The organism is Streptomyces sp. NPDC087440 (genome assembly GCF_044744005.1).
Lineage (GTDB): Bacteria > Actinomycetota > Actinomycetes > Streptomycetales > Streptomycetaceae > Streptomyces.
Genome location: NZ_JBIUXN010000027.1, coordinates 1 through 51,901 on the forward strand (window position 1 = coordinate 1; position 51,901 = coordinate 51,901).

Consider the following 51,901-nt stretch of genomic DNA (forward strand, 5'->3'; position numbering starts at 1 on the left):
GTCCTGGGGGGCAGGGACGTAGTCCTCGGGCCACAGCGACAGGGAGGGCGGGAGTGCCGGGGTGGGTTCGGTGTTCATGCAGGTTCTCCGGAGGCTGGGCGGGGGGCGACGTGGGTGAGCGCGATCGCGCCCGCGCGGCCGTCGACCAGGACGACGGCACGACCGTGCGGGAGCGTCCAGGCTGCGGAGCGGGTCCGGGTGTCCAGCCGGGGGCCGCTGGGCACCTGCTCGGGGCGGGCGCCGGGGTAGGCGGTCACGGGGGTACCCGGCGGATGGACGGTGTTCCACTGTGCAGCGGTTACGGGATTCACGGGACGTTCTTTCATCGCGTGGCGCGGCGTCGGGGCCGGGTCGGTGTCAGCGGTAGGTGCGGTCTGCGACGTACTGCGGCCACGCCTCGTCGAGGGCATCGAGCAGGGGTTCCTCCGCACCGACCTCTTCCAGGTGGGCCTGGAAGAGGTGGTCGGATTCCGGCTCGTCCCACGGCCAGCCGGGGTGCTCGGCGGCGTGCCGCGCCAGGTCGCCGACGGGGCTCTGCTCGTCGGCGGCGTACGCGGCGAGCCAGCCGCCGAAGCTGCTCCAGGTCCGGTTCACGGCATCCAGTCCTTGGGGGTGTAGTCGGGCGGGGCCGATGTTCATGGCATCCGTTCTCTACGGGAGCACGGGAGATCAGGCTTCTTCGAGGAACCGGACGATGCATTGCCCGCAAATCTGTCCGAAGTGCTCTGCCACTGAGTCGTCCATCGCCGGGTAGCGGGTGCCGCACTTCTCGCAGGTCTCGCGGAGGTCCGGGGAGGCGGCACAGGCGAAGCATCGCGCGTGAACGTGCTTGGGGCGCGCTGCCACGGTGGCGTTCGGTATCACAGCGTATTCGGCACAGTCCGGGCAAGTCTCCACGCCCGCCTCGTAGTCGCCGGTCGCGCTGACGTGGGAATACGCCAGGTCCATGGCGTCGGGCCAAGTGGCGTGGCAGAACAGGCAGGCCGGGAGAGGGGTGCCGATCACCACGGCGGGTTGGGAGCACTGGGGGCACTGGACCGTTGTGCTCTGATGAGGGGCGAGATCGGTACGGATCTGCTGGTGGCGCTTCTTTACGAAGGACCGGATGGTGCCCAGCCGTTGGCGGATGTGCCATAGGTCGCGCCGGGCCTGGGCCACTTCGGTGGCGGACAGGGCGGGCAGCAGCTCGGAGTGCACGAAGCTCATGAGGAAGTCCAGGACCTCGGCGGCGTTCGCCTCCACCTGATGGGCATTCAGGCGTAGCCCGTAGTGCTGCAGCGCGTTCCGCGAGAGGGTCAGGCTCCGGAGAGCTTTCGCCTGATCGTCCGTGGCGTGGGTGCCGGCGGCCTTCGTCAGCCGTGCGAGGGCCTGCTCGATGGTGCAGCTCACGAAGTTGCCGCTGTCGAAGGCGGTGCGGGTGGTGTTCATCTGGTCGACGTTCTCCGCGACCACCAAGGTCCAGTGCTCCTGTTGCAGCCGGGCCTTGAGCAGGACCTCGACTGCGGCCTGGAGGTGAACAACCGCGTATTTGAGGTGGCGGGGAGTGGGTGGGTCGGCGGCGGTGAGGTGCTCGGTGACGCTCAGCAGGTAGTCGAGCCCGTTGGCCACCGGCGGGAAGTCGACCTTCGGCGCCTCGCTCCGCTTCTTCCCCTGCTCCGGCTCGGGCGCCGGGCCGTCGCCCGCGGTACCACCAGGATCGCCACTCACTGTTTCCCCCTCAAATCTTGCAGACGCGCGGTGTTCTGACGGCCGGTCGCCGCCGGAGGCCCGGAAGAAGGTTACCGCCAACAATTAGATTTGTTGGCGGCTACCAGCTAGTAACACGCGGGAAGGGCCCCGGTGGGGGCGAAAACGGCTGTGCGGCCCCCTGACGGCCTCCCGTGCCCGCTCGGGGGCGATCACCCACGGGGGAGTGCGAACGGCCGCGCACGGGGCCGTTCTGGCGGCCGGTTTTTGCCCGGTCTGCGAAAAATGCCAGCCGTACCTCTGTCGGAGGGTGGCGGGCCCGGCCAGTCGGGGGAGAGAGGCCGGAGTGCGGGCACGCGAAAAGGGCCGCACAGCGGCGGCATGCAAATTCCTCGCGAATTACTCCATTACATTTCCCGGCGACCGGGGAATCAATGCGGCGTTGCCCCAAAACAAGTTCATGAATTCCACGAACTTGATGAACCGAATTCCTCCTTTACTGGATTACAGCAACTGGCCGGTGGCGCGGAAAAAGGGGACTCAGGTTCTCCTATGATCTATGGCATCCCTTAGCTGGTCGCGCAAGGTTGATTCCCAGAAGCGCCGTAATCCCTCGGGCCCGAACGCCGTGGCCTCCCTCGGCACACTCAGCAGCCACGCCTCCACGACTGGTGCTTCATGCGGCGAGGACGTCACCTGAGACTGCTGCACCAGCAGCGCCACCAGACCCGGCACCCACCGTGCACCGCGGACGGCTTCCCCGCGCCGGGACTGCTCGTAGCTCTCCAAGAGCTCCTGCACGAACGCTTCCCGCTCCCGACGTTCCTGGTCGGCCTTCTCGCTCAGCCACTTCTCGTGCTCCGTCGGCCCGCTGAAGATGTGCCGGCGGAGGTCCGACAGCTCCCACAGCACCAGAAGGCGACCGGGCTGGGCCATGCTGCCCGCCGGCTCCCGCTCACGGAGCGACGGCAGAGGCTCGTGCGGCTCGGCCGCTTCCCAGTGCGCCCGCCGTACCGTCCAGGCCTGCGCCATGCGCCGGGCCACCCGGTCCGCGCATTCCGAGTCCGTCGCCGAACGGTGCTGCTTGGCCTGCACGACGTGATGTCGGGTGCCGCCTTCCACCGCCGCGACGTCTACCCCCCGATCCTCCTGCCGCCTGGCCGAAGGGGTACCCCGCTGCTCGTCGAACAGCCGCAGGGAGTGGACCCGGAAGGCGTTCAGCACATGCCCCCCCATGCCGTTCCCCACCGCACCGCCGTTCAGGGACTTAAATTCAAGGTGAATTCTCTCCGTAGGCCACGAAGTTTCACTCGCCGAGCTCGGAAAGTCCGGCACGGTTTCCTCCCCGGGAATGGAAACAGGAGGGCCGGAGTATTCCTCGGACAGCTCAGACATAATCCGCTCGTACCGTGCACGCAATTCTTCGCGACTGCGCTGCGGTGCAGGGTCACGGGCTTCCAGCATGTTCCGCCAGCGGGCAACCATGTCTTCGACAGGCGTAAGATCGTCTGCCGACGTCTCGTCCATGTGCGCAGGATCTTCCACTTCGGCGGGGCAGTGGAGAGACTTCCACTCCGCGTATTCCTGCTCATAGAAGGCGTCGAAATCCGGTGGCGCGCTGCCGTACTCCTCGGGGTTCTCCCTACGCATGCCCCGCTCCTTCCTGTTCCATCAATTCCCGCAACCGCAGTTTGGCCCGGTGATAGGCGACCCGTTCCGTCCCGGGTAATACTCCCAGCAGCGCAGCCCGCTCCTCCGAGGTGCGGCCCTGCAGGTCGAGTTCGAGCAGCCTCCGGTCCCGGGGCGACAACCGGGCGAGACAGCAGTGGAGTTGGCGGATCAAGTCATTCCGCTCAGCCACGTCCTCGAAGCTGGGGCGCTCGGCCTCCCACCCTTCCAAGAGGCGGGCGTAGCCCTCGAAGGCCAGCCTGCCGCGTTTCTCGGTTCTTGCGTGATCCATGGCCCGCTTTTCGGCCCGCCACCACCAGAAGCGGCCCGGGGAATCACGCTCGGTCCATTTATCGTGCTTCTTTTGCAGTTCCTGGAATGCCTTATCCGTGATGACCTCGGCCACATCGAGCGGGAATCCGAACCGGTAGTGGATATCCTTGGCAATGGGGGTGAAGAATTCTTCATATACGAGCCACCCCCTTTCCCCTCCGCCGGGCTCCACACGCCCCTCCGCTGGATGCTCACTCACTACCGTCGACTCCCGTCGTCGTTCCCCGGCCCGAGGCCCTCATGTCGGCACGCCGCCCCCCGGCCCGCCCCCTTCACCCCCCAGACGACCGCACCCCCCGCCCTGTTACACCCCAGGCCCAACTTCTTCTTCGCCCTCCGATTTCGCAGCCGCTGGGCTCCGCCGTGCGGCAGACTGCCCGCATGACGAGCCGCACAACGATGGCCGACCACCTGCGGGTGGTCGAGGCCCGGGACGCCTTGGACGAGGCGATCGAAGACATCCGGCGAACCTTCGGCCACATCCCTCCCGCCTTGTGGCCCGACCTGGGTACCCCGGACCTCGTGACAGCGGTGGACGCCCTGTTCAACCCGCGGGGCGGGACCCCGCGTCAACAGGAGGAATGGGCACGGCAGTTGTCGGCGTCCTTCACGATCAACCCCGCGTACCTCTACGGCCAGGGGATCGACGCGCTGGCCTTCGGGACCGCGGTGCTGTGGCTGCGGTTGGTCCTGCGCGAGCTGGACGACCGACGGAACCTGGTAGTCGACCTGCTGGAGAGTGAAGAGCGCTGACCAGCACGAACGCGCGGACCGTAACAGGAATGGACACTTCTGCGTAAGAGGGGTTGAGGGCGTCACGCTCTCCCACCCCCTTACGCACAGGAGATGCCCCTCCGTGAGCACTACCGCCACTCCACCCACACCCACCGGCCAAGTCCTGGCCGCGTTCGCACGCAGCGGCTACCACCTCGACGCCGAGGTCCTGGACGAGCACCTCGCCGAGATCGCCGAGAAGGCCGCCGGCTCCCTGGTCCGGGATCAGTGGAAGCCAGACTTCCCGGCCGCCGCATACTGCGATCTCCTCACCGCTGTTGCTGCTCTGCGCGACGTACTCGGGTTCGATCCGTCGTGTACCGCGGTCGAGCTCTTCGCCAAGGCCCGCAAGCAGCACGAGGCCGCTCCCACGGACGGAACGGCCTGATGAGCATCCTGGCCGCGGAAGCGCCTGTCACACCGCTGTGGGCGGGTCGACTCGTAGTCCGGGCGGCCGGGCGGCCCCTCCTCCTGCACATCGGTGCCGCTGGTGCCGCGGCGCCCGTCGCGGCGATGTTCACCGTGCCGCTGGAGTGCTGCTCCGATCAGGAGCAGGCGCCCGGCGTACGGCCTTGGAACGGGCCAGTTGACGAAGCGCGGGTGTGCCCGTCATGCCTGCGGTCGCTGCGCGGGGAGCCAGAGCCCGCCCCGCCACGACTCGTTGCTGCCGCGGCGAGCGCGGCGCCGGTACTGCCCGACCCCGAGCCGGACCGTGGCAGCCGGCGGCTGTGGGTGGTTCCGGCACTGCAGACATACGCCGAGGCGCCGCTGCCCCGCGAGCACGGCGGCCGTCCGATCGCCTGGTCTGTGTGGACGAAGGCGCCACAGCTCCACTGCATCTCGAACGCCTGCGAATGGTGCGGGGATTCGACTTCTGGGGAGATGGCCGGGGGCCGCCAGGGCAACCCGCTCTCCCGCACGAACCCGCTGCGCCGATACGTCGCCTACCGGTGCAGCGCCTGCCAGGACATGACCGCCTACGAGCAGGTCGGCCACGACCTGAAGACCATCAGCCGCCACACCTCCCGCGCACCGAAGGACTTCCGCCGATGAGCACTGCCCTGGTTCTGGCCCCGAAGGACACCACCGCCCTGGAAGCCGTTGTCGCGTTGATCGCGTGCGGCGCCCGCGAAGGCAAGACCGCCGCGTGCAGGGCCCACGCCGCCAAGGGGCACGGGCTGCTGCGCATCGCCCGTACGGGGGCGCTGGACGCCCTCGCGGCGGCCATATGCGGTGCCGTGCGCGGCGGGTCCTGCGCGGACTGTGTGGCCAAGGCCGAGCAGATCCACCTCGCTGTAGAGGAGGAAGTCCGATGAGCCCGGCTGGGGAGTTCCGCGGTCTGCACCCGCTGTTCTCGTACCTGGGAGAGCTGCCGCTGGAGGGGTGGATCTCGCTGTCGGTGGACGCGCAGCTCGACGGGATCGGCCCGTCCGAGCAGCACCCCGACCTGTCTCGGATCTCACTGTCGGTGCCCCCGCCGGAGCCCCACCGGGGGATGGGGGACCCGCGAGAGGAGGTTCTCGCGGACTTCATCAGCCGGCACGCCGAACTCGGCGCGGGCATAACGGAGCTCGACCGGGACGCGCCCGTGCAGGCGGTGGCCTACCGGGAACTCGCCCGGGTCCTGGTGCCGTGGCTCGCGGGCGCCTCGCCGCGGGACATCGAGGCCGCGTTCAAGCGTGGGTACGACGCCGCCATGCGCCACGAAGGGCGTGCCGCTTCCCGTCCGGGCCCGATGTAGAACGCTCCGGACCAGCAGGTGGCATGATCGTCCGTCATGGGGAGACATCAGTGGGGACAGGGACTCGCCGGCGCGCTGCTGGCGGCCGCGGCCATCGTGACGGTGAGCGGGTGCGGCGGGACACCGGCCGAGGCAGAGCCGAAACCGACGACGAAGCCGAAGAGCGCCGACTTGGCTGCGGCAACGACCGCATTTCAGGATGCGGTGACGAAGTTCGATTTGACGGACGGGTGCCCCAGGACCGTGGGGGAGTGCTGGGACGAGATGACCGCGGTCATGGAGCCCGCGCGCAAGCTCCGTACGGCGATGAACGGCCACAAGGGGACCGGGCCCGCGTTCTGGTCGGAGGCGTACGTGCTGATCGACACCATGGAGCGGGGTATGAAGGTCGGGTCGGACAAGTACACCAATCGGCCGGACGTCCTCGGGTCCGCGCACAACCTGTCCCGGTGGCTCGACCAGCACCCCGTGAAATAACTCCGGCTCGTCGCCCTGGCTGGATACCCGAGACCGCGCGGTGAAACTTGCAAGGTTAACCGCGAAACGAGGTAGGTAGACCGGTTTCCGGCAGCTCTCCTGTCGTCACGAGGTGGACGGCTTCGCGGACCAGATCCCCGAGTGTAAGGACACGGGCTCGCAGCGCGTCACGCTCCGCCAGTGCGTCACCGTCGGCGGAGTGCAAGTACAGGAAGTCCGCGTCGATGTGTTCGTCCGATCCTTCGCGCATCACCCGGACCAGGGCCCGGGAGACTGCGCGGGGGCCATCACCCCACTGGGCCGCCCATGCCCGCAGCCCCTCTACGGCCTCTTTCGAGGTCCAGTAGCAGGCGGCGCGCGCCTGTGCCACGAGATCGTCCGGCAGGCGGACGGCCAGCCGTTCGGGCACCTCGCCGATCTCCGCCACTCGCCCGTTACCGGTGCCGACCGGCCGGCCGGGGACACCGACCTGATCCGGCGGGGGGGCGGGCCACTGCTTGTCCAGGCCCCGTGCTCGCAGAACCTCCCGCAGGCCGTGCGCGATCAGGAGGTCCTTCGTGCCTCGCAGTTCACCCTCGGCGCGCAGCCGCGCCCGGTCGCGGCGGATCTGGTCCTGGCGGGCGCGGACTTCTTCCATGTGGGCCAGGCGGGATGCCTGCCGGGCGTCGTTGGTGTTCCCGGCCGGGCTGGGAAGTTCGCGCCGGAATTCCTTGAGCGCGTCGCGGCGTTCGCGCAGCCACTGCGCTTCCCGCTCCGCCTCCACCTCGGCGATTCGGGTCAGCAGCTCCCAGGTTCCCGGCGGGACGTCGGTCGTCACTTGCGTAGGCATGGCGGTAAAACTAGCAAGGTTGACCGCACCCCGGCAGGGCGGCGCGAATTCCGGGCGTTGGCGCCTCTGTTCAGCATGTCTCTTCTGGTATCCGCGAGCGCGTTTCGCTACTGTGGACGCGCGCACTTCAGTGGGCGTGGGCCCGGCTCAAGGCCCGGACGTCGTGTGGCTGCGACCACAACGGCATGTGTCCCCAGGTGCTACGCGCCGAGCCGCCCCCCCCCATTCTGATGCCGTGCCACATGTTGCTGGCCGCTTCTCTGGTGAGTCGCAGATCACCCCTTGAGGAGCAGCCCCATGCCCATCCAGCACGCCCGCAAGGCCGCCCGCCGCGACGACCTCGCTTGCCTGAAGCGGCCCCCGTACGGGCTCAAGCACCGCGAAGCCCTGAAGTTTCTCACCCACCCTGACGACGAGGAACGCCGGTACCTGCTGCACTTCCTTGCCGAGTACGTGGACGTCCGGACGTACGCGGACGCCGTCGCTCTCCTCACCGAGCTGCAAAACGCCCCCGTGCCGATCCACGTGAGCGGGTGCCCGAGCGGGTGCCCGGAGTGCGGGGCCGACGAGGAGTACGAGAACTGCTCGTGCGACGACCCGGACCGGAACGCCGACTGCTACGAGTGCGGCGCCGGGGGCTCGGGCGACCCGTACGGCGAGTGCACCTGCTACTACGAGGACGACCAGGAGTCGGCGGCGGGGGCGGCCGACGACGAGGACTACGACAAGTTCCCGCCGCGCAACGACCCCGAACCCCCCGACGACTACTACGACGACCAGGAGCAGGACGCCGTACCGGCCGGCGGCTGGGGGTCCCAGTGACGATGCCCCAGCCCGCAGAGGGGCAGGTCACGCTCACCGCGATTGCCCGCATGGCTGGAGTGGGCCGTGCTGCCGTCGTCCACTGGCGGCGTCGCCACGGCGGGCTCAACGCGACCGGCGGCACCGACCAATTCCCCCTGTTCCCCCGGGAGGCCGCCGAGCAGTGGCTGCGCGGCATCGACAAGCTCCCCCCGCTCCCGGCCACCGTGACGTTCTCGACCGGCTACACCCTGACCGTGTACGGGCCGCAACTCTTCAGTCCGGCCTTGCCCATGAGCGGCGGCGCCCGGTACGAGGAGTTCCAGGGCTACATCGAGTACGCCGAGTACGAGGGACCGTGGCCCACCGCGAAGTCCGTACGGATCGAGCGGCCCGGTAAGACCCCGTACGAGGTGAGGAACGCCGACGTCGATGTCAGCTATGCCGGGGGCCCGATGCGGTTCCTGCGGCTCATCTGGCCCGTGGAGGAGAACTGATGGAAGCTCAGACGCTGGATATGCTCGCCAGCCTCGGCTGGGCGGTGTTCCCGCTGCCGCCCGGCGGGCGCGTTCCCGAGCGAGGGTGGCAGCGGGCCGTAACCCTCGCCCCCGACCCCGCGCAGTTCCCCGCGGGCTCCAACCTGGGCATCGGGTGCAGGGCTTCGCGGGTCGTCGTCCTCGACCTGGACATGCCCGACGGCGTCGCCTCGCTGGAGCTGCTGTGCACGCAGTACCGGCAGGAGCTCCCGCCCACGTTCACCGTGAGCACGCCGTCGGGAGGCGAGCACCGCTACTTCCGGGTGGGGGAGGAGTGCACGATCGGGTCCGGGTCGAGCGTCCTGCGGCCCGGTATCGACGTACGCGGGCCAGGGCTGACGCAGGGCGGGTACGTGGTGGGCCCGGGATCGGTCGTGGACGGGAAGCCGTACACCGCGGCGGCCGCCCCGGTCGCGCCGCTCCCACGGTGGCTGGATTTCCTGCTCGTCAGCACTATGCGGACGCTGATCGTGTCGGGGCCGGACGCGATGTACGGCGACTAGTCCTCGTCGTCGAGGAGCCGTCCGTCCTCGGCGACCCGCTCGCCGGTGCCCATGTTGATCACGGGGCCGCGCTCGCTCATCCTGCGCAGCGCGTCCTTCAGCCCCTCCGGCATGTCCTCGCCATCGTCCTCGGGTACCGGGGGGCGCACGCGGGCGGGCGCCTCCTTTGGGACGTCGACCGGGTCTTCGACGTAGGCGAGCGGGGACAGGGCGCTGTGCGCCTCGGAGAGCTGGCCCTCCAGCGTCCTCGCGGAGTCCTCCGCGGCGAGGAGCATCGCGTGCATGTTCCCGACAAGCGCGGCGAGCACATCCGGGTCGTCGCTGTGCACGTTCCGCAGGCGGTCGGCGGTCTCCAGCTCGTTCATGCGGGCCCGGATCTGCCGGAAGGCCTGCGGGAGCGCGGACACGGCGGCGTGGAGGCCGCCGACGGTCTCGTACGCGTCGGCGGGGTACTTGAGGGCGTCGCCCATCGTGAGGTGGTTGATCGCGCGGATCGCCTCGTAGGCGTCGCCGGCGTGCTGGGCGGGGGTGCGGTCACGGTCCATGCCGGGAGCCTACGGGGGCCCGGCGCACGTCCGGGCGACAGTCTCTGGAACCGGCCCAACTGTCCTTCCGCGTACGGCAGACTGCGCACATGGACGATCAGGAGACGTGCGACTGCCCGTGCGCGTTGAACCACGGCGGCGTCGGGGCGTGCCTGGGGCGTCCTGCCGTACCCGGCCTCACCCTGAAGGCGGGGAAGCCGGGGGAGACTCTGGTGCGGGTGTGCGCGGAGTGCCACCGCGAGATCATCCAGGCGCAGACGAAGCGGGCCGCTGCCCAGTTCGCCGCGCTGCCGCCGCAGGAACAACGCGTCGCGGCGCTGCGGCTGAAGGCGTCCCTGCTGCGAGCCCAGGCACACGCCTGCGACATGGAGGCCTCCATGCTGACGACGGCGGGCAAGATGCGCGGATTCCTGGACATGCTCGACGGGGCAGTGGCGCGGGACGTGGCGACGCACCCGGACCTCGCCGAGCTGAATGTCCTGCTGAACAGCATGTACGACGATGGAGAGAGCAAATGACCGAACCTGAATCAGGGCGCTTCGTGCTGACCTTGGGGGCCCGGGAGGACGGCGGGGACGCGCCGGTGCGCACCTACGAGCACCGGGTCGACCCGATGACCGTGGGGGAGCTGCGGCACGCCCTGGAGGGCCTGGCCGACGACACGGTGCTGCGGGTGTCGGTGCCGGACGAGCCGTCGTCCTTCGACGCGGTCAGCTACGAGAACACCTTCGTGCTGACCGGGGCCCGGTTCCTGGAGTGGACCCTGCCCACCGGGGAGCAGCACCGGGAGGAGCACCTGACGCTGGCGGTCGACTATCCGTCCGGCGTGTACGAGGACCGTCTGAACGGGGCCCAGGTCAGTGAGTGAGGCCGAAGTGCTGCCGTCCCCGGAGCAGGTGCAGGGCGGTTTGGTGCGGTTGCTGCGAAAGCTCGCCGACCAGGTGGAGGGACTGCCCGTGGAGCGGTTCGACATGGCTGCGCCGGCGCCCTCGGACCTGCTGGAGGAGCGGCACAGGCAGCGCCGCCTCGCTGTGCAGGTCCTGGCAAAGGTGGGCGTACCTCTGTCCCGGATCGGCGAGGGCCTGGCGCTGGACGCGTGCGCGCCGCGCGGCAGGCGCTCGTCCGGGCTGGAGATGACGCACCAGGCCGCGATGGAGCTCGCCCACGACCCGCTGCTCCGTCGCCTTGCGGACGACTGCCCGCCCCCGGGGAAGGACACCACCGCGTGAAGCTGGAAGACCTGGGCCCGGAGTACGTACGGATCGCCGAGGCCCGCAAGAACCTGGAGGCGGTCGGCGGGCAGGTCGTGGAGATGGCGGCCGGGGTGGATCTGGGGCCGCTGGGCACCGAGGATCTGCCGTACGCGGTCCGGGCGCTGGGGCGGTCGGAGTTCGTCGACGAGGAGGAGCCTGCCGCGCGCCGGGTGTCGGAGGCGTTCACCGCGACCCCGATGGACATGATCCCGCTGGGCGGGGACGCCCTCGCGCTGGGCGGTGCGGTGTTCGTGCTGCGGGCGGCGCTCCTGGAGCTGGAGGAAGCGCTGGACGCGGTGAGCCATCGGGGGTCTGAGAACCCATAAACCGGTTGGTTTCAGGGCGAGTTGAGCGTGCCGGTACGGCTACGCTGGGTGCATGTGCAAGATGTGCGACCACAATGCGCTGCTCGTGGGGCGTCTGGTGCTGGGGTACGAGGGTGATCCGGATGCCCCGCTGATGCCGACGGTGGAGAAGCTGCTCCAGGAGGCGGCCGTCGAGAATCCGGCGCTGCGGGGGTACTACACGCTGGTGGAGGCGGAGGCCGCCCTGAAGTGGGAGCGGCTACGGGCGCTCGGCATCAAGCATCCGGAGGATGGCTCCTGAGAAGCATGCGGTGAGTGCGGTGGCCCGGACGACCGCCCCTGTCGTGATCCATTTGCCCAGATGAGAACCCATGTTCGATTCTTGGTGGATGATTGCAGACCAGAGGGCCGCGGTGCGGTCGGTAGCTGCCCAGCCGCAGCCGGGGCCGCCGGTCCGCGTTCTCTTCCCGGACGGCCCGGTGGTCGGCCGCCTGGTCCGGCGCCGCCAGACCGCTGCGGGCTCCTGGATCTACGACGTGGCGATCCGGGCGTGGGCGGCGCGCGCGGCAAGTACGGGCCGGGATCTCATCGAGGAGTGGTTGGAGCTCCCGGTGCCGGCCACGCACGTGCGGCCGGTACCCGGGGCGTCGTACGAGAGCGTGGACACGCTGCGGATCGTCCGCCCGGCCGCGGAGCCTGCTGCTGAAGACCTGCCTAAGCCGGACGGGCAGCCCGTGGGGTGGCTTGCGGAACACGTCCAGCCGCGTCACCGGCCGTCCCGAGTGCCGGGGGTACGCCTCCACGAACCGGACTGTTGGGCGATCAACGGGAAGACCGGGGGGACGCTCGGAACCGAGGAGGCGCTGAAGTGGCTGAAGCTGTCGGCGGGCCAGACGGACGCACCTGAGCTCTGCGACGTGTGCAGGGCCCGTACGACGTTGGGCGCGCCCGCGGGCGAGTAGCCGTTCAGGCGGTCGACTCGTGGGCCTGGCGCTCGGCGAGGAGGGTGCGGCGCATCCTCTCCCAGCGGGTCGGGACGAGGTCGCTCTCCGGTACGCCGTCCTTGTCCTGCTGGATCTGGACGGCGTCGGCGACCTTCTTGTACCAGCGGCTGATGCCGCGGGCGTGGATCGGTACGCCTGCGTCCGGGTGGGGCGGGGTGGAGAGCCACAGGTGGGTGGGGGTGCCGCCGGTAAGGCGTTCGGTCAGGCGTGTGCGCCGTTCCAGCCAGTCGTCCAGGAGCGACACGGTGCTCTCTGCGAGCGGGACGGGCTCCGGTTCGGGCATCTTGCCGCGGAATCCGCCCTGGGGGCGCCGCACGATGGTGAGGGTGCGGGGGGCACCCGAGTCGTTGAGGTCGTGGATCCGCATCTCCTCCAGCTCGCCAAGGCGGGGCAGGACGTCCCGCATCACGGCCCACATGGCGCGGCTGCGGACGATGGTGTCGGGGCGGTCGGCCTCGGTCCACTTCTGGGCTTCGCCTTCGATCTGGTCGGTGATCAGGTCGGCGTAGCGGGGGGAGACCGTCGGACGCAGCACCCAGGGAGGCAGGTCGGGCGTTGCGAACGGGATGTGGGCCTGACGGGCGATGAACTCCAGGCAGAAGATGCGGATGCGCTCGCTGGAGTCGACGCTGGTCGGGTCGGTGGACACCATCGGCATGGTGCGCAGGAAACCGCGGCGTCCGAGCAGCAGGTAGGCGTACACGGCTTCGGGGGCGAGGAGCTCGGCGAGGGAGTCCCCCGCGGTCTCGGTGAGGCCCAGGGGCAGCGCTATGCGGAGTTCGGAGGCCACCCATTCGAGCTGCTGCAGACGTGCGTCGGAGATCATGTCCTTCGCCGACCGGTTCACCACGCGGAACACGGCGAGGACCCGCTCCAGCTCGACCATCGCGGCGGGCGGGGAGGGGACTGCGGTGAGGGTGACCGCCGGCGTCGGGCGGTGACCGGTGCTGATATCGGGGGCCGTCGAGCTCATGCCCCTGAGTTTGCCGCCTCCAGCCGGTTTTGTGCATTCCCCATGCGCTCCGTGCGGTGGCCGCTCACACGGTGAGCCCGGCCGAAGGATGCACGGCCGGGCTCCCTTCCGCATCGTGAGGGCCCGATCCGGTGGCTGCCGGGCTGGGGTCTTGCGCCAGGCAGCGCACCAACAACAATCCGATGTTGCCCTGGGCCAGCGCTAGTTCAGGAGGCCGCGGCGGCGCGGCGGGGCCAGGGGTTCGGGCTCGTACAGGGCCAGGAGGATCGCTTCGGCACGGTCGGGTGACTTCATGCCGCGCGCCCTCATGGCCTTCTTCGACTCGACCTCGGTGTAACCGTTGGTGCGGAACAGGAGCTTGGGGGTGGCGAGCTGGGCGGAGGCCTTCTTGTCGACGCGCAGGCGGAGGCGTCCGCGGCCCGTGGACGGATCGGGTTGGAGGAGGCTTCTGGTCGCCAGCCACATTTCGTCGCGTTTGCGGTAGGGGCGCATGACGGCGCCGGGGTCGTCCTGGGTGGGGGATTCCGAGACCATGACGCCGACGATCTTCGCCTGGTGGCGGCCGGTCTCCGCCCACCGCTGCAGCATGCTGACGACGCCGTGGCCGATGCCGTTCTGGTCCACTTTGACGCGTACGGGGTGGTGGGAGCCGAGGGCGTCGGCCAGGCGCTGCGCGGCGTGGATCTCTTCGAGGACCTTCTCCGCGACGGTCACCTGATTGTCGTTGGCGGCGCCCGCGGAGGCGTGCCGGAACTCGACCATGTCGCCGGTACAGCGGTAGATCGTGAACTCGTCGCCACCGTCCGCGGCGACGTCGACGCCCAGGCGTACCCAGGCGCCTTCCCGGACGGTGTGGGAGGCGGTCTCCCCGTCGAGTCCGAGGTCACACAGGCGGTGCCAGCCGGGTTCCTGCGGGTCTTCTTCGGCCAGGGCGTCCTCGATCCAGGTCGGGGGGACGACGATCCCTCCTCCGCCCTTGGGGAACCGGGCAAAGACCTTCGCGATGACGTAGGGGTGGTCTTCGCCGTAGGAGCGGATCGTGCGGTCGACCCAGTCCTGGTCGGGCATGTGCTCGGCGAGGGAGTGCCGGGCCACGCCCTGGGGGCAGTCGTTGCAGTACGGCACTCGCTCGCCGGTGATGGCGGGGGAGTCGAGGGAGGAGATCGGCAGGGTCGTCGTGGTCGGCTCGTCGGGGTCGTCGCCTTCGAGACACAGGCTCTCGAACCAGGAGGAGGGGTCGTCCATGGCGGGGTTGCCGATCGCGAGCATCGCGGCGTGCCCGCCGGTGAGCAGGTTGTTCGTACCGTGGCCGATCATGGGGGCGATACCGCCGGCCTCGTCGACGATGAGCAGCAGGTGCGGCATATGGATGCCCTGCATGGCCGCTTCGTCGTTCGCGGGGGCGCTGAATCCGTACGCGACGACGACGTCCTGTCCGTAGGCGTCGGGCATCTTGTACTGGACGGTGTCGCAGTACCCGGGCAGGCCTGCGCGGGGAACGACCTTGCGGATGTGGGGCCAGAGCTGCCGCTGGACCTGCCGGAACCGTGTCGCGGTGGTGATGCAGAGCGCCGTGCCGACGGGGTAGACGTTCACGAACCAGACGGCTGCGCGGGCGGCCAGGTGGGTCTTGCCGACGCCGAACCCTGCGGGAACGGCGGTTCTTTTGTGGTCGACGACCGCGTCCAGGACGTCGCGCTGCAGGGACCACAGGCTCTCGCCCAGTACGTCCTCGACGAACCCCGACGGGGTGTCCCGCCACAGGCCGTACAGGGATCCGGTGGCCCGCTCGACCTCCGCCATGACGTGGGGGCGCTCCCGGGCGGTGATCACGTCGCGGAACGCGCGGCGCCGCTCCTGGACGGGGAGGCGCAGCAGGATGTCGGCGACGTTGGAGGCGTCGCTGGAGACGATTCCGGGGCGGGAGTGGTGCAGCGTCGACGCCGGCGGGGCGACCGGGGTGCGTGGGAGCGGTTGGGACTGCGTACGGGGCATGGGCCGTACGGTGCGGGCCGCAGGGATCTTGTGTCGCGGTCTGGCCGGTCCCATGCCCAGGACCGGCCAGACCGCGGGGGGACCGGCACGGGCGGCAGGTCAGCCTGGGCCGGACGAGTGCCGGGGTGAAGCCGCCCCTGGGGAGTGGGGCTTCGGGGCTTCACCCCGGCTGCGGGAACACGCGGTTCGCCGTGGGTGGGGGTTTCGGCGAGTTCGGGGCGCGTGCTCACTAGTAGTACGTCGGCCGCCGATTTTTGTTACACCCCCGCGGCCGCGGCGGTCGGGGGCAGCTCGGCGGCGGGCGGGATGTCCACGACCTTGCGGAGCATCATCGTGGTGTGGGCGTCCTGCTCTTCGAGGGCGCGCCGCCACGCCTCCTGGATGATCTGCGCTTCGACGCGGGCGACGTTCCGTTCTTCCTCGCTGAGCCGGTACCAGGGGGTGACCTCTGTACCGGCTTCCTCCAGGACCAGGCGCCGGGTCTCGTAGTAGTGGCGGGCCAGGACTTGCAGCGGGGGCATGGTCGTCATACCGGGGGAACGTCGACGGCCGAATTCTGTGACACCCCCTGCTGGGGAGGGTGGCCCCGGAGAACACCGGTGCGGCCGACTCAGCCAGTCCGAGGCGCGGTTCGGGCGGCTACGGCAGTGGCAGGCGGCCCGAAGCGAGCGCAGCCGTGACCTGGGCGAGCCCGAAGCCCAGACGCGTCGCGGTCTGGTCGGGAAGCGTCTTCCACTGGTCGACGGGGCGGGTGGCGGCGTACTCCGGGGCGTCGCCGTCGCGGCGCAGGACCTGGTACTGCGTGCCGTACACGTCATGGACCTGGAGGAGGCTCCCGCCGACGCGCCGGGCGTCGTCGTGAAGTACGCGCTCGCCCTTCATGCTGCGCAGCGCCCGCTCCTCGTCCATGACCGACTGCTTCGGCAGCGTCCAGATCCGGCCCCACATGGCGCAGGCCACGACGTCTGTGCGCTCAAGGGTGACAGTCATGCCGAACGCGTTGACCGGCGGTTCGGCGGCCGCCAGACCAGTTCCCAGCGTCTCCAGGTCGTCGACGGGGTTCTCCAAGTACGTTCCCTGCGGATCCTGGGCTCTCCAGGCCTTCGCCGGGACGGGCGCCGCGACGATCGCCTCCTGGCCGGGGATGAGGGTGGGACTGCGGAACGCGTACAGCAGGGGCACGTTGTTACGGCGGTGCTTTCGGTGCCCTCGGCGCTCCATGTCGGCCAGGGCGTGAGCGAGCAGGGCAGTCAGGACTTCGGGCGTGGGGTGGCTCATGCCGCGGTAACGACCTGGGGCCGGGGCGGGTTGCGTACGCAGACTCGCGCCGGGTGCCTGAGCGGAGCGAGGGCACCCGGAACTACTTCATGGTGGTGCTTCATGGTGTTACTAAAGGGGCCTGGAGAACCGGGACCCGGTACGCCGGGACCCGTGAAACCGGGGCCTGGTTTTCCAGGCCCCGGTCACCGGGGCCTGGAAAACCAGGCCCCGGTGATTCAGAGGGCAGTGCAGGGGGTCAGCGGCGGTTCTTGGCCGCCCTCCAGTGCTGGTAGATGATCGCCTTCTGGACGTCGGCGTGCTCGGCGATGCGGGCGGCGTCCCAGCCGTACGGCTCTTGGGACAGGGCCAGAGCGGCATCCTGCATGAACGGCACGGCGGCGTGACGGCGGGCCTGGGCCGCGGCCACGATCCGGGCCAGCTTGGGCAGCTTCTCCCGAGCGTCGGGGACGTGGGGCACGTTGGCCGCTTCGGCGAGCTTCTTGAGCTCTTCCGGACCGGCGGAGGGCAGCTTCTTCTTCGGGTCGCCGTACAGGGCCTTGCTCAGGATCTCCCGGTACGCGGTGGGGTAGATGCCCAGCACCTTCGGCAGACCCATCGCCTGCTCGTAGAACCAGAGGCTGGCGGTGGCCTTCTCGCGGTCGGGGCCGTCGGTGGCGATCTCGACGTCGGCCTGGCGGATGATTTCCGCGGCGCGCGCCACCCGGTCGTCCGGGCGAGCGAGCTTGCCCAGCTCACTCTCGACTGATTCCTTCGCCTCCTGCCGGATGGTGGCGAAGTCGGACACCTCTATCGTGCTGCCCGATGCTTTCGTGTTCGAGTACGTGCCCTTACGAGGCATAGCGTGCTCCATCTCAACCGTGGCGCGTGGTGCGCCGGCGCGGGGTTGGGGCATCCCCATACCCCCACGGCCGAAATGGTACAGCAACCCGAGTTCGGGTCTGGTGTGCCGGCGAACGGGTCGCCCGCACCGGGCTAGAACAGCGTCAGCAGCAGGTAGATCAGCACGAACGCGGCGGCCGCGGCCGGACCCGCCAGGAATCCAACGAAGCCCGTGCACGCCCCGAGCACCAAGAGCTCCCCGAGCATGTGCATCCCTCGCTCCCGGCTCATCGCGCCGCCCCGGCCAGGGCGGTACGGGCGCCGTCCGGGGTGAGCCGGTACCGGAACCCGTCGACGTACCGCACCTCGATCTCCTCGGGGAGCTGCGGTCGCCGCACCTTCCACCCCGCCTCGTACGACTCCCGCGGGTTGTCCTCGAACCACGAGTTGCAGACCGTGCACACGCACAGCAGGTTGTGCGCCTGGTTGATCCACGCCTCCCGGGCGCCCCCCATGCCCCGGTTCACCCGGTGATGAATCGTCAGGGACTCTGCGGTCCCGCACCGGACGCACTTCCCACCGTCCCGGAGGTAGACGAGCGAGCGGACGGTGTCGGTCGGACCAGTACGACGTCGGGCCACGAGATGGCTCTCCACTTCTGCCCCGCCCGCCGGGTCGCTGAGTCGCGAACCGCATCAGGAGGTCAGGGCGAGAGGGGACAGTGGAGGAAGCCCGCCCCTTACGTCTTGCCGTGCCCTCCCGACCTGCTGCTGAAGTGCCGGTGCACGGCGGCGGAACACGCCTCGCACGGCCTCCGTGCGTGGGCCTCCGCCGCCTTCCGCCGGTACGGGGTATCCCAGAGCAGGATGAGCGAGACCCGGTGGGCGGTCACCTGGATGCCTCCGCAGTACGGGGGGACGTCCGGGCACAGGGCCGCCCACAGCTTCCCGGCATGGACAGCCGTGAGCCACGGACGCCTTCGGGATCGGAGCCGGTCCGCATTGAACGCCTCCCGGGTCTGGCGCCAGACCTCGACGGACCAGAGGGTCGGCAGGCCTGTTAGGTCCCAGCGGGAGACCGTTCGGTCGTCCCGGACCGGATCGACCCACCACACGTTTTGCTTCCGTACGCGCAGCCGCACCACGGCCTTCTCCATCCCGCTCTGCACGCCCTGGCCCGTCAGCAAGGACCATGAGGAGGCGGCAGAAGCACCACGGAACGATGAACGCCCGGCCCCCCTTACGTCCCCGCTGCACCCGGCAGAGCGGACAGCACGCTGCGCGCCCCGGGACCAAGCCCGAGCGCCCGCCGCCTGCTGTCCTGCGCGGGCAGCGAGCCGAGAAGTGCAGTACCCGGGGACACCGCGGGCGCGGCATCGGCGCCCAGGAACGCCCGCAGCTCCTGCGCCGGCGACAGGCCCCGCGGCCGCATGGCCGGTGCGCGCGGCGGGAGTGCGGCCGCCGCCGTGGCCGTACCCGACCGGACGGGGCCGGGATCGTTCACGAACGCGCGGAGGGCGTCCGTGCCGGGGTCGGGCTGCTCCAGGCGCACCCGAAGCGCGGCAAGAGCGGCAACTGTGCGGGCGGCCTGCCCGCTCGGGACGTGGGCAGAGAGCGCCTCGACCAAGGCCTCTGCTGCTGTGAGGGCGTCATCAACGGCCTCGGGCGCCCACGGGCCGGTGGTGTCGGCCAGATTGCTCACCGCGACGACAACAGCTTCGGCGCGGGTCTCCGCGGGCGTGATGTTCCGGTCCATATGACGCCAACGATGACACGCCCGTCCGAGGTACCCGTGGTCGGGCGTTCGGCAAGGCGTGGGCCCCTGCCCCCGGCGTCCGGCGGCGGGGGCCCGGCGCCGGGTCAGGCGGTGGTGCGGTACTCGGCGAGCGCGCTCTCCAGGCCGTCGAGGATGATCACGATGTCCTCGATCTTCAGGTAGGAGATCGCGAAGGTGGCGTAGCCGTCGGCGTCGATGTCGATCTCGTACTCGGCATACGACACCTCGTCCTCGTAGTGGTAGTTGCCGGGCTTCGCCTCGGCGAACCCGCCGGGCCCCTCGTCGAACCAGTCGGGCCCGAAGAGCTCCGCCACGGCGGCGCCGAGTGCCGCCTTCGGGACGCGGTCGAAGTCGATCGTGGCGCGCCCGTGGTCGTCGAGGCACACCTTGCCCTTCCCTTCACCAGGGGTGTCGTAGCGCAGGGTCTTGCCGAAGCACTGGCACGCCTTGTCGGAGTCGCTGAGAGCAGGGAACGCCGCGGTGAACGCCGTCTGGGCGGCGCGCTCGTGAACCGTCCAGGCGGCACTCCAGTCGTGAAGTGCGCGGGTGACGTGTGGCTGCATGAAGCCTCCGTTCGGCCCGCGGCGCGGTGGCCGTCAGGGGAGGGGCCACAGGGAGCGCGGCGCGGGCGAGCCGTGCACGGTGCCCTGCACCCGCGCTTGTGTCGCCTCAAGATCGGATAGGGCAGTGCGGCGCCCCGTCTGTCCCACAGACCCCGTGCGCCTCAAAAACGCCGTCCAAGCCTGTTCTTGCCACTCCAGGCCACTTTCGAGAACCCCGCGGAACCAGGGCTGAGAAGCCGGTGCGCGGGGTTCTACGCGTGCATTCCACGATCACGACCGGAGGGTCGATTTCCCATGTTCGCAACGTTGTTCATCCTGCTGTACGTGGCGCACCTCGTATCCGACTACGCGCTTCAGACCGATCAACAATCCGACCGGAAGGCCCTGCGCACGGCGGCGGGCTGGCGGGCGCTGCTCTCCCACGCGGGCACGCACGTCATCGTCTCGGCCGTCGCGCTCGGCGCGGGCACGGCCCTGCTGGCGCTGCCGCTGACGCTGCCCGCCGCAAGCGCCGTGCTCGTGTGGGTGGGCCTGTCCCACGGCGCGATCGACCGCCGGTGGCCGGTGCGGTGGTGGATGGAGAACACCGGCAGCCGGAGTTTCTACCGGGCGGGTGGCGCACCGTTCGTGGATCAGACGGCGCACGTCACGGCGTTGGCGCTCGCCGCGCTGGTGGCCGCCGCGTGAGCGCGTACGCGGAGATCAGGGCGGACACCGGGCGGCTCACGAACCCTTCGGCCTCTTCGAGCGCCGCGAGCGGCAGCCTGTCGTCCGGGGCGTACCCGAGCGCGGGCCGTCCCGTCAGGTGCCCGCACAGTGCGTTCAGGCGGTCGAGGAGGGCGGCTTGCCGGGCCTGCTGCTCCGTCAGGCTCCGCCACCACGTGCACCGCCCGGGGCTGTCGTCCGGTCGCGGCGGGAGGGCCCGGCGGATCGCGTCGGCGCGCCTGCTCAGGCAGTGCCACACCGGCAGTCTCAGCCGCTCCGCGAAGTCGTCGGCGGGGTGCGGGCGAGCGTCGGGCGCGGCCGTGGTGGTCATGCCCGCCACTGTGGCAGCGGGCACTGACAAAGCGGCGCACCCCGGTCGGCGGGGTACGCCGTCCGGGGTGCGCGGAGAGGGGAGTCGGTTACGGCATGGGGCCTGCATCGGCTCCGGCCACCGCACCACCGGGGGAGCCCCCGGGGTCGGTGCCGGCGCTCCCACCACCAGGGCCGCCGCCGGGCCCGCCCGGGTCGGTGCCCGCGTTCGCATTGCCGTCGGTGGTACCCGGGCCCGGACCGGGGTCTGTGCCGCCGACCGCCCCACCGCACCCGGAGCCCGTACACGGCGGCTTGGTGGCCGTCTGGGTGGGCGCGGGGGTCTCCGGCGCGGGGGCCGGGTTCGCAGTGCTGGCCACCACCAGGGCGGTCACGCTGAGCCCGAGCGCCAGGAAGAGCGCCACCACGCTCAGGAGGAACGGCGCGAAGCAGGCGTTACAGCGGGACTTGGGCGGGGTCTTGCACGGGAGATCGGTCGGGCAGGGGGCGGGGTCGGTCATGTGGGTAGGCCTTTCCGGTGGGGAGTGAGTCGCCGGACTGTGCACCACCACCCCCCCTTATGGCGCGCGCTGCCCGTACAGCGCTGCGCCCCACCCTGGCTTCAACCGGGGCGGGGCGCAGCGGGGCCAAGAGGAGCGCGCGGAGAGGCCGGGCGCGCCTAGGGCTGCGGGGGCTTCGCCGCGTACTGCTTGAGCGCCATGCGGGCCGCTACCAGGCCTTCGCCGCCCTTGTACGTCCAGTAGCTGTGGGTCGCGGTGGTGACCGACAGCGCTTGAAGGCGCTTGCGGAAGCGGTCGAGGGCCTCGTCCTGTTCGGGGGTGACGGGGCCCGTGTGCTGGCTGGCGAACGCCAGGTACTCGGCGAGGGTGGTCTGGCGTTCCCGTTCAGCGGCGATCAGGTCGTCCGGAAACGGGGACTCGGGTTTGTCGTGCGGTGGTGCGTCGTTCATGAATCGAACGGTAAACGGCTGGTACGACAGTGCCCCGCCCTCCGGCCGGAGGGCGGGGCGGGGCGCAGCCGGTCAGGCGGCCAGGTCGTAGCGGTACAGGTGGGCTACGTAGTCGCGCACCAGGTGGTTCCACGGGACCTTAAGGAGGCTCCCGAGGACGACGGCGGCCATCGGCGGGCAGACGACGTCTGCGGACTGCTGGAAGGCGCTGGAGCGGGACCCTGCCCACGGGTAGGTGGTGCGGAAGCCGACCAGGGCTCCGGCCTCGGCGGGGTTGAGGCGGTAGCCGTCGCTCTCCCGGACCCAGGTACGAGCCTTGCCGGTGAGGCACCAGGACGGGCGGTCGGCGGAGAAGCAGTTGCCGCCCTTGGCGCGCCCCGTGGTCGGGTCCACGGGCCGGTTGCCCCGGGTGTTCATGCGCTCGCCGTCCCCCCAGCCCAGGGCCTGCGCCATGGTCGTGGTGGGGTACGCCGGGGTCTTCTTCGCGCTGAGGAGGGAGACGCAGTCGTGGCGGCTGGCGATCAGGAAGACGCGTTCGCGGCGGGATGCGACCCCGAAGTGCGTGGCCTCCAGGATCTCGTAGTCGGTCATGGCCCAGTCCGCGCTGTAGAACTCGGTCTGGAGCTCGTCGATGACCTGCTGGGGAAGGTTCGCGGACTGTTCCATCGCGACGAACTCGACGGGCGCTCCGCCTGCTTGGAGGCCCAGGGGCCAGATCGCGACCTCGGCCATGAGGCCGATACGGGGGTCGGTGAGCCCGTCGAGCATGGCGCGGACCTCCGCCCACGTCGCGCCGGTACGGGGGGCGTAGCCCGAGTGGTAGCCGAACTCTTCGCACATGGGGCAGTCGTCGAGGTCCGGGTACAGCTCGTCGCAGCACACTTCGTCGAGGCGGATGAGCCCGGCGGCCTCTCCGCAGTAGGCGATGACCTCGGCCAGCAGGTCGACGTTGGCCTGGAGGAGTCCGGCGCGCTTGCCGGACGTCGAGAACGACGGGCACGGCGGGCTGATGATGACGCCGCTGGTGGCGTGGAGGGCGGGGTGCTCGGGGTCGAGGGTGGTGATGTCGGCGCAGATACGGCGGTGTCCGGCGGCGCGGGCGGTGGCGCAGGCGTCGGCGGAGATGTCGACGCCGACAACGTCGAACCGGATTCCCAGGATCGCGGCCATGCCCTCGGACCAGCCGCCGGGGCCCGCGAACAGCTCCACGCAGCGCTTGGGGTCCTCGGGGCGCTTGGACAGCAGCCACTCGGCGGGCCAGGGGGCGGCGGCGACTTCGAGGACGGGGCGGATCTTGGCGGGGATGGGGAGTCCGGCGGCACGGGCGAGCTCGGCGACGTGTACGGCGGTGCGTACGGCGGGGGACAGGGTGTTCATCCGGCGTTCCTTCGTTCGGGTCGTCGGCGGTGCTCTCCGCCAACAACCAAAACAGTACAGCGATGACACGCCTTGTGGGTGAGAACAGCGAAAACCCGCAAAGAAATCTTTCCGCTGTGCCATTACCGGCATGAAAGGGCCCGGCCCCCGCTCACGGGAACCGGGCCCTGAACCACCCTCACAACCTCACGGCCGCGCCCCCTCCTCACCTCCGGAACCACGCGTCCACAGGGCGACTCCGACCGGCGTACGGTCCATGGACGCCTCCTCGTCGCTCATCAACTCCCGGGGCAGGAACGGCAGCTCTATCGCATCGTCCACCCGCCGAATGAGCGTCAGCACCACCCCCGGGTCCCGAGCGTCCGCCGCACCCCACTGCGCCTTCACCGCCTCCGGCACCGGGGCCGGGAACGGGGCGTACTCCAGCAACCCGGGGAAGTCCCACAGGATGTTCCCGAACGAGTCGCGCACGTCCACCAGGTAGAGGGCCTCGTCGGTCACCGAACGGTGCAGCACCAGGTACGCGGCATCCGGGAACTGCGCGCGCACCGTCTCCCCGATCAGCGGGAGCATCGCCCGCGAGGCAGCCCGCAGGCGCTCCCGCGCCTCGTCCAGGAGCTCCAGGGCGGTCGGCTGGTCAGCAGTCATCGTGTCGTCCTTCCACGCCCGGCCCGTGTTGGCCGGGCGCAGCAAGCAGAGAGGGGAGGGTCAGCGGGAGAGAGGCGCGGCGAGGGACAGCAGCAGGTCGACGCCCACGCCGTGCAGGTCGACCGTGGCCGGGCTGGTGTCCCCGACCCGGGCCGCCGGGTCCGGTGCCGGGGCCGCGTACCCGTACGGTCCGACGCCCCCGCCGAACGCCAGCCCGCCGGTGTCGAGCTGCTCCACCGGCCCCAACCGGCCCAGGTACGCGGCCAGTCGGCGCGCCAGACGCCCGCGTACGCCCCGCAGCGGCTGCCGGGGCACCCGGTGGGCAGGGGTGGGCAGGAAGTGCGCCACGGCCCGCTCCACGGCGCGCACGGGCCCGGTCACCGATACGTCGCCCACCGGGTTCGTGCCGTGCAGCGACACCGCGAACCGCAGCCCCGACGGGGCCGACCACACCAGAGACGACGTCGACACCAGTCCGGCTCGAAGGTGCGTCACCGTCCCCTCCCGCCGCAGGGCGTGCCCGATCTCCTCCAGCACCGCCAGCCGCCCCACCACCCGGGGCCCGCCCTTACCCGCGCGGGCGGCCAGCTCGCCGTCGAGGACGGGCAGCACCAGGCGCAGCACCTCCCGGACCGCCCCCGGCGTGTCCCCGGCATCCGACGTCAGGTCCGGGGCGTACGGCTCACGGCCGGGGAGCTGCCAGCCCACCTCGGTGCCGTCCTCGTCGGCCACCACGACCAGGGCGCGGTCGCCCTGCACCAGCCGGGCCGCCGGGCGGGGCGTCCACCACGCCACGTACGGCTCCGCCGCCCACCCCACGCCGCCGCGTGCGGGCAGGAGTGCGGCGAGCAGCGCGGCACGCTGCGGGACGTCGGAGGAGGGGCGGGTGTCGCCGGCGTTCAGGGCCGGGGAAACCAGGGTGACGCTCATGACGAAGAGACCTTCCGGGGGGGAGGGGCCGCGCCCCTGCACGAGGGGCACGGCCAGGCAGAGGGGGAGGGGTCAGGCGAGGTGTGCGGCGGCGGCCAGAACCAGGTCGGTACCGAAAGCGGGGAGCTCGGCACGCACTGGGGTGAACTCGTCGGCGTACGACGCCAACTCCCCCTGTGCGGCGATCCACCCGCTGCACGAGCCCGGGATCTGTACCTCGTCGTCGGCGACCGGGGAGAGCTGCGGGAACCGGTCGGTCAGCAGCCTCGTGAAGGGACTCCCGACGTCGGCGGGGGTGTGCTCGCCAACCGGCGGCAGCAAGAGCGGCAGGACCGCGTACAGGCCGCCGACGGGCCCGTCGTAGTTGAACGTCAGGTTGTGGTTGCGCCCCTTCGTCTCCAGGGCCCAACTGCCGCCGTCCTCGGTCACCCACACCAGGGCCTGACCGTGCAGGGCGTCCACGACACGGACGTCCGCCTTCACGTCGAGGAGCGCGAATCCCAACTCGGTCATCTCGTTCCCCCGGTGCCAGGCATCCCGGGCCTCCCCGCCCGGCATCCGTAGCAGGGCCTCGGCGGTGGCCCGGTCGAGGTCAGGCAGGACCGTGCGCAGCAGGACGGACGCGGCCGCCTGAGCGGGGTCCGTGCCGGTCGCGTCGATCACGGCGTGCGGGCGAGCGGAAGGCGCGTACTTGCCGGGGTGCTCGGCGACCAGCTCCAGGCGCTGAGCCTTCTCCCTCACCAGGACCCCCCGGACGCCGTCGGTGAGGCGGGCGGTCGGCGCGTTGTGGCGGAACAGGTCCGGGGCGGCGGCGACGGTCCACGCCTTGCCCCGGCGGGGAGGCAGCAGGGCGGCGATCCGCTCGGCGGCGGCTGGGAACGTGGCGGGCATGGTCATGGCGGTGTCCTTCGTTCGGGTCCCGGCGGTGCTCTCCGCCGGTATGTGGTCATGCGGGTGGTGCTTGCGTCTCCCGCCGAAGTGGCGGACCGCTGGGAGCAGCTGTCAGTCCACGCCCAGCACCTCCGCGTCGTAGTCGCGTCGAGCGCGGTCGAGGAGCTCGTGGACGTCCCAGTCCCGGCTGTCGGGGATGCGGTCGGACAGGTGCAGGAGATCGGCGATCATGTCGGCGATGCTGACGTACTGCCCACGGGCGGCGACGTATGCGTCCCACATCGGGCGGACGTCCTCGGCGAGCCGGTCGGTGGACGACATCTCCCTGGCCGGGGCTGAGGTCTCGGTGGTCACGGTGGGCTCCCGTTCGGTGGTGGTGGCCCGGCGCACCAGGTGAGGGCGCGCCGGGCAAGGTGTGGGGGATCAGGCTTGGTCAGAGAGGGCGGGGTGGTCGTCCGGGGCGATCCGCCGGATTCGCTGGCTGATGAAGGCGGCGGTGGTCTTGCCCCACTCCGCCAGGCCCTGCGCGGTGGTCGCACGAGCTCCGGGCCGGTGCTCGATGTAGAGGGTCCACGACACCTCTCCGACCGCGTCGTGGCCCTCCAGGGTCAGGTCGTCGTCGTAGTCGAGGGCCAGGCGCAGCGACACCGCGCCGTCGCGGGTGAAGACCTTGCCGGACGCTCCGAGGAACCCGTCGATGGAGTCCCAGTCGGGCCCGAGGGCGTGGGCGGTGGCGGTGGCGTAGTCGGCCAGGGGGAAGCAGGACGGGGCGGTGGGCAGGGTGTCCACGGGGTGTTCCTCTCGGGGTGGGCCGGTCGTCTCCGGCCAGGGGGGGGCGCGCCAACCCGGCGCGCCCCTGGGGGCGGTGGAGGGTCAGGCGTCGCACTCCGCGTGCTGCCGTACGGCCTCGGCGACCTCGGCACCCAGGACGTCCAGGCGCTCGCCCGTGAACGTGGCCACCGCGATGCCGGGCCCGCTGTGGAACAGCGTCAGATCGCCGTCGACGACCTCCAGGCTGAAGCTCTCGCCGGTGCCGTCGTCCAGGCTGGCGCTCACGCCCCACTCGCCCCCGGAGTGCGCCCAGTCGTCGCCCAGGTTGCCGACGGCCACGCGGCCGATGTCCGCCACGCTGAAGGGCTCGGCCTCCGTGTCGGGCAGGGTGTGGGCGTTGACGGCGTCGCCGTTCACCTTGTCGAGGACCGCGCCGTTCATCACGAAGTCGCCGGTCTGGATCTCCACTCCGCCGACGGTGGTGTCGAAGGTGATCGTGTCGCCGAACTCTTCGGCCAGCGCCGCGCGGGCGTCGTCCGCCGATGCTGCGTGGTTCCCGGCGATGACGAATCCGGGGACGACGAACTCGTAGTAGCGGTGGGTGGTCATGGGGTGTTCCTTCGGGTTGGGTCCGGCGCTGCTCTGCGCCGGTAGTTGGCCGGGTGGGTGGTGCTTGTGTCGCGCCGCCCGGGGCGTTGCGGCCCCGGGCGGCGCGGGCGGGGTCAGCCGGTCGGGGCCGCGTTCCGGAAGGCGTCGTGGACGCGGGTGGTGATCTCGTTGGGCTGGAAGCCGACGGGGCCGGTGGCGTTCTCCACGGCCTGCTCGGCGTCCATGAGCGCGAACGAGGCGTCCACTGGGTGAACGTTGGTGACGATGACCCCGGCGAATACCAGGGGCGGTTCGGTGGCGGCCTTGGCGTAGTCGTCGGCGACCACGGCGAGGTGGGCGGCGATGGCCTTGAGGGCGAGCCTGGCGGCGGCGGGGGTGGCGGGGTGCAGGGAGCGGGAGCGGGCCATCTCGGCGGCTTCGCGGGCGGCGTGTGCGGCGCGGTGGTGGTTCGCGGCGACGATCTCGACAGTGGTCACGGGGTGGTTCCTTCCTGGGTGCCTGGCGTGCTCTCGCCGGGCGGTGGGGGTGGGGGCGGCCGGTGGGCCGCCCCCGTGGAGGGTGGGTGTCAGGCGGCGAGGAGGGCGGCGCGGACGGCCTTGTACTCCGGCTTGCGGGGCTTGTAGCCCGCGACGATCTCGGCGACCTGGGCGCGGGTGTAGCGGTAGACGGTGACGGCGTGGCGGGCGCGTCCGGAGAAGGTGCGGCGGATGCGGGCGGCGCGGCCCTGGATGCCCGCCTTCTTGGCCTGGGTGCGGAGGGCGGCGACCGCGCCGGGGACGGCGGAGGGGGCAACGCCGGTGGCGATGACGTGGGTGGTGAGGGAGCGGGGGGCGGTGCGGACGCGGCGGGCGGCGGTGAGGGGGGCGCGGCGGGCGCGGGCGGCGACCTGGTGGGCGCGGCGGCGGGTGCGGAGGGTGGCAGCGGCGCGGCGGGAGTTGGCGGAAGCCATGGTGTGTTCCTTCGGTTTGGGGTGTCGGCGGTGCTCTCCGCCAACAAGGAAAACGATACAGCGATGACAGATCAGATGGGAAGGGGGTCCGGTGAGAAAGTTCAAGTTGCCTGCTAGTGGGCCGATCCGCTCACCGGACCCCCCTCCGTGGACTGCTACGAATTCGGTTCGCTGTCCTGAATCTCGAAGTCGTTGAACAAGGTGTCACCGGCGGGCGGGGACACAGCACCCCGCCCGGCGCGCCGTACGGGGCCCCGTGGGGCCGGGGCGGCACCGAACAGGGCTTCCGTCCCGGACGTGTGCCGCACCGCCAGCACGGGCCGCACCACGGCGTCCGTGTCCACAAGGGCGAGCGGCGCATCTTCGTCGAAGTCGGCGCGGCGCATCCCGGACCAGTCGCGGCCCGGGGCTTCAGGGGACGTGCTCAAGGGGTTCTCCTGTCTGGGAGTGCCGGCCGGGGGGCGGCGGGGATGTCAGCGGGGGCGGTTGGCGGGCAGCTTGCCGACGGCAGACACGACGCCCCACCGCCACCCTTCACCGAGGAGGGTGTCCCACCCGGCACGGATGAAGTCGGGGACGTCGAATCCCAGATGCGTGCGCGGTCCGCCCGGGTGCGGGTCGCCGGGTACCGGCTCCGGCTCCGGGGCGGGCAGGGCGATGATGCGGGCGGCGGCGTCCTCCGTCCCGACCCATACGCCGTGCTCATGGCCGCGCGGGCCCGTCATGCGCCAGTCCGGTTCCCCGGCGTGCTGCCCGAGGTAGGTGAACTCCCAGGTGACCCCGTCGGGGCCGGTGAAGCAGTGCGTGACGCGCGTTCCGGGCTTGATGCCGCCGTAGGTAGCACCGGCGGCCGTCAGGGCGGCAGAGAGCTGTTCGGTGAACTTCTCGGGGGTGGTGCGGGGCAGTACGGACACGGGGAACCTTCCTGATCTAGAGCCGGGGTGCGCCACGGTGCGCACCCCGGCTTGCGTCGAGGGTCAGCGGGCGGGTACGGCGGTCAGCTCGTCGGCGATGGCGTGCACCTGGGCGGACGTGAGCGAGGGGGAGTGGAGCCCCTGGGGGTACAGGAGGTTGAACACGTCGCGCTTCAGGGCGTCGAGGTCGGCGGCCCACGCCTTGACCGCCTCGGGGGACTCCGTGAGGGCGCGCCGGACATACTCGGCGTCCCACTCCATGCGGGTTCCGTGGGTGACCCTGCGGATCAGGCTGTCGACGAAGAACACGGGCACACCGACGGGCGCGCCGTACAACGCGGTGCACCGGGCGTCGTCGGCCTGCATCATGTCGCCGGTGGCGCGGATCGCCGCCTTCAGGCGGTCAAGGGCGGTGGGGGTCTGGACGGTCGTCAACGTGCACTCCTCAAGGCCGAATGGCGGTACGGGCCCTGGGGGCGGCGGCGCGCTCCCGGGGCGGGGTGAGGGTGCCGGGGCGCGGCGGTGAGCGTCGCGCCCCGGCGGGGGGTCAGCGCTGGGTGTGCTCGGTGTACTCGGCGCGCAGGGCGCGGAGCGCGTCGGCCCAGTCGGGGGTGCCCGGGGTCTCGTCGAGTTCACGGATCAGGACGTCACCGGCGGGCAGGTCGACGGTGGAGCCGTCGGGGTTGGTCCAGCCGTAGGGGGGCAGCCAGGCGACGTCGACGCAGAGCGCGAACACGTCGGCCGTGACGTCGGGGTGCTCGCATTCGAGGGGCGCGGCCGCGATGAGGCGTGCGGGGGCCTGTGCGGCTTGGGCGTTCACGAGCTGCCTGCCCATGTCGCCGCAGGTGCGGTTGCCCATGGTGGCGCAGTCCCACCCGGTCTCGTCTTCGTCGATGCGGCCGTCTCGGTTGTCGTCGCCGGTCTTAACGACCGTCACCTTCGGGGCGGGGGCGGGGGCGGGGGCGTCGGCGGGGGAGAGGGAGGCGGTCGTGCCCAGGAAGACGGCGGCGACGGTGCCCGCGAGGATCGCGGTACGGATACGGGAGAGGCGCGGCATGCGCATGGGGTGTTCCTTCGGTTCGGGTTGACCCGGGGTGCTCTCCCCGGGCCCCGCCGTTGTGGCGTTGGTGAGGAACGTAGCCCACGAACCCCAGAAAAGTACAGCGACACCACACCATGAAAGACCGACATGGGACCTGACCTGCATTTTTCCTGCGAAAAAAGATTCCCCCTTGCGCATCATTCGCATTGCTGTACTGTTCTCGGTGTCGGGCAGGAAGCCGACAACGCCCCGGGAGAGCACCCAGGGCCAACCCGAACCGAAGGAGCACCCCATGCCCGTGACCCTCGACAAGACGCCCCCGCCGCACCCCGAGGACATGGACCGCGCCCCCGCCTACCGGCCCGAACTCCGCAAGCTCACCGCCGCGTTCCTCGTCCTGGCCTACGAGCCCGACCCCCGCTGGACCCGCACCCCCGCCGCCCCCCGCCTCCTCACCGTCGACCGCGCCTCCGCCCACGACGTCGAACGGGCCCTTCAGCGCCTGACGATGCTCGACCTGTGCGCCACCCACCACGGTCTCGTCTGCGTCGAGGTACGCACCACCAGCGCCGCACGGGCCGTCGGTGAAGCCCGCGTCATCCTCGCCGCCACCCGCACCGTCCTGGACCGCCCCCAGGGCTGAACCGCCCGCACCGCCCGCCACACCGGCGGGCGGTGCGCCCCGCCCCCTCCCCGACCCCTACCGGGGGGAGCGCAGGGCGCACCGCCCCACCCCACCCCGGGAGAGCACCCGGGGCCCGAACCGAAGGACACCCCCGATGACCACTGCCACCCCGCCGGCACTCACCACCGACGACATCACCGTGACCACCGACGCCATGGGCCGCCTCGTCGTCATCGTCCCCGACGACGTCGCCCGCCCCCTCACCACCGCTTCCCACGAGGGCGTCAACCCGAAGGCGCGCAGCCTCACCGGCATCGTGTCCCGGGACCACGCGGCCGACTCCTGGGCCGCGCTCACCATCCGCACGATCTTCGCCGCCGTCCTCGACGCCTACCAGGCCCGGACGATCCCCGAGCACGTGCACATGTACGGGCTGAGCCAGTACGCCAAGTGGGACGGCGGCACCCTGTACGGCCACGTCGTCGGTACGAGCGGATGGGACACCGACACCCGCTGGTGGCGCGAGTACCGCAAGCACAACGACCTCATCCCGATGGGCCCCTTCACCATCTGGACCAAGGACCGCCGGAACCGCGCGGGGATGTGCCAGTTCGGCTCGTAGCGGCCGCCGAACCGTCCGGCGCGCGCCCGTAACGCGTGTGCGCGCGTAGGACGGTCCAGAAAGTCCAGAAACCCCACCAGCCTCACCCTCCTCTCCCCGTCCCCTTGGCGGCCCGTCTGCGGGCTGGCCGCCGCCCGTTGGAAGGTTCCCCTGATGTCTCTGCCGTTGTGGATGTCGTCGCACCACCGTGCCCCGGCGGGCGCGCCGTTCCTCGCCGAAGTCGCCCGACTCCTCGGATTGCCGGACTTCAAGCAGGAGGACCCCGGGCACTGGCCGGAGTGGCTGTACGAGACCGACGAGCTGTCCATGGTCTGGCGGGTGGTCCACAACGGGGCCGTCTTCCAGATGGAGCACCCCGGCGTCGTACGGAGTCGGGTGGTCCTTCAGGTGTCGTGGCTGCGCTCGCCGGACCCGGCCGCCATCGCGGCGCTGATCCGGGCGTACGAGGGCAACCCGCGCCGCCGGTCCCTTCGGTCCCTTCTGGCGGGCCTGTGGCGGCGTGGCTGAGCCCGTAGCGCCCCATCCCCAAGTTCGCTCCCTTCCCCGGCTGTTGCCGACCCTCGAAAGGAACTTCCCCATGCTCACCGCCACCGATCGCGCCCAGCACATGGCACGTCAGGTCTTGATCTTCGCCCGTCTCCACAACGACTGTGTGGTCACCTCCGACCTCGTCGACGCCGTAATGAGCCGGGACGCTGGTACCGAGCAGGGCAAGGCCAGCCCGCAGACCGTGCGCCGCATGATCCGCCAGTGGGCCGAGGCGGACGGTGTCCGGGTCATCTTCAGCCGTCAGGAGCGGTTCTGGGCGATCCGCGAGCAGCTCCACCACATGAGCGACGGGGCCGTCGAGAAGCTGCGGGCCGACATCATCAGCGGGGGCGAGAGGGACCCGCGTTGGTGGGACGGGGAACTCAATGAGGCTCTGGCCATCCGGCTTGGCCCCCGCCCGGTGTCCGACCGGATACGGGGGTGCTCGCCGGTGTCGGTGAAGCTGTGGCCGCAGCCGCCGCACAACCGGCCCACCCCCGACGACGTGGTCGACGCCCCCCACGCCCACTACATGAACGACCGCCAGGTGCACGCGGGTCTGCCCGCCGAGAGGATCCGTACGTTCATGGGCAACTGGCGGGCGAACCGGCTTGCCTTCGCCCAGGGGGCGGACGGGTCACTGTTGGTCGGCAGCAGCTCGTACGTGCCCCGGCAGTTCCACGTGCGGGTGGTGAACGGGAGCACGCCGGAGCTGATCGACTCCCCGTCCGCCCGACTGGAGGTGAAGTCGGCTGAGCGCTCGCCCCGGTACCGCGTCGTCCGGGACGGCTCCAGTGCCCGCGTCGCCTGCACGGAGACGGCGGAGGTCGTGGAGTTGCGCCCGGCCGCACCGGAAGACGTCGACCGGTACGGGGGGCCGAAGTCCGAACGGCACGCCCTCGGTGATCTGGTGGTGGTCCGTCCGGTGGAGTTCGACCGCGAGAGCGGGCAGTACGTTGTGCGGCCCGAGTACGTCGGCCAGGTGGTGAGCTGGACTGACCCCCGCTTCAACGTGCGCGCCCTGGTGGCCGATGAGCGCGGGTACGGGGTGCAGGAGTGCCCGGTGCGGGAGCTGCGCCCGGCCACCCGCGAGGAGATCACCCGCGCGGTCGTCGAGAACTTCGCCGACCCGCTGGACGAGGCCACGGCCGCGTTCTTCGCCGAGACGTACCAGGCCGTCGCCGACGGTACGGCCGTTCCCGTGCGGGCCGACCGGGTCGCGGCCGGCATGGTCGTGGTCGCCGCCGTACGGCTCGAAGACCGGACCGTCGGCACCGTCACCGCGCACAGGGGCCCCGGCGCACCGTGGGTACGGGTCACCTGGGAGCCGCGTACCCATCAGGACAGCGTGACGGGGGACGGCCGTACGTACGAGCCCGGTCACCACCTGGTCGTCACCGTCGAGTCGCTCGCCGCCCTGGCAACCGGTACCGCCCCGGTGCGACAGGGTGCCGGGGAGCCTCCGGCGGCGGTGGTGCCGCGCCCTGCCGCCGAGGTACTCGCCGGTGACCCGATTCCCGCCGGGGTGGCGGTGCTGGAGGGGATGCCGGGGCGTGAGCTTCTGCCGGAGGATCTGCATTCGGTGTTCGGTGCGCGGCCAGAGTCCGACGGGTACGTCGCCCAGATCCGCAAAGCGGAGGCGTGGCAGTTGCCGAACCACGACGACGGCGCGCACATCAAGGCTGTCGGGGTCGCGGCCGTACTGCGCAAGGTGCTCGACCAATCCCTTGGAAGTGCCCGCGCGGCCCTGGACGAGGACGGCACGGTGTATCTGTCCGACGGCCGCCAGGCGGCCCGGTACATCCCCGTGGGGCAGTTCGCCGACTACTCGGCCGACACGTGCCCCGGGTGCGGTACCCGGTACGCGGTGAACGGGGATGGTCCGTGCAGCGGCGGCCGCTCGGTGCCCCCGGGCGCGGGAGCGCCTGCCCCGGGGGATCGTGCCGAGGAGGTCCGTCGGCAGAACGAGCGGCTGGAGGCGCAGAGGCTCGCCACGAACCAGGTCATCGAGGAGCGCGCCCGTGCCCTGCTCGTTGAGGCCGGGCACACGGAGGCGGAGGACGGCCGGGCCGGGTTCGTGTTCCTCACCAACTGGCTTGCGGTGAAGCTGCGCGGTGTGACCGACCAGGCCGAGGAGCACCAGGACCAGACCGACGCGCTGGCCCGCTCGCTGGAGGCGCACGGCTGGTACGCCGAGCCGTCGAAGTTCAACGGGCTTTCGGTGTTCCCCCCGTACGGGGAAGCGGCCGACGTCGTCCGTGAGGGGGCGCGCCGCCGGGAGCGTGCCGAGGAAAACGACAGGGTGCGGGCGCGGAAGTTCGCCGCTAAGTGGCGGGCCGACGGGCACACGGAGGAGCCGACGGATACCGCGCTGAAGGCCGCGTTCGCCTCGTGCGTGCGGCCTCCCCGGGTGGAGCTGTACCGGCTGATCCGCGACGAGATCGCCGGGTGGGACGCCAGGCCCTGACCGTCTGCCGCTGATCGTCTTTTCGCCGCCCGGGGCCGTGTGGTCCCGGGCGGCCCCCTTCTCTGCCCTGGAGGGCTTCCCCATGCCCAGCTCTGCCCTGTTCGATCTGCCCGCCCCGGCGGTGGCTGTGCCGGCCGTTCGTACGCCCCGCCGGTCCGGGATCACCGTCCTGTCGTGGGGGCTCGGTGCGGACAGCACCGCCGTCCTGCTGATGTACCTTGCGGCCCCTCACCGGTACGGACTGAGGCGGGACCTGTCCGACCTGGTGGTCGTGCACGCGGTGACCGGCGACGAGTGGCCGGACTCGCTGGACTACGCGAACCGTCTGGTGCTGCCGCTGCTGCGCAAGGCCCGCGTGCGGCTGGTCCAGGTGGCCCGCGGGGGCCCCGAGGACGCGGACGGTGTCGTGGTCCTGGAGGACTCCCGTGCACCGCGCCGGGTGTTCGCCCAGGGGCCGTGGCGGCTGTCGGACGAGCTCCGGGCGGCTGGCACGGTCCCCCAGTTGGCCCGGGGCAAGCGGCTGTGCTCGATCAAGTTCAAGGGGTGGTGCCTGGACCAGTGGGCGGCCGCGGAGTTCGGGGTGGACAGCTTCCGCCGGACGATCGGGTATCACGCGGGGGAGTTGGGGCGTGCGGAGGACGACAGCGCGATTCAGCGGCGGCTGAACGCGGAGGCAGGGCGCACCATCTGCGAGCCGTACTACCCGCTGATCCTGTGGGGGATGGAGCGGGCCGCGGTCGAGGCGTACGTGCTGGGGCTGCTCGGGGAGCCGATCCGCAAGAGCTACTGCGCGCAGTGCCCGTTCAGCGGGGTGTGCGCGTCCAGGGAGGCGCACGAGGAGCGTCTTAGGGCGCACCCGCACATCGCGGCGGACGTGCTGCGCATGGAGTACGTCAGCCAGGCCCTGAACGAGAGAGTGGCGCTGTACGGGACGACGTCGCTGCGGAAGCGGCTCACGGAGGACGGCCGGAACTCGGCGGTCCTGGAGGCGTTCGATGTGTCCCTGGAGCAGGCGCCGCACGCCGTGTACGAGGTGCGGCGGATCTACCACGCGGCCCGTACGGACGACTGCAAGGCGTGGCACGGGAAGGCGTGCCGTTCCCCGCAATGGTGGTGCCGTGAGCCCCGAACAGAGAAGTGCGTGGAGGGCCATCCGGCGGGGCGGTGGGAACCGTGGTGCGGGGGTTCGGCGGGGTGCCGCGGGGAGGCGGGGAAGGGGCAGGCGTGGCGGTCGGTCCGCACGGTGTACGAGGGGACGCGGGCCGGGGCGCAGCTCCGCTTGGGGGAGCTCGGGCGGGAGCAGGGGGCGGCGGTGGTGCGGGGGGAGCACTCGGGTATCGAGCGGGTGCACTACCTGGAGCAGGGGCCGGGGTATCCGGCGGTGTCGGGGTTCTTGGTGGCGGCGCCGGCGGGGGTGCAGGACAAGCAGCGGCCGAAGTTCGAGGAGCGGTGGGCGTTGGTGTCGGGCCGGTACGGGTTGGTGGGTGAGCCGGTGCGGGAGCTGCCGGTGGTGCGGCCCCGGCGGCGTACGGGCGGTGTTCCCCGGGTCCTGCGGGCGAAGGAGCTGGGGGGCGTTCTCCTGATCGCTTGACGGGCAGCTTTTGAAGTACAGCAGTGCGAATTGGTGCCGGTTTTCTTGCTTGTTTTGCTGGCAGGTCTACCCCAATCACTGTCATTGCTGTATTGTTTTCCTTGTTGGCGGAGAGCACCGCTGGCAGACCCAAACGGAAGGAACACCATGACCCTTGCGATGGCTGTGCGGCCGATGCCGCAGCTCATCACGCAGTACGGGCAGTTGCGCACCGTGCTGCACCACCGGGCCCCCGCCGTCTCCCTCTACGGGCCGCTGGAGATCGTCCGGCGCAACGTCCTCGGCGGCGAGACGCTGCGGGAGTCCTGCGTCAAGGCGGCGGACGGCTCCGACGACCTGATCATCCGGTGCGTCAAGTACACCGACGCGATCACCGGCAAGGACCGGTTCGGCGTCGACTACTGGTCGGTGAACGCCTACTGGACCGTTGATCACCGGTACCGCGCCATGGCGGAGATCGCCTACGTGATGGCCGTTCTCGACGAGTTCGCCCACCCGTCCCTCCCCTCCTCCCCGGAGCGGTTCACGCGGGGCCTGAGCGGCTTCTACGACGTCACCGACGTCATCTGACCACCGCTCACCCAATCCGTCGGGGCGCGACGTTCACCGCCGCGCCCCGGCACCCTCACCCAACCGCCGTGCCCTCACCGAGGAGAGAACTGCCGTGAACGGCAAGACCGAGACGACCACCACCCCCACCGAGTACCAGGCCGATGTCCTCATCGCCGCGCTGGACAACGTGCCGCACCTCATTTCGACCCGCACCGATGAGTTCACCGTGGACAAGCTGCACGCCCGACGCTGGGTGGAGGGCCGGACCCTCACCGCGCTGGGCTGCGAGGTTGCCCGCCAGGCGCGCGCTGGCCGCGAGCTGTCCGCCGCACTCGGCAACGTAGCCACGGAGGCGGAGCCGCAGGCCCTGCCGTCCGCAGAGTTCACGGTCGGTTCCGCAGCCCGGTACGACACGGGACCGACGCACACCGAACGGGACGTCGTCCTGGTGAACTCCAAGCCCGCCGCCGACGGCACCGTCGAGGTCCTCAGCGCCCGACAGGGCGGCGCCCCCCTACGGGTGCCGTTGGCCGCGCTCCAGCCCATCCCCGCGCTGCCCCCAAGGCCGGAAGGCGACCCCACCGACTGGTGGACGGTCACGGACGCCCAGGGCAAGGAGATCGCCCGCGTACAGGCTTCGAACGGTCCCGAGGCCCGCATCACGGCGATACGCGAGGACGACGCCGTCCGCGCGGTGGACCGTCGCGAAGGCGGCCTCTCCACTCGTCGGCTGGTCTCGTCCGAACTGGACGTGCCTCTGGGCGAGTTGCAGGGCCTGCCCCGTACCGCGCCGGTGCCCCCGGCAGAGCAGCAGGCCGCCGAATTCATGCTGCTCGCCTCCCCGCCGCGCCTCAGCATCGACGAGGTCATCGGTCAGGCGGACATCGTCCTCCTGGACGACGCAGACAACTGCTGCACTGGGGTCCACGCCCGGAAGTCGGCCGAGTCCGACGCCGTCTCGCTCGTGGTGCAGATCGACGGGCGCAGCCACCGCCACCAGAGCACCGTCGACCGCATCCGGGCCGCCCAGTTGCTCGACGGAATCCGCAGGGCGCTGCCCGCCGCCGGGTGGCAGGTGGTGGCGGCGTTCCCCGACTCCCTGACGGTCGCCCCCGCCGCGTAGCAACGCCCGCAGCCCGTTTTGCCGGGGGCACCACACGGTGCCCCCGGTGCCCCCCTCCACCCGCGTCCTCGTTCTCCAGGAGCACCCCATGAAGCCGAGCCAGTCCAAGCCGCAGCGCTCTTACGGCGCCCCCGCAGCAAGCATGTCCGTACCGCAGGTCTGTGCGGCGATCAGCGTCCTGAACGCCGGCCGTGAGGTGCTGGCCGTCTTCGAGCCCGAGCGCGATGCCTGCGTCGCGAGCGGCATCTGGCTGGACCCGCGCCGTGCCACCGGCGAGGTCGTCCTCGCGTACTGCGTCGACGACTGGTTTCCGGGGCGGCCGTTCGCCGAGCCGGTTGACCTTGCGGAGCGGGAAGCGCGTGTGACCGTCTGCGCCCGCCTGTTCCGTGAGGCGGGTTGGCAGGTTGAGGAGTACCGGGAGTACGGCCGCATGGGTGTGAAGCGGCTGGAGCGGTTGGTCCTGACGCCGCCAACGCCTCACGGCGAGGTGGAGGGCGCCCGTCTGAAGGCAGTTGCCGAGTCCCTGGGGGTGGCCCCGGAGGACCTCGACGACGCCGTACACGACGCTTTCGCCCGGCAGTCCGCCGCCGTCAACAACGGTGGCATCGACCGGCAGATCGGCTACCTGGTGGCGCAGTTCGGTGCCGAGGAGACCGAGGCGATCATCCACGCCGCAGCCGGTTCCTGAATCCGGCCAACTGTCGCTGACCCTTCGACCGCCCTCCGCCGCTCCGTTGCCTTGAGGACGCCTCACATGCAGACCGCCACCCTCTTTGACCTTCCAGCCCTCACCGGGCGCCCTGGACCCCGCCAGGCCGCCACGGGGCCCATCCAGCGGAAGCCGCGCGCCGCCCCGGGCCGCAAGAAGCGCACCGTGCATCCGTCCGTACCGCTCACCCCGTCGACGACCGTTCCCGACGAGTTGATCCGCGAGACGGACCGGGTCCTGATATCCAACTCGGGCGGGAAGGACAGCCTGGCGATGGCCTCGTACGTCGTCGGGCGCGCACGGGCCCTGAACATGCTGGACAAGGTGATCATGGTTCATGCCGATCTGGGGCGGGTCGAGTGGGCGGGCACCGCGGAGTTGGCGGCCGAGCACGCGCGGCTGCTCGGGGTGCGGTTCGAGGTCGTCCGGGCCTCGGGGGCGGACCTCCTGGACCGGGTCGTGCTGCGGTGGCAGAAGCTGAAGGCGAAGGCGGAGCGGGAAGCCGTCGAGCGGGGCGAGGACCCGGCCGCGGCCGTGGTCGCGCCGGCGTGGCCATCTTCCGCAGCGCGCTGGTGCACGTCGGACGTCAAGCGGGGACCGATCTGGACCCTGCTGACGAAGCTGACCGCGGAGCTGTCGCACCTGGGCCGTCCCGTACGGATCCTGAACTGCATCGGCCAGCGGGCAGCGGAGAGTGCGCAGCGGGCGAAGCTGAAGCCGGTCGAGATCGACCGGTCGGCGAGCAACGGGAAGCGGCACATCACGACGTGGCGGCCCATCCACGCCTGGTCGGATGCCGCCGTGTGGCGGGAGATCGCGGAGTCGGGGCTGCCGTACCACGAGGCATACGACTGGGGTAACCGGCGGCTGTCCTGCATGTTCTGCGTCCTGGGATGCGTGGGCGACCTGGTGAACGCTGCCCGCCGGGTACCGGAGATGGCCGCCGCGTACGCCCGCACCGAAGTCGTCGTTGGCGCGGACTTCAAGGTGGGTCTGTCGATGCGGGAGATCGTTCGCCGGGCCGCCGAGTTGGAGGCGGAGCACGGGCCCGCCGCGCGGCCGCCGCGCGGTACGGCGATGTCCGGGTACGTCGGAAAGTCCACCACGGCCCTCTACCTCGGCCGGGTCGACACCCTTCGTGCCGCGGTGGCACTCGCCGCCTGATTCGCCCTCTGCCACCCGCGTCGGAGTGTCCGGCGGGGGTGGCAGAGGGCGCGCCGTTCCCAGAAGCAGGACCCCTGTTCCACGCATTCTGATTGCTGTATCATTTTTGGTGTTGGTGGAGAGCACCGCCGACAAGCCCGAACCGAAGGAACACCCCATGTCATCAACCCTTTTTGACCTTCCTGCGGCCGTTGATTCCACGGTGTCCGCGAAGCGGCCCGCCGCAGCGGATCCCGGGCGGCACCGCCCGGACGAGATCGACCGGTGGACGTACCTGGGCGCGCACCAGCCGTCGTGGTTGGCCCGCCCGGAGTTCGCCGAGCAGGGCATACCGCTGTGCGTCTCGCACACCAGGCTCAGCGGGCGCAGCTCCCTGCCCCGGGCCACCACCTCGTGGATGCTCGACTCCGGCGGGTTCACGGAGTTGTCGAGGCACGGCCGGTGGACGGTCTCCCCGTATGCGTACGCCAAGGCCGCCCGCCGCTACCACGACGAGATCGGCGAGCTGGACATGTGCGCCGTACAGGACTGGATGTGTGAGGACGAGATTCTCCGCCAGACCGGGCTGACGGTCTACGACCACCAGATCCGGACCATCGCGAGCTACATCAACCTGCTGTGCCTCGACGACGAGCTGCCGTGGCTGCCGGTGCTCCAGGGCTTCACCCTGGACGACTACCTGCGGTGCGTCGACTTGTACGACCGCGCCGGGATCGACCTGACGCTGGAGACGGTCGTGGGGATCGGGTCGGTGTGCCGCCGCCAGAGCACCAAGGAAGCCGTCCGGATCATCGAGACGCTGTCGTCCATGGGCATCCGGCTGCACGGGTTCGGGTTCAAAGTCACAGGACTGCGTGCCGTGGCGCACCTCCTCTACAGCTCCGACTCGCTCGCCTGGTCCTTCAACGCCACGCACCGCCAGCCGCTGCCCGGATGTGCCCACGCAAGTTGCAGCAACTGCCCCCGCTACGCCATCGGCTGGCGGAATCGGATGTTGAACTCGCTGCCCGAAGACCAGCAGCTCACCACCCTCATCGCCTGAACGGACTTCCGGCCGGGGCGTACGAACACGCCCCGGCCGCTGTCCGTCCCCATCGGCGGAGAGCACCGCCGACACCCCGAATGAAGGAGCACCCTATGCGCTACCGCCTGCCCCCTGCCTTGATCCGCGACCCCGCGGACCTGGCCGAGCACCTGGCCGAGCACAACATGCCGGGCCAGCGGACGAAGACCGCCATCCTCCGACTGCGCGCGGTACGCCGACGCCGGACGGCCCCGCTGCCGGCACCGCTGCCCCTGGAGCAGCGCGCCCGGAATCGGCGGTGGGAGAGCATCGCCGGGGAGATCGTCCGCCGCGGCGGTGAGACCACGCTCGAAGGCAACTACGGTTCCACGTACCTGGAGATCACCGACCGCCTCGACGGCCTGGTGCTGATGCACGCCGAGGGCTGGCGCAGCTACGGCAGCGCGCCCGCACGGTACGCCAGGCTCAGCTACCTGTGGGGCCCCGACGACGCCGGGTCCGGCCCGTGGGCGGTGCGGGTCTCCGGCACCATCACCACCGTGCCCGAGGCGCTCGACTGGCTCACCCCCGCCGCGGTCAAGAAGGCCCAGGAGAAGGGCTTGAGGGTACGGCGTCAGGGCGACGTGTACGCGGTGGAGACGACGCGCGCTCACGACGGGGCCGGTGCCGGGCAGCTCCCGGAGTCGCACGAGTGGCGGACGGCAACCCGCTACCTGGTGCACCGGCCCGAGGACGGACGGCGGCACCGCCCGGTCCGTCTGTCGTGGCCGGTGCGGTTCGTGCAGCAGACCGCGTACGGCATGGGCCGCACGAACTCCCGCACCGACGCCGACTGACCTCCCCGACCTGCGCCCGGTACAACCGGCGCCTGACCCCATTGGATTGCCATGAAGACACCTTTCGGGCCACCCATCGACCTCAGCGGCCTGTCGGGATTTGCCCTGACGGACGCGCGTCCGCGACGGTCGGTGTTCATCGGCCGGGTATCCACCAAGGACCAGCAGAACCCCGCCTCGTCGATTCCCCGGCAGGTCGTGTTGGCCTCCGAGCGCCTGGAGCCCGACGAGGAGTTCGTCGCGTACTTCTGGGACGTCGAGAGCGGCATGCTGCCCCCTGAGCTCCGCGGCCAGGGCCCGCAGGAGATGTACGACAAGCTCGGCGTGCCGACGCCGCGGGACGGCGGCCTCCAGGACCTCGTGGACCGGGTTGAGCAACTGGCCGTCACGCACGTTCTGGCGGAGCGCTCCGACCGGTTGGCGCGCGCCATGCTCACCAGCCTCACCGTCGAGCACGAACTGTCGCAGCACGGCGTCGAGGTGGTGTACGCCAACGAGCCCGTGGGCGGCACCGAGTCCGGCCGGTTGCGGGTCCGTCGGTTCGGCCAGGTCGAGGCCGAGCTCTACAAGAAGTCGCTGATGGAAATGTCGACCGGCGGCCAGTTCCAGCACGCCATCAGCGGCTGGAACCACGGCTTCCCGCCGTACCCGTACATCGCGGTGGTCGACGAGAACGCCCCCGTTCGCGCCGGAGGGCGGTTCGGCACGGAACGCCCCAAGCGGAAGCTGGTCCCGCACCCGGACTCACGGCGCTTCGACATGGCGCGGGAGGCCCACCGGCTGCGGCGGGAGGAACGCTTGAGGACGGGGGCCATCCTTGCCCGCTTGTCCGCCGAGCCCGACCGCTACCCGGGCAGCTTCTCGTACAACTTCATGGAGGGGCTGCTCGCGAACCCGAAGCTGAGCGGGCACCAGGTCTACAACCGCAAGGCGCCTCGTACGCGCAGGAAGGGCCAGCCCCTCTGGAACCCGATCTCGGAATGGGTGTGGTCGCCGGAGATCGCCCACGAGCGGGTGGTGAGCCTGGAGGAGTGGAAGCAGGCCCAGGAGGTCACCGACGAGCTACGCGAGGAAGCCGAGGGGAGCTGGACGCGCGTCCGTAGGGCGGCCAGCGCTCTGGGACTGTCCCTCACTGCGGTCGACAGCAGCGGAACGCACACGGTCTACGAGGTCGGCGGCCGCCGGATCACCCTGCCGACCCCGATTCCGGACGAACTCGTGCAGCTGATCATCGACGATATGGAGCGTGGGGCATGAGCGAGCAGGTCGAGGGTGCCGCCAGCAGGCGTGATCGCAAGTGGGTGGTGCACGTCGCGCAGCACGGCGTGTACGGGCATGGTGGCACCTTGAAGGCGGCGCGGCAGGACACCATGGAGGGGCTCGGGCTCGCGGGCGTCCGCGGGGACCTTGTGCTCCGTGTGGCGATGCCGGAGGTTCAACAGCTCCGCGACGCCGAGGACGCGCGTGCGCTGGCACTGAGAGAGGTGGTGGCCGCGCTGATTCGGTGCCGTACGACGGTGGGGGACATTGCCCTGGTCACCGGCGAATCGGCGCGGAACGTGAAGCTGATCATCGAAGAACTGCGGGCCGTACCGGCGGAGCGCCCTATGCAGGAGGAAAGCGGCCTGGAACTGAGCGAGGAAACGGCGCGCGCCGACCTCGGTGACGCTGCCCGCTGAAGACGCGGCATCAGCCGGAGAGGGCCCCAGGATGGTTCCTGGGGCCCTCTCTGGTGGTGCTTGTCGGGCGACAAGCAGCATCGGCCCGTTAACGGTACGGCACACCCCTGCGGCGGCGTACGCGCCTGACAGGGGAGCCGCCCGCCCGCCTGGCGGGAGTTGTCGCGGGAAGGTGTCCCCGCCTCTGGCGCCGGGGTCAACTGCCGTATGCTGCGAGCACGTTCGGCGGATGACCGGCCACCACTATTGGCCGGTGATCCGCCGTTTCGTGCTTACTGCTTCGGGGCGTTCTTCATGCGGTCGAGTACCGCGTTGAAAACCGTCGGGTCGCTCTCGTCGGCGAACGCCTCCAGGAGGTGGCGTTCGACCTCGGTGCGGGGGATGCGCCCGCGGTTGAGGGTGTCGGCGAGGGCGATGGCGCGCCGGTCAACGTTGCGCCGTACGGCTGCCGGGATGCCGGCGGGCGCCGCGGGCAGTTCGGCGGGTTCGGCGTTCTCGATGATGCCGGTGAGCATCCTCGCGATCTGGTCGGCGTCCTCGTCGTCCTTGAGCGCCAGGTCCCCGGGGAGCAGCTCGACGGTTTTCCGAAGTCGCTCGGCGGTGACCTTGTCGGCGCCGACGGCCTGGACCACGACCTCGTAGACCGCGACCGCTGCGTCCATGCCGTGCTTGTTCTTGAACGGTACGAGCTCGCGCACCTGGCCCTCGGGGGCGTCGTAGCCGCGGTCAGCGAGCGTTTTGCCCAGTGTCCAGGCTGCCCGGAGCTTGGAGCAGCGGGAGACCTTGATGCCCTTCTCGACCCACGCCCATTCTTCGATCGTCTTGTAGCAGCGGGTGGGTTCGAGCTTGTGGGGGGTGCGGCGGAAGAGGCGTCCGACGGCCATGGTGTCGAGGGACTTGCCCGCAATCCAGAAGACCGTGGACAGCAGGTCGACGCCGTCGTCGCACTTCGCGCGGGTCTCTTCCTCCTCGTCCGTGAGGTCGCCGTCTGAGGCCGGTGCGATGGGGTCGGGGATCTTGTCCAGGCCGATGCGGGCTTCTTCTACGGCTTCGGCGACCTTGTTCGCGACGAGGTTGACCTGGCTCTGTTCGTACCGCTCCTCGCGGTCTGCGTCGATGGTCGCGAGGGCTTCCGCGGTCGCTTCTGCTTCATCCGCCTCGCCCCAGCTCAGCTCGTATTCCTTGTGGGTGCTGCTCATGCGGCGTTCACCTTCGTCAGCCCTGCGTTGGTAGCGATCGTGCGGAAGAACCCGGCGGTGTCGGTGCGGGGCCGGAACTGGCAGACCGGCAACCCCTTGTTGCGGGCTTCCTTCATGTCGGCGGACCTGACAGGGACTTCGCCGAGGCACGGGATGGTGGGGTGGTTCTGGAGAAGCTGGTAGACCTTGGCGTCGAAGTGCCCCATGGGCTTCGTGACACGGCCGATGACAAGGCCGATGAGCTCGACTTCCGCGCGTTGGGCGCGGGCGGTGGCCTTCTTGTTGTGGGCGATCTGCGTCGTGAGGCCGGTCATGGACCACTCGTCGACGTCGGTCATGATGATGGCCTGGTCGCAGCCGACGATCTGGGAGTCGTTGTCGAGGTCGAGGGCAGGCCGCTGGTCCAGGAGGATCACGTCGAAGTACGCGCGCAGCTTCTCGATCATGATGCTGTAAAGCATCAGGCCTGCGCCGGTATGGAGAAGGCGGCTGGAGATTCCGGCCATGTCGAGGCTGGCGGGGAGAACGAAGATCCCTGGGACGCGGGTCTCACGGATCAGCGGTAGCGGGTCGAGGGCGTCAAGGACGACCTTGGCCTGCGTCAGGTCGTTGGGGCCGGGCCGACGGACGCGGAAGCCGCTGGTGGCGTTGCCCTGGGGGTCTCCGTCGAGAACGAGGACGCGCTTGCCGTCCTCGGCGAGCGTTCCGGCGAGGTTGATGGTGGTGGTCGTCTTGCCGACGCCGCCCTTCTGGTTGCACATCGCGATGACGCGCGTCGGCTGGGGGCGGTAGTCAACGAGGAGGGCGCGTACGCGTTCTCGACGCTCTTCCTCGGTCTCCTGGGGGGCCTCGGCCTTGGTCCCCTGGGCGCCGATGAGGGGCGCCGCGCTGCTTTCTGTCATGGGAGGACGATAGTCAGACCGGGCCTGTGCCCGCGGCAGCGCATCCCCTTTTGCCCGTTTCTGGCATGCTGACGGCCCAGTGGCGGGCCGTCAGGACACGTCGTCGGTCTGCACAATTGGGCAAGAATGATCTTCGTGTGCTGCTACTCGGCGCTGTCCGTCCGGGGCTCCGCCTGGAGCAGGGCCATGCCGGGGCCGCCGTACCAGATGAGGAGCTGGCTCGTCGTCTTCAGGCCGATGAAGTTCTTCAGGGCGTTCAGATGCCGGATGACGGTCCGGGCGGCCATCTTGAGCTCGACGCCGATCTGGCGCTGATCGAGCAGGCCTCGCTGGTAGCCCTGAAGGATCGACCGCTGGTGGTCGAAGGTCCCGGCGGAGACGAGGGACTTGAAGACCTCTTGGGCCGCAACGCCGGTTGCGGCCACGATGTCCTGCTGCGTGTCGCCCGCTCGGTACCGCTTGAGGATGTGCTCCTGGACGTCGGCCGGGAGGGTGCTCAGGCCGGCGTTGGTGAGGTGCCAGGGGACGGCCTGAGCCCAGTAGTGCTCGAACAGCTCCAGCACGAACGCCACCACCACCGGGTCCGTGAAGTGCCACGCCCCGGCCAGGGTTTCCCGGCGCTCGACGAAGTCGTTGACGAAGACCTCGTCCCGGTCGATACCGATGATGCGGATGAACCGTCCGGGCAGCGTCGATATCTCGGCGCCGAGGGGCAGCATGTCCCGGGCCCTGGACTGGATATGGCGGTTCGCGCGGGCGCTGGAGTGGTAGATGGTGCGCATGCTGACGCCGCGCTCGACGATGGCGCGGTCGCGTGCGCGGGACACCTCCAGAGTCTTCTGCGTACGGACGCCAGGCTGGGCCGCGACGAGCTGGAACTTTGCTGTCTCGGTGGAGGCACTGATGCGGGAGTTCGCCTGGTCGGCGCTGATGAACTCCTTGCCGCCGACCGGTTGCCCGCCCCAGTGGTCCTCGGGATCGAGCTCGTCGAAGAACCCGTAGATGGCCTTCAGCTTCTGTGCCTGGTCCATCAACGCCGCCTCCACGGGCTCGCGCAGACGCCGTTCGGCGTCCATCCGCCCGACGGGCACGAAGGAATCCTCTCCGACCAGGGGGTTCGAGGCGATCAGCCCGCGGCGCAGGAGACCTTCCAGGCCTGGCGTGCCGGAGGGTATGAGCTCGCGCCGGCGGACCCGCAGGTAGACCTCCAGCTCCTGGGGCGGAAGAACGCTTACCGGCGGAGGGGCGGGGGAGACCTCGCTGGTGCCGAGGTTCGGGCACGTGAAGTCGATGGCGGGCCCTGCTGGCAGGGCGCCGTGCTGCGGGTTGCCGGGTGTGGGCGTGGCGTGTTCGGTCATCGGTCGTGCTTTCACTTTTCTGACAGTCGTACTTATGAAGCGGGCCAGCGCTTGCCCTTGATCGGTTCGGGCGGCCACGGTGTCTCCAGCACCTACCAGAGTCGCACGCTTGTGCGATCCAGGTGTTGCGGAGCAACCTCCCCCTCCGCCCGTTCTCATTGAGAGGTACAGACCAACTCATGCGTTCCACCCGCGCGTTGATTCGCAACACAACCGTTGCCGTCGCACTCGCCGCCACCGCCTTCACCGGTGTTGCCTTCGGCGCTGGCACCGCACTGGCAGACAGCACGTGGGGTGTCGTCCCGGCGAACCCCGAGACCCCGACCGCCCCGCCCGCTGAGACGCCCGCCCCGCAGCCCTCCAGCAACGACAGCACCTGGGGTGCCCCGGCCGCCGACGAGGTGGTGGTCGAGCCCATCTCCCCGAACGCTGCCGCGAAGGACAGCACTTGGGGCTGACGAGCCCCCTAGTCCCTTGCTGATTACCGCTTTACGCGGCGGCACCGCACAGGACGGTGCTGATCCGCCCGGGGCGCGCGCGGGTTTGACCAACCCGTGTGCGCCCCACCAGGAACCGGCCCACCAGTGAGCTCCCCGAGGATCAGGACCGTGTCGATATCCGACTTCACGCCGTCGGCCACTCCGCCGCTGACGCCCGAGACTGCCGCTCCGATTCGCCCCGCGCAGCAGCCGCAGCTCCTCGGCACGAGGAGCTGCGCGCGGCTCAGCGTCGACACCGACCGCCGTGCCGCGGAGCGCTGCTCAGCCTTCGCCCGGACCGTCCTCGGGCCGTTCCTCGGCGACCACCCGGACCCCGGGCCGCTCGTCGACAACGTGGTCGCGGTGATCACCGAGCTTGTCGACGTCGCTTCCCGTACGACACGTCGCAGCACAATCGTGTGCGTGGTCGAGTTCGACGGCAGCCACTTCATGGTCTCCGTCGAGGAGATTCACGGCCGGCTCCCGCATCCGCAGGACGAGCCGGGCCTCTACCTGGTGCACCGGGTCGCGGACGAGGTGGGCCAGCACCTCGGCGACCACGGCGGCACCGTCATCTGGGCATCCGTGCCTGTGTGAGGGCTACTTGGGGGCTGGCTGTGGTTCAGGACCCGACGACACGAAGATGCGGCACTACCCCGTGCTGCTGGTCCTCAATGAGCTGATTGGCCTTGTCACTCAAGCGGTACATGTTGTAGTGCCCGACCTGGCCCGAGACCTCCAGCCACCCCAGCTCGACGAGTTCCTTGCGGACACGTGAGAACGCGGGCTGCGTCATGCCCAGCATCGAGGCGAGTTCCGTGCCCTGCATCGACACCGTGCCGTTTGCGTCCTGCTTCACCGAGCCGTACAGCAGCACCACCAAACGCTGACCCGGGGTGAGCCGTTTATCGCCTCGCTGAACGTCGCTCACGACGCGGATCATGTTCACGACGTCCTCCGCGCTCTGGATCCTCACAGCGCTTCCCCCTTCTCGGTACCCGCGTTGTCCTTGACCTTGCGGCGCTGCCGGGACTTGGGTTCCGGCATGGAGGCTTCGGGCGGGTTCCACGCCTTCACTGCTTCGCGGTGAGCAAAGCCCGATCCAATGAAAGCAAGGTTCGGGTGGACGCGGTAGAACGTGGTCCGGCCGATCCCGCCGGCCTTGACCAGCATCCGGGCCTTCAGCAGCGCCTTCACGATACGGCTCAACGAGTCCGGACTCATCTTCAGCTCTTCCGCGACCTGCGCGCCCGTCATCATCACCGGGCCCTCGGACTCCTCTGTAGCGGTGAAGTACCAGATCAGCACCCGGAACTGCTTGTCCGTGAGCCCCGAATCGCCTGACGCCAGGGCTCGTGCACTACGAATCCCCACGTTGATGTGAGGTCCGTCGAAGGCATACGGAGCTTGGGGCTTCTCTTTGAACTCGCCGGTCTCCTCGTCGAGGACTCCGTACGTCTCACGCCTTCTTGCCGCGGCCACGTGCCGTTGCGCCTCCCTTCTTCATCTGTGGCATGCGACCCGATCCGGGAACCGGGTTACTTACCAGTCTGGTAACTCAGGATTGGTATGGGATCCGACCTGACAGTCGGATCGCTTACCACCGTGGTAACTGCTGGAAAGTATGCGATCCGGCAAGGCGGTCGGATCGCATACCGCCCTGGTAACTGCTGGGAAGTATGCGATCCGACAGTCTCGTCGGATCGCATACCAGCCTGATAACTCAACCTGCGCCGGAAGTTACCACAGTGGTAAGCGATCCGACCGCAACGGCGTGTTGCTGACCATCCCTCGATGACCATTTTGGTAAGCGATCCGACCCCAGAATCGGGATGATCCGACTCTGGGGTCGGGATATCTCGATCCCAGAGTCGGGTTTGCCGATCCCAGAGTCGGATCAGCTCCGGCGTTTATGCAGGTCAGAGGCTCGCAGAGGTCTAGCTCTCTTACTGCATTCAAATCTTGTACCCCAGCAACCGCGGGTCCGGGCTTCGACGACCCCACCGCTCGCCTGCACGTTCCGGGGACCACGACACCCTCCTGCACGGTTCGCTGCTCACGGACGTTCCAGTGGTCTTGAACCCAGGGGTGGTGTTGTGGTGCGCCTACTGTCCGTAATCCTCCGTGGCCTGGCCGGACGGCGGCGCAAGGTCTCGTCGGTGTGGGAAAAACGGCTATCTGCGGAGGAGGGACGTGGTGGGTGCCGCTGAACGGCCGTCAGGCGGCTTTCAACGTTGGCTTGCCGCCGTACCCCCGCCGTCACGAATGCGGCCGCGACAAGGGCACGGACGGTGCTTCCTGGGCTGGCGGGGAGCTAGCTGCTGCCGCGATGTGGCTGCTGCCGGTGGGGGTCGCAAGGCTTGGTGCGGGTCTCGCTGTGGCTGGACGTCCGCCTGCGGACCGTTTCCGGTACTACCAGCCACCGCCGAGACGCGCGCGAAGGCCCCGGTGGTCCGGCTCGCCGACGGCCAGGAGGGGGTCCAGCCTAGGTGAGCCCAAAAGGGGCAGGGGGATGAGGAGCACCAGGCGCCGACGGACGCTGAGGGCCACGGCGGTGGGACGTGGACCAGGTCGCCGCCCTCGGTCGCTGGGCGACTTCGGCCCGGGGGCGGACAAACTGGTGCCGGTCGTGGCGCCCGCACCGACCGGCACCCAGTGGCCCCAGGACCGTCCTCGTGCCCACGGCCAGATGACGGCGCGTGACTTCCGCCTGCGGAGATCTCTGCGCGCGTCGGTTCATCCGGTGGTGCGGAGACGCACCGCGGTATCGGCAACGGTTTCGGCGAGGTCGCGGTCGGTGTACCAGCCGACGGGCAGTCCGTCAGTGCTGTCGATGACGGCGTACCGCAGCAGGCGCCCGAGATGGCGCATGTTGTCCTGTGGCCGGTCCTCTACGTAGTAGCGGGGCGGGCGCTCCTCGGGGCCGCCGAGCCGCGCGAAACGGTCGGCGATGGCGGCCGAGGGGTCGGGCCGGGACGTCGGGAGCGCGCCGCGACGGACCTCGGGCATGGGGAGGTCCTCGTGGGTGACGCCCAGGGCCTGCAGTTCTTCGGGGAGCGCTCCCAGCCGGCGGCCGATGATGTAGGCGTTCTGCTCGTCGTTGCTGCCGACGGCGCGGTTGCCGAGCTGGACGTACGCGTCGAGGAGCGTGTCGAGGGCGTGCCGTTCGGCCTCCGCGTCCTGTGCGGTGCGAGCTTCCTGGACGCGAGCGGCGAGCGGGGCGGTCTTCGCGGCAAACGAGTACGACACGGCGGGCCTCCTACCCACGTCGGCAGGCGAGGAAGCGCCACGCTACTACCGTGACAAGAGTTCTGGATAACGGGCCAGGGCCCCGTTCCGTTGCTGCGCGCGCCGTGAGGCGCGGGACAGGCCGGGGGGCCGAGGGCCAGCATCTAAGGCAGGGGGTGCCCTGGCCCGTTATCCAAAGAATCATGAAACAGTCCTGCGGGGCCGTCTCACCTGGGTGTTCACCCGTTTCACTTCGCTCTCGGCGGCGGTGTGCCGTACGAGCAGGACTCCGCGTCGGCGCCCGGTGCGCACCACGGTGGTCAGGGCCTTGCCCGGCAGGCCCTGCGCGCGGACGCACTCAGCCACCTGCGGCATCGCCACCCACTCTTCGTACGGCAGGCTCAACAGCACTTTGTCGATCACGGCGAGGTGCGGAGCCGGGGGAGGGGGAGCAGCGGACGGCATCGGGTTTCCTTGGCATCACGGGATCGGCTGTATTCCGGCCAGGACCGGAGGCCGGGCGGGAGCACAGATTACGGTACAGCGATGCGACTTGAGTGTGTGGAATTTGTGCATGGACTCTGTGGAGCCCCCCGTTATGCTGCCTGGGCGCCACAGCGGAACTCGATCATCCGTGATCCAGTCGGGTCGCTGGTCTGTCTGGTCCCGCTTAACTGGCGCACATAATCGGCACTTGGGGGGAAACCGAGCCGTGACTGAAACCGCAGAAACCGTTGACCAGCTCATAGCCCGTGCGGCGGCCGGCGGGCCGGACGCGAGCGCCGCCATGAGCGCCTGCTACCAACAACTGCACTCCACCGTCTACGGATGGGTACGCCAGTCCGTCTACGACGCGCACACCGCCGAGGACCTGGCCCAGGAAGTGTGGATCAAGGTCGCGCAGAACGTGGCCCGCTACCGGCCCGGCACGAACTTCATGGCCTGGCTGAACACCATCACGAAGAACACGGTCATCGACCACCTGCGCACCGTCCAGCGGCGCCCCGCAGAGGTGTTGCACGCCGACCACCTCGCGCTCGACCAGCCCCGGCCGGGGCTGACGCCCCACCAGCACGCAGAGCGAAAGGCGCTTTCCCTGGCCATTGCTGCTCAGATGGATAAACTCCGCCCGGAACAGGGACAATGCCTCCGGCTTCGCTTCTTCACGGGTTGTACTCCGGCACATACTGCTCAGATCATGGGCAAGACGGAGGGCGCCGTTAGAACGCTGACGGTACGTTCTCTGCGCAGGCTCGCCCAGGTGCTCCCCGACGGAGATTCCTCGGCCGACCTGGTGGAGGAGCTGCTGACGATGGCGGTGGGCAGGGGGAGAGTTGATGGTGTTCGGGTGGAATCCAGAGAGACAAGGGCGCAGCATGTTGCGACGCGCTGACCAGGCATCGGAGCGTCTGGAGCGAGCCCTCGACGGGGGACCGGTCCCGCACGACCAGGAAACCCGCCGGGCGCTGGCCGCGGCGGGTGCACTCGCCCCCTTCCACCGGCGCAGCCCGGCCCGCATCCAGGCCACCCACGACGCCATGCTCCAGGCCTTCGAGCGGGCCGCGCACCCTGCCCAGGCCCGTAGCGACGCCGGCAGCAACGACGGCCTGGAGCAGACACAGCTTCACCGCCGGGAGGTGGCCCTGCCCAACGGCGGGCGCCTGGTGGTGTCGGACCTGGAGGAGATCGACGCCGCACGCCTGGAGGAGGCAGCCGAGCAGTTCGCCGCGGCCCTGGAGCGCAGGTCGAAAGACCGCCTGCTGTGAGCGGGGCTATACCCCGCCTCGACATCATGGTCGACGACTGGCCCGTCGACGGCGGGTTCACCGTGCACAACG

73 protein-coding genes (1 of these 73 cut by a window edge) are annotated in these 51,901 nt (G+C 70.3%); 34 read left to right on the plus strand and 39 right to left on the minus strand.

Annotation, left to right across the window (positions count from 1 at the left end):
* Positions 1-74 precede the first annotated feature (74 nt).
* The 5 genes from ACIO3O_RS36785 to ACIO3O_RS36805 form a co-directional block, all read right to left on the minus strand.
* A complete protein-coding gene (locus tag ACIO3O_RS36785; RefSeq protein ID WP_401753462.1) occupies positions 75-257 on the minus strand; it encodes a hypothetical protein in 183 nt (60 codons plus the stop codon).
* A gap of 100 nt (positions 258-357) precedes the next feature.
* Positions 358-594, minus strand: coding sequence for a YozE family protein (locus tag ACIO3O_RS36790; RefSeq protein WP_401753464.1), 237 nt, complete (start codon positions 592-594; stop codon positions 358-360).
* A gap of 75 nt (positions 595-669) precedes the next feature.
* Positions 670-1,707: a hypothetical protein gene (locus ACIO3O_RS36795; protein WP_401753466.1), complete on the minus strand. Its 1,038-nt coding sequence runs from the start codon at positions 1,705-1,707 to the stop codon at positions 670-672.
* Between the two features lie 519 nt (positions 1,708-2,226).
* Positions 2,227-3,336 (minus strand): hypothetical protein, encoded by a 1,110-nt coding sequence (locus ACIO3O_RS36800; protein WP_401753468.1) that lies wholly within the window; start codon positions 3,334-3,336, stop codon positions 2,227-2,229.
* The gene (locus ACIO3O_RS36805; protein WP_401753469.1) at positions 3,329-3,886 is read right to left on the minus strand and encodes a sigma-70 family RNA polymerase sigma factor; all 558 of its coding nucleotides are present in this window, start codon (positions 3,884-3,886) and stop codon (positions 3,329-3,331) included. Before ACIO3O_RS36805 ends, ACIO3O_RS36800 begins: the two co-directional genes overlap by 8 nt.
* A gap of 182 nt (positions 3,887-4,068) precedes the next feature.
* Here ACIO3O_RS36805 and ACIO3O_RS36810 point away from each other — a divergent pair, with 182 nt between their 5' ends.
* From ACIO3O_RS36810 to ACIO3O_RS36835, 6 genes are all read left to right on the plus strand, one after another.
* Positions 4,069-4,440: a hypothetical protein gene (locus ACIO3O_RS36810; protein ID WP_401753471.1), complete on the plus strand. Its 372-nt coding sequence runs from the start codon at positions 4,069-4,071 to the stop codon at positions 4,438-4,440.
* A gap of 103 nt (positions 4,441-4,543) precedes the next feature.
* A complete protein-coding gene (locus ACIO3O_RS36815; RefSeq protein ID WP_401753473.1) occupies positions 4,544-4,849 on the plus strand; it encodes a hypothetical protein in 306 nt (101 codons plus the stop codon).
* A gap of 494 nt (positions 4,850-5,343) precedes the next feature.
* On the plus strand, positions 5,344-5,514 hold the full coding sequence (locus ACIO3O_RS36820) for a hypothetical protein (RefSeq protein WP_401753475.1): 171 nt from the start codon (positions 5,344-5,346) through the stop codon (positions 5,512-5,514).
* Positions 5,511-5,777, plus strand: a complete 267-nt coding sequence (locus ACIO3O_RS36825) for a hypothetical protein (protein ID WP_401753477.1) — start codon at positions 5,511-5,513, stop codon at positions 5,775-5,777. Before ACIO3O_RS36820 ends, ACIO3O_RS36825 begins: the two co-directional genes overlap by 4 nt.
* Positions 5,774-6,202, plus strand: coding sequence for a hypothetical protein (locus tag ACIO3O_RS36830; RefSeq protein WP_401753479.1), 429 nt, complete (start codon positions 5,774-5,776; stop codon positions 6,200-6,202). The genes ACIO3O_RS36825 and ACIO3O_RS36830 overlap by 4 nt, the downstream gene beginning before the upstream one ends.
* A 36-nt stretch (positions 6,203-6,238) precedes the next feature.
* On the plus strand, positions 6,239-6,679 hold the full coding sequence (locus ACIO3O_RS36835; protein WP_401753481.1) for a hypothetical protein: 441 nt from the start codon (positions 6,239-6,241) through the stop codon (positions 6,677-6,679).
* A 55-nt stretch (positions 6,680-6,734) separates the two neighbouring features.
* Here ACIO3O_RS36835 and ACIO3O_RS36840 read toward each other — a convergent pair whose 3' ends face one another.
* On the minus strand, positions 6,735-7,496 hold the full coding sequence (locus ACIO3O_RS36840) for a hypothetical protein (RefSeq protein WP_401753483.1): 762 nt from the start codon (positions 7,494-7,496) through the stop codon (positions 6,735-6,737).
* 309 nt (positions 7,497-7,805) lie between these two features.
* Here ACIO3O_RS36840 and ACIO3O_RS36845 point away from each other — a divergent pair, with 309 nt between their 5' ends.
* From ACIO3O_RS36845 to ACIO3O_RS36855, 3 genes are read left to right on the plus strand one after another with little or no spacing between them, the layout of a single operon-like run.
* Complete coding sequence (locus tag ACIO3O_RS36845) at positions 7,806-8,330, plus strand: hypothetical protein (RefSeq protein WP_401753485.1); 525 nt, start codon at positions 7,806-7,808, stop codon at positions 8,328-8,330.
* A 2-nt stretch (positions 8,331-8,332) separates the two neighbouring features.
* Entirely contained in the window at positions 8,333-8,806 is a 474-nt protein-coding gene (locus ACIO3O_RS36850; RefSeq protein ID WP_401753487.1) for a hypothetical protein, read from the plus strand.
* A complete protein-coding gene (locus ACIO3O_RS36855; protein WP_401753489.1) occupies positions 8,806-9,348 on the plus strand; it encodes a bifunctional DNA primase/polymerase in 543 nt (180 codons plus the stop codon). Before ACIO3O_RS36850 ends, ACIO3O_RS36855 begins: the two co-directional genes overlap by 1 nt.
* Here ACIO3O_RS36855 and ACIO3O_RS36860 read toward each other — a convergent pair.
* Positions 9,345-9,893: a hypothetical protein gene (locus tag ACIO3O_RS36860; protein ID WP_401753491.1), complete on the minus strand. Its 549-nt coding sequence runs from the start codon at positions 9,891-9,893 to the stop codon at positions 9,345-9,347. The genes ACIO3O_RS36855 and ACIO3O_RS36860 overlap by 4 nt on opposite strands.
* Before the next feature lie 89 nt (positions 9,894-9,982).
* Between ACIO3O_RS36860 and ACIO3O_RS36865 the strand changes: the two genes are divergently transcribed.
* The 6 genes from ACIO3O_RS36865 (at position 9,983) to ACIO3O_RS36890 (ending at position 12,413) form a co-directional block, all read left to right on the plus strand.
* Positions 9,983-10,411 carry a hypothetical protein gene (locus ACIO3O_RS36865; protein ID WP_401753492.1) on the plus strand — a complete coding sequence of 143 codons (429 nt, stop codon included), beginning with the start codon at positions 9,983-9,985 and terminating at the stop codon, positions 10,409-10,411.
* Entirely contained in the window at positions 10,408-10,761 is a 354-nt protein-coding gene (locus tag ACIO3O_RS36870) for a DUF6225 family protein (protein ID WP_401753494.1), read from the plus strand. The genes ACIO3O_RS36865 and ACIO3O_RS36870 overlap by 4 nt, the downstream gene beginning before the upstream one ends.
* Complete coding sequence (locus ACIO3O_RS36875; RefSeq protein WP_401753496.1) at positions 10,754-11,122, plus strand: hypothetical protein; 369 nt, start codon at positions 10,754-10,756, stop codon at positions 11,120-11,122. The genes ACIO3O_RS36870 and ACIO3O_RS36875 overlap by 8 nt, the downstream gene beginning before the upstream one ends.
* Positions 11,119-11,472, plus strand: coding sequence for a hypothetical protein (locus tag ACIO3O_RS36880; protein WP_401753498.1), 354 nt, complete (start codon positions 11,119-11,121; stop codon positions 11,470-11,472). The genes ACIO3O_RS36875 and ACIO3O_RS36880 overlap by 4 nt, the downstream gene beginning before the upstream one ends.
* A 52-nt stretch (positions 11,473-11,524) precedes the next feature.
* A complete protein-coding gene (locus ACIO3O_RS36885) occupies positions 11,525-11,752 on the plus strand; it encodes a hypothetical protein (protein WP_401753500.1) in 228 nt (75 codons plus the stop codon).
* An 88-nt stretch (positions 11,753-11,840) separates the two neighbouring features.
* Positions 11,841-12,413, plus strand: coding sequence for a DUF6233 domain-containing protein (locus ACIO3O_RS36890; RefSeq protein WP_401753502.1), 573 nt, complete (start codon positions 11,841-11,843; stop codon positions 12,411-12,413).
* A 4-nt stretch (positions 12,414-12,417) separates the two neighbouring features.
* Here ACIO3O_RS36890 and ACIO3O_RS36895 read toward each other — a convergent pair whose 3' ends face one another.
* The 9 genes from ACIO3O_RS36895 to ACIO3O_RS36935 all read right to left on the minus strand — a co-directional run bounded on the left by ACIO3O_RS36895 (position 12,418) and on the right by ACIO3O_RS36935 (position 19,862).
* On the minus strand, positions 12,418-13,428 hold the full coding sequence (locus ACIO3O_RS36895) for a hypothetical protein (RefSeq protein WP_401753504.1): 1,011 nt from the start codon (positions 13,426-13,428) through the stop codon (positions 12,418-12,420).
* 201 nt (positions 13,429-13,629) lie between these two features.
* Positions 13,630-15,423, minus strand: a complete 1,794-nt coding sequence (locus tag ACIO3O_RS36900; RefSeq protein ID WP_401753506.1) for a hypothetical protein — start codon at positions 15,421-15,423, stop codon at positions 13,630-13,632.
* Positions 15,424-15,680: 257 nt separating this feature from the next.
* Positions 15,681-15,953: a hypothetical protein gene (locus tag ACIO3O_RS36905; protein ID WP_401753508.1), complete on the minus strand. Its 273-nt coding sequence runs from the start codon at positions 15,951-15,953 to the stop codon at positions 15,681-15,683.
* Positions 15,954-16,062: 109 nt separating this feature from the next.
* Positions 16,063-16,701, minus strand: a complete 639-nt coding sequence (locus ACIO3O_RS36910) for a hypothetical protein (protein ID WP_401753510.1) — start codon at positions 16,699-16,701, stop codon at positions 16,063-16,065.
* A gap of 238 nt (positions 16,702-16,939) precedes the next feature.
* Positions 16,940-17,542: a hypothetical protein gene (locus ACIO3O_RS36915; protein ID WP_401753512.1), complete on the minus strand. Its 603-nt coding sequence runs from the start codon at positions 17,540-17,542 to the stop codon at positions 16,940-16,942.
* A 268-nt stretch (positions 17,543-17,810) separates the two neighbouring features.
* Positions 17,811-18,038, minus strand: a complete 228-nt coding sequence (locus ACIO3O_RS36920; protein WP_401753514.1) for a hypothetical protein — start codon at positions 18,036-18,038, stop codon at positions 17,811-17,813.
* Positions 18,039-18,262: 224 nt separating this feature from the next.
* A complete protein-coding gene (locus ACIO3O_RS36925) occupies positions 18,263-18,709 on the minus strand; it encodes a hypothetical protein (protein ID WP_401753516.1) in 447 nt (148 codons plus the stop codon).
* A gap of 53 nt (positions 18,710-18,762) precedes the next feature.
* Entirely contained in the window at positions 18,763-19,278 is a 516-nt protein-coding gene (locus ACIO3O_RS36930) for a hypothetical protein (RefSeq protein ID WP_401753518.1), read from the minus strand.
* Positions 19,279-19,382: 104 nt separating this feature from the next.
* Entirely contained in the window at positions 19,383-19,862 is a 480-nt protein-coding gene (locus ACIO3O_RS36935) for a hypothetical protein (RefSeq protein ID WP_401753520.1), read from the minus strand.
* A 294-nt stretch (positions 19,863-20,156) separates the two neighbouring features.
* Here ACIO3O_RS36935 and ACIO3O_RS36940 point away from each other — a divergent pair, with 294 nt between their 5' ends.
* On the plus strand, positions 20,157-20,549 hold the full coding sequence (locus ACIO3O_RS36940) for a DUF3307 domain-containing protein (RefSeq protein WP_401753522.1): 393 nt from the start codon (positions 20,157-20,159) through the stop codon (positions 20,547-20,549).
* On the opposite strand, the gene ACIO3O_RS36945 is transcribed toward ACIO3O_RS36940, so the two are convergent.
* From ACIO3O_RS36945 to ACIO3O_RS37020, 16 genes are all read right to left on the minus strand, one after another.
* Entirely contained in the window at positions 20,509-20,898 is a 390-nt protein-coding gene (locus ACIO3O_RS36945) for a hypothetical protein (RefSeq protein WP_401753524.1), read from the minus strand. The genes ACIO3O_RS36940 and ACIO3O_RS36945 overlap by 41 nt on opposite strands.
* An 88-nt stretch (positions 20,899-20,986) precedes the next feature.
* A complete protein-coding gene (locus ACIO3O_RS36950) occupies positions 20,987-21,397 on the minus strand; it encodes a hypothetical protein (protein ID WP_401753526.1) in 411 nt (136 codons plus the stop codon).
* Positions 21,398-21,555: 158 nt separating this feature from the next.
* Positions 21,556-21,846 (minus strand): hypothetical protein, encoded by a 291-nt coding sequence (locus ACIO3O_RS36955; RefSeq protein ID WP_401753528.1) that lies wholly within the window; start codon positions 21,844-21,846, stop codon positions 21,556-21,558.
* A gap of 72 nt (positions 21,847-21,918) precedes the next feature.
* On the minus strand, positions 21,919-23,223 hold the full coding sequence (locus ACIO3O_RS36960; RefSeq protein WP_401753530.1) for a DNA cytosine methyltransferase: 1,305 nt from the start codon (positions 23,221-23,223) through the stop codon (positions 21,919-21,921).
* Positions 23,224-23,409: 186 nt separating this feature from the next.
* Positions 23,410-23,871, minus strand: a complete 462-nt coding sequence (locus ACIO3O_RS36965; RefSeq protein WP_401753532.1) for a hypothetical protein — start codon at positions 23,869-23,871, stop codon at positions 23,410-23,412.
* Between the two features lie 60 nt (positions 23,872-23,931).
* Positions 23,932-24,801, minus strand: a complete 870-nt coding sequence (locus tag ACIO3O_RS36970; RefSeq protein WP_401753534.1) for a hypothetical protein — start codon at positions 24,799-24,801, stop codon at positions 23,932-23,934.
* A gap of 72 nt (positions 24,802-24,873) precedes the next feature.
* Positions 24,874-25,698, minus strand: coding sequence for a hypothetical protein (locus tag ACIO3O_RS36975; RefSeq protein WP_401753536.1), 825 nt, complete (start codon positions 25,696-25,698; stop codon positions 24,874-24,876).
* Between the two features lie 105 nt (positions 25,699-25,803).
* Positions 25,804-26,046: a hypothetical protein gene (locus ACIO3O_RS36980; RefSeq protein ID WP_401753538.1), complete on the minus strand. Its 243-nt coding sequence runs from the start codon at positions 26,044-26,046 to the stop codon at positions 25,804-25,806.
* 69 nt (positions 26,047-26,115) lie between these two features.
* On the minus strand, positions 26,116-26,481 hold the full coding sequence (locus tag ACIO3O_RS36985; RefSeq protein WP_401753540.1) for a hypothetical protein: 366 nt from the start codon (positions 26,479-26,481) through the stop codon (positions 26,116-26,118).
* Positions 26,482-26,565: 84 nt separating this feature from the next.
* On the minus strand, positions 26,566-27,072 hold the full coding sequence (locus tag ACIO3O_RS36990; protein WP_401753542.1) for a hypothetical protein: 507 nt from the start codon (positions 27,070-27,072) through the stop codon (positions 26,566-26,568).
* A 113-nt stretch (positions 27,073-27,185) separates the two neighbouring features.
* Positions 27,186-27,548, minus strand: coding sequence for a hypothetical protein (locus tag ACIO3O_RS36995; protein ID WP_401753544.1), 363 nt, complete (start codon positions 27,546-27,548; stop codon positions 27,186-27,188).
* A gap of 89 nt (positions 27,549-27,637) precedes the next feature.
* Positions 27,638-28,021 carry a hypothetical protein gene (locus tag ACIO3O_RS37000; RefSeq protein WP_401753546.1) on the minus strand — a complete coding sequence of 128 codons (384 nt, stop codon included), beginning with the start codon at positions 28,019-28,021 and terminating at the stop codon, positions 27,638-27,640.
* Positions 28,022-28,176: 155 nt separating this feature from the next.
* A complete protein-coding gene (locus ACIO3O_RS37005) occupies positions 28,177-28,449 on the minus strand; it encodes a hypothetical protein (protein ID WP_401753548.1) in 273 nt (90 codons plus the stop codon).
* A gap of 45 nt (positions 28,450-28,494) precedes the next feature.
* Complete coding sequence (locus tag ACIO3O_RS37010) at positions 28,495-28,935, minus strand: hypothetical protein (protein ID WP_401753549.1); 441 nt, start codon at positions 28,933-28,935, stop codon at positions 28,495-28,497.
* Between the two features lie 63 nt (positions 28,936-28,998).
* Positions 28,999-29,370, minus strand: a complete 372-nt coding sequence (locus ACIO3O_RS37015) for a hypothetical protein (RefSeq protein WP_401753551.1) — start codon at positions 29,368-29,370, stop codon at positions 28,999-29,001.
* 112 nt (positions 29,371-29,482) lie between these two features.
* On the minus strand, positions 29,483-29,998 hold the full coding sequence (locus ACIO3O_RS37020; RefSeq protein ID WP_401753553.1) for a hypothetical protein: 516 nt from the start codon (positions 29,996-29,998) through the stop codon (positions 29,483-29,485).
* A 271-nt stretch (positions 29,999-30,269) separates the two neighbouring features.
* On the opposite strand from ACIO3O_RS37020, the gene ACIO3O_RS37025 reads away from it, so the two are divergent.
* The 13 genes from ACIO3O_RS37025 (at position 30,270) to ACIO3O_RS37085 (ending at position 42,897) form a co-directional block, all read left to right on the plus strand.
* Positions 30,270-30,620 (plus strand): hypothetical protein, encoded by a 351-nt coding sequence (locus tag ACIO3O_RS37025; RefSeq protein ID WP_401753555.1) that lies wholly within the window; start codon positions 30,270-30,272, stop codon positions 30,618-30,620.
* A gap of 136 nt (positions 30,621-30,756) precedes the next feature.
* Positions 30,757-31,224, plus strand: a complete 468-nt coding sequence (locus ACIO3O_RS37030) for a hypothetical protein (protein WP_401753557.1) — start codon at positions 30,757-30,759, stop codon at positions 31,222-31,224.
* A 153-nt stretch (positions 31,225-31,377) separates the two neighbouring features.
* On the plus strand, positions 31,378-31,731 hold the full coding sequence (locus ACIO3O_RS37035) for a hypothetical protein (RefSeq protein ID WP_401753559.1): 354 nt from the start codon (positions 31,378-31,380) through the stop codon (positions 31,729-31,731).
* Positions 31,732-31,801: 70 nt separating this feature from the next.
* Complete coding sequence (locus ACIO3O_RS37040) at positions 31,802-34,219, plus strand: hypothetical protein (RefSeq protein ID WP_401753560.1); 2,418 nt, start codon at positions 31,802-31,804, stop codon at positions 34,217-34,219.
* Between the two features lie 82 nt (positions 34,220-34,301).
* Entirely contained in the window at positions 34,302-35,810 is a 1,509-nt protein-coding gene (locus ACIO3O_RS37045; RefSeq protein WP_401753562.1) for a hypothetical protein, read from the plus strand.
* A gap of 147 nt (positions 35,811-35,957) precedes the next feature.
* Positions 35,958-36,380: a hypothetical protein gene (locus tag ACIO3O_RS37050; protein WP_401753563.1), complete on the plus strand. Its 423-nt coding sequence runs from the start codon at positions 35,958-35,960 to the stop codon at positions 36,378-36,380.
* Between the two features lie 94 nt (positions 36,381-36,474).
* Positions 36,475-37,485: a hypothetical protein gene (locus ACIO3O_RS37055; RefSeq protein WP_401753565.1), complete on the plus strand. Its 1,011-nt coding sequence runs from the start codon at positions 36,475-36,477 to the stop codon at positions 37,483-37,485.
* Positions 37,486-37,573: 88 nt separating this feature from the next.
* Entirely contained in the window at positions 37,574-38,173 is a 600-nt protein-coding gene (locus tag ACIO3O_RS37060; RefSeq protein WP_401753566.1) for a hypothetical protein, read from the plus strand.
* A 66-nt stretch (positions 38,174-38,239) separates the two neighbouring features.
* Positions 38,240-39,358 carry a phosphoadenosine phosphosulfate reductase family protein gene (locus ACIO3O_RS37065; RefSeq protein WP_401753568.1) on the plus strand — a complete coding sequence of 373 codons (1,119 nt, stop codon included), beginning with the start codon at positions 38,240-38,242 and terminating at the stop codon, positions 39,356-39,358.
* A gap of 157 nt (positions 39,359-39,515) precedes the next feature.
* Entirely contained in the window at positions 39,516-40,400 is an 885-nt protein-coding gene (locus tag ACIO3O_RS37070) for a hypothetical protein (protein ID WP_401753570.1), read from the plus strand.
* A gap of 95 nt (positions 40,401-40,495) precedes the next feature.
* The gene (locus ACIO3O_RS37075; RefSeq protein WP_401753572.1) at positions 40,496-41,218 is read left to right on the plus strand and encodes a hypothetical protein; all 723 of its coding nucleotides are present in this window, start codon (positions 40,496-40,498) and stop codon (positions 41,216-41,218) included.
* A 51-nt stretch (positions 41,219-41,269) separates the two neighbouring features.
* Entirely contained in the window at positions 41,270-42,475 is a 1,206-nt protein-coding gene (locus ACIO3O_RS37080) for a recombinase family protein (RefSeq protein WP_401753574.1), read from the plus strand.
* A complete protein-coding gene (locus ACIO3O_RS37085; protein ID WP_401753576.1) occupies positions 42,472-42,897 on the plus strand; it encodes a hypothetical protein in 426 nt (141 codons plus the stop codon). Before ACIO3O_RS37080 ends, ACIO3O_RS37085 begins: the two co-directional genes overlap by 4 nt.
* 272 nt (positions 42,898-43,169) lie before the next feature.
* Here the strand turns inward: ACIO3O_RS37085 and ACIO3O_RS37090 are convergent, their stop codons facing one another.
* From ACIO3O_RS37090 to ACIO3O_RS37100, 3 genes are all read right to left on the minus strand, one after another.
* Positions 43,170-44,096 (minus strand): hypothetical protein, encoded by a 927-nt coding sequence (locus ACIO3O_RS37090; protein WP_401753578.1) that lies wholly within the window; start codon positions 44,094-44,096, stop codon positions 43,170-43,172.
* Positions 44,093-44,998 (minus strand): ParA family protein, encoded by a 906-nt coding sequence (locus ACIO3O_RS37095; RefSeq protein ID WP_401753580.1) that lies wholly within the window; start codon positions 44,996-44,998, stop codon positions 44,093-44,095. Before ACIO3O_RS37095 ends, ACIO3O_RS37090 begins: the two co-directional genes overlap by 4 nt.
* A gap of 143 nt (positions 44,999-45,141) precedes the next feature.
* Positions 45,142-46,356, minus strand: coding sequence for a hypothetical protein (locus ACIO3O_RS37100; protein ID WP_401753582.1), 1,215 nt, complete (start codon positions 46,354-46,356; stop codon positions 45,142-45,144).
* 179 nt (positions 46,357-46,535) lie between these two features.
* Between ACIO3O_RS37100 and ACIO3O_RS37105 the strand changes: the two genes are divergently transcribed.
* Positions 46,536-46,814 (plus strand): hypothetical protein, encoded by a 279-nt coding sequence (locus tag ACIO3O_RS37105; RefSeq protein WP_401753584.1) that lies wholly within the window; start codon positions 46,536-46,538, stop codon positions 46,812-46,814.
* A gap of 150 nt (positions 46,815-46,964) precedes the next feature.
* Complete coding sequence (locus ACIO3O_RS37110; RefSeq protein WP_401753585.1) at positions 46,965-47,432, plus strand: hypothetical protein; 468 nt, start codon at positions 46,965-46,967, stop codon at positions 47,430-47,432.
* 25 nt (positions 47,433-47,457) lie between these two features.
* Here the strand turns inward: ACIO3O_RS37110 and ACIO3O_RS37115 are convergent, their stop codons facing one another.
* From ACIO3O_RS37115 to ACIO3O_RS37130, 4 genes are all read right to left on the minus strand, one after another.
* Positions 47,458-47,778: a helix-turn-helix domain-containing protein gene (locus tag ACIO3O_RS37115; protein ID WP_401753730.1), complete on the minus strand. Its 321-nt coding sequence runs from the start codon at positions 47,776-47,778 to the stop codon at positions 47,458-47,460.
* A gap of 29 nt (positions 47,779-47,807) precedes the next feature.
* The gene (locus ACIO3O_RS37120) at positions 47,808-48,317 is read right to left on the minus strand and encodes a MarR family transcriptional regulator (RefSeq protein ID WP_401753587.1); all 510 of its coding nucleotides are present in this window, start codon (positions 48,315-48,317) and stop codon (positions 47,808-47,810) included.
* Between the two features lie 1,254 nt (positions 48,318-49,571).
* Entirely contained in the window at positions 49,572-50,084 is a 513-nt protein-coding gene (locus ACIO3O_RS37125; protein ID WP_401753589.1) for a hypothetical protein, read from the minus strand.
* A gap of 180 nt (positions 50,085-50,264) precedes the next feature.
* Positions 50,265-50,528: a hypothetical protein gene (locus ACIO3O_RS37130; protein ID WP_401753591.1), complete on the minus strand. Its 264-nt coding sequence runs from the start codon at positions 50,526-50,528 to the stop codon at positions 50,265-50,267.
* A gap of 247 nt (positions 50,529-50,775) precedes the next feature.
* On the opposite strand from ACIO3O_RS37130, the gene ACIO3O_RS37135 reads away from it, so the two are divergent.
* The 3 genes in view from ACIO3O_RS37135 to ACIO3O_RS37145 are tightly spaced (each overlapping or abutting the next) and all read left to right on the plus strand, a layout consistent with a single transcriptional unit that may run on beyond the window.
* A complete protein-coding gene (locus ACIO3O_RS37135) occupies positions 50,776-51,456 on the plus strand; it encodes an RNA polymerase sigma factor (protein ID WP_401753593.1) in 681 nt (226 codons plus the stop codon).
* Positions 51,440-51,829, plus strand: a complete 390-nt coding sequence (locus tag ACIO3O_RS37140) for a hypothetical protein (RefSeq protein WP_401753595.1) — start codon at positions 51,440-51,442, stop codon at positions 51,827-51,829. The genes ACIO3O_RS37135 and ACIO3O_RS37140 overlap by 17 nt, the downstream gene beginning before the upstream one ends.
* Positions 51,826-51,901, plus strand: the beginning of a protein-coding gene (locus tag ACIO3O_RS37145; protein ID WP_401753597.1) for a hypothetical protein. 1,448 nt of this gene lie beyond the right edge of the window; the window shows 76 of its 1,524 coding nt (coding positions 1-76); the start codon lies at positions 51,826-51,828; its stop codon lies beyond the right edge, outside the window. The genes ACIO3O_RS37140 and ACIO3O_RS37145 overlap by 4 nt, the downstream gene beginning before the upstream one ends.

Bases quoted from the DNA above. Each gene is read 5' to 3' on its own strand.
- ACIO3O_RS36800 (WP_401753468.1), bottom strand. From the start codon at position 3,336: ATGCGTAGGGAGAACCCCGAGGAGTACGGCAGCGCGCCACCGGATTTC.
- ACIO3O_RS36810 (WP_401753471.1), top strand. From the start codon at position 4,069: ATGACGAGCCGCACAACGATGGCCGACCACCTGCGGGTGGTCGAGGCC.
- ACIO3O_RS36820 (WP_401753475.1), top strand. From the start codon at position 5,344: ATGGCCGGGGGCCGCCAGGGCAACCCGCTCTCCCGCACGAACCCGCTG.
- ACIO3O_RS36825 (WP_401753477.1), top strand. From the start codon at position 5,511: ATGAGCACTGCCCTGGTTCTGGCCCCGAAGGACACCACCGCCCTGGAA.
- ACIO3O_RS36830 (WP_401753479.1), top strand. From the start codon at position 5,774: ATGAGCCCGGCTGGGGAGTTCCGCGGTCTGCACCCGCTGTTCTCGTAC.
- ACIO3O_RS36835 (WP_401753481.1), top strand. From the start codon at position 6,239: ATGGGGAGACATCAGTGGGGACAGGGACTCGCCGGCGCGCTGCTGGCG.
- ACIO3O_RS36845 (WP_401753485.1), top strand. From the start codon at position 7,806: ATGCCCATCCAGCACGCCCGCAAGGCCGCCCGCCGCGACGACCTCGCT.
- ACIO3O_RS36850 (WP_401753487.1), top strand. From the start codon at position 8,333: ATGCCCCAGCCCGCAGAGGGGCAGGTCACGCTCACCGCGATTGCCCGC.
- ACIO3O_RS36855 (WP_401753489.1), top strand. From the start codon at position 8,806: ATGGAAGCTCAGACGCTGGATATGCTCGCCAGCCTCGGCTGGGCGGTG.
- ACIO3O_RS36860 (WP_401753491.1), bottom strand. From the start codon at position 9,893: ATGGACCGTGACCGCACCCCCGCCCAGCACGCCGGCGACGCCTACGAG.
- ACIO3O_RS36865 (WP_401753492.1), top strand. From the start codon at position 9,983: ATGGACGATCAGGAGACGTGCGACTGCCCGTGCGCGTTGAACCACGGC.
- ACIO3O_RS36870 (WP_401753494.1), top strand. From the start codon at position 10,408: ATGACCGAACCTGAATCAGGGCGCTTCGTGCTGACCTTGGGGGCCCGG.
- ACIO3O_RS36885 (WP_401753500.1), top strand. From the start codon at position 11,525: ATGTGCAAGATGTGCGACCACAATGCGCTGCTCGTGGGGCGTCTGGTG.
- ACIO3O_RS36890 (WP_401753502.1), top strand. From the start codon at position 11,841: ATGATTGCAGACCAGAGGGCCGCGGTGCGGTCGGTAGCTGCCCAGCCG.
- ACIO3O_RS36895 (WP_401753504.1), bottom strand. From the start codon at position 13,428: ATGAGCTCGACGGCCCCCGATATCAGCACCGGTCACCGCCCGACGCCG.
- ACIO3O_RS36900 (WP_401753506.1), bottom strand. From the start codon at position 15,423: ATGCCCCGTACGCAGTCCCAACCGCTCCCACGCACCCCGGTCGCCCCG.
- ACIO3O_RS36905 (WP_401753508.1), bottom strand. From the start codon at position 15,953: ATGACGACCATGCCCCCGCTGCAAGTCCTGGCCCGCCACTACTACGAG.
- ACIO3O_RS36910 (WP_401753510.1), bottom strand. From the start codon at position 16,701: ATGAGCCACCCCACGCCCGAAGTCCTGACTGCCCTGCTCGCTCACGCC.
- ACIO3O_RS36915 (WP_401753512.1), bottom strand. From the start codon at position 17,542: ATGCCTCGTAAGGGCACGTACTCGAACACGAAAGCATCGGGCAGCACG.
- ACIO3O_RS36920 (WP_401753514.1), bottom strand. From the start codon at position 18,038: ATGGGGGGCGCCCGGGAGGCGTGGATCAACCAGGCGCACAACCTGCTG.
- ACIO3O_RS36930 (WP_401753518.1), bottom strand. From the start codon at position 19,278: ATGGACCGGAACATCACGCCCGCGGAGACCCGCGCCGAAGCTGTTGTC.
- ACIO3O_RS36935 (WP_401753520.1), bottom strand. From the start codon at position 19,862: ATGCAGCCACACGTCACCCGCGCACTTCACGACTGGAGTGCCGCCTGG.
- ACIO3O_RS36940 (WP_401753522.1), top strand. From the start codon at position 20,157: ATGTTCGCAACGTTGTTCATCCTGCTGTACGTGGCGCACCTCGTATCC.
- ACIO3O_RS36945 (WP_401753524.1), bottom strand. From the start codon at position 20,898: ATGACCACCACGGCCGCGCCCGACGCTCGCCCGCACCCCGCCGACGAC.
- ACIO3O_RS36950 (WP_401753526.1), bottom strand. From the start codon at position 21,397: ATGACCGACCCCGCCCCCTGCCCGACCGATCTCCCGTGCAAGACCCCG.
- ACIO3O_RS36955 (WP_401753528.1), bottom strand. From the start codon at position 21,846: ATGAACGACGCACCACCGCACGACAAACCCGAGTCCCCGTTTCCGGAC.
- ACIO3O_RS36960 (WP_401753530.1), bottom strand. From the start codon at position 23,223: ATGAACACCCTGTCCCCCGCCGTACGCACCGCCGTACACGTCGCCGAG.
- ACIO3O_RS36965 (WP_401753532.1), bottom strand. From the start codon at position 23,871: ATGACTGCTGACCAGCCGACCGCCCTGGAGCTCCTGGACGAGGCGCGG.
- ACIO3O_RS36970 (WP_401753534.1), bottom strand. From the start codon at position 24,801: ATGAGCGTCACCCTGGTTTCCCCGGCCCTGAACGCCGGCGACACCCGC.
- ACIO3O_RS36975 (WP_401753536.1), bottom strand. From the start codon at position 25,698: ATGACCATGCCCGCCACGTTCCCAGCCGCCGCCGAGCGGATCGCCGCC.
- ACIO3O_RS36990 (WP_401753542.1), bottom strand. From the start codon at position 27,072: ATGACCACCCACCGCTACTACGAGTTCGTCGTCCCCGGATTCGTCATC.
- ACIO3O_RS37000 (WP_401753546.1), bottom strand. From the start codon at position 28,021: ATGGCTTCCGCCAACTCCCGCCGCGCCGCTGCCACCCTCCGCACCCGC.
- ACIO3O_RS37020 (WP_401753553.1), bottom strand. From the start codon at position 29,998: ATGCGCATGCCGCGCCTCTCCCGTATCCGTACCGCGATCCTCGCGGGC.
- ACIO3O_RS37025 (WP_401753555.1), top strand. From the start codon at position 30,270: ATGCCCGTGACCCTCGACAAGACGCCCCCGCCGCACCCCGAGGACATG.
- ACIO3O_RS37030 (WP_401753557.1), top strand. From the start codon at position 30,757: ATGACCACTGCCACCCCGCCGGCACTCACCACCGACGACATCACCGTG.
- ACIO3O_RS37035 (WP_401753559.1), top strand. From the start codon at position 31,378: ATGTCTCTGCCGTTGTGGATGTCGTCGCACCACCGTGCCCCGGCGGGC.
- ACIO3O_RS37040 (WP_401753560.1), top strand. From the start codon at position 31,802: ATGCTCACCGCCACCGATCGCGCCCAGCACATGGCACGTCAGGTCTTG.
- ACIO3O_RS37045 (WP_401753562.1), top strand. From the start codon at position 34,302: ATGCCCAGCTCTGCCCTGTTCGATCTGCCCGCCCCGGCGGTGGCTGTG.
- ACIO3O_RS37050 (WP_401753563.1), top strand. From the start codon at position 35,958: ATGACCCTTGCGATGGCTGTGCGGCCGATGCCGCAGCTCATCACGCAG.
- ACIO3O_RS37060 (WP_401753566.1), top strand. From the start codon at position 37,574: ATGAAGCCGAGCCAGTCCAAGCCGCAGCGCTCTTACGGCGCCCCCGCA.
- ACIO3O_RS37065 (WP_401753568.1), top strand. From the start codon at position 38,240: ATGCAGACCGCCACCCTCTTTGACCTTCCAGCCCTCACCGGGCGCCCT.
- ACIO3O_RS37070 (WP_401753570.1), top strand. From the start codon at position 39,516: ATGTCATCAACCCTTTTTGACCTTCCTGCGGCCGTTGATTCCACGGTG.
- ACIO3O_RS37075 (WP_401753572.1), top strand. From the start codon at position 40,496: ATGCGCTACCGCCTGCCCCCTGCCTTGATCCGCGACCCCGCGGACCTG.
- ACIO3O_RS37080 (WP_401753574.1), top strand. From the start codon at position 41,270: ATGAAGACACCTTTCGGGCCACCCATCGACCTCAGCGGCCTGTCGGGA.
- ACIO3O_RS37085 (WP_401753576.1), top strand. From the start codon at position 42,472: ATGAGCGAGCAGGTCGAGGGTGCCGCCAGCAGGCGTGATCGCAAGTGG.
- ACIO3O_RS37090 (WP_401753578.1), bottom strand. From the start codon at position 44,096: ATGAGCAGCACCCACAAGGAATACGAGCTGAGCTGGGGCGAGGCGGAT.
- ACIO3O_RS37095 (WP_401753580.1), bottom strand. From the start codon at position 44,998: ATGACAGAAAGCAGCGCGGCGCCCCTCATCGGCGCCCAGGGGACCAAG.
- ACIO3O_RS37100 (WP_401753582.1), bottom strand. From the start codon at position 46,356: ATGACCGAACACGCCACGCCCACACCCGGCAACCCGCAGCACGGCGCC.
- ACIO3O_RS37105 (WP_401753584.1), top strand. From the start codon at position 46,536: ATGCGTTCCACCCGCGCGTTGATTCGCAACACAACCGTTGCCGTCGCA.
- ACIO3O_RS37115 (WP_401753730.1), bottom strand. From the start codon at position 47,778: ATGATCCGCGTCGTGAGCGACGTTCAGCGAGGCGATAAACGGCTCACC.
- ACIO3O_RS37130 (WP_401753591.1), bottom strand. From the start codon at position 50,528: ATGCCGTCCGCTGCTCCCCCTCCCCCGGCTCCGCACCTCGCCGTGATC.
- ACIO3O_RS37140 (WP_401753595.1), top strand. From the start codon at position 51,440: ATGTTGCGACGCGCTGACCAGGCATCGGAGCGTCTGGAGCGAGCCCTC.